Raw genomic sequence first — 56,439 nt, 5'->3', positions numbered from 1 at the left:
CCCTGCCAAGCCGCCGAGGACCGGGCGTAACCAACGAACTCGCGGGCAGTGTAGTCATCGCCGCTGAGGATGAGCAGCACCGGTCCGTCGAAGTCCCGCAGGCCGGCGGCCATGCGATCCTGGAAGCTGCGCGACTCGGCCTTGGGCTTGCCGGCGCCACGGGCCAGGCGCAGGTTGCTGCCCAGGGTGCTCAAGGCCTTGACACCGATGCCGCCCTTGAGCAGCTTGAGCCAGAACTCCTTCTGGCGCAGGCGGCGCCAGTAGTAGTGCTTCACATGCGTCTGCGCCAGCGTCGCCGCGGAGCGGGCCCAGGGGTTGAGCAGGGCGGCACCGGCGACACGGTCATCGCGGGTCGACTCCAGGTAGAGCAGGGCGGCCGAAGCGGCGTCGCACAGGCCCCAGAGGGCCACGCGCTTCAGCGCCGGGCGGGCGGCCAGCAGGGCGTCGATGGCGGCCTTGATGTCGGCATCCACGGCGAGGAAGTCGCGCGTGTCGCCGGGGCTGTCGCCCATGCTGCGGTAGTCGAAGCGCAGTGCGGCAAATCCGTTTGCAGCCAGGTGGCGAGCCAGCAGCGTGAACTGGCGATGGCTGCCGGCGCGGTATTGCGGGCCGCCGACGATGATGACCACACCCACCTCGGCCGGCTCGCCGGTCGCCGGTTCGGCCAGGATGCCGACCAGGCGCTGGCCTTCACAGTCGAAGCTCAGCACGGATTCCTTGCCAGCGGCGCCCGGCCGCCCGAAGCCGCTGGCCGCCCCCTCGGGGGGCAGCTCGGCGGGCGAGCGTGGGGGCTGCGTCATGCCAAGGCCTCCACGGTACGCGCGATCAGCGCCGGCGCGAGTTCGATCTCGCTGGTGGCCCAGAAGCCCGGCCCCTGCACGATCTGGGCGCGCACGCTCCAGCCGGCGTCCTGCCAGGCCTTGATGGCCTGTTCGCTGACCGGCGTCAGTCCGGCGTCCTCGCGGGTGCTGAGCTCCAGCCATTCGACGCGGCCGGCCGCGCCGGCGGGTGCGAGCCGGGCGGCTTCCAGGCCTTGGGCCAAGGGGGCACCCAGGCGGTAGCCGGCGACCTCGACCAGGCGCCCCGAGGCGAGCTCGGTCTTCATCTGGTCCATCAGTCCCTTGCTGGCGCCGCCAGCCATCTCGGCGGCCAGTTTCAGGCGCAGGAACTGCTGCAGGGCCAGCTTGCCGTTGGTCATCGGCTGCCAGAACAGGTAGTTCAGCGGCCGGCCCCAGTCGGCGCTGGCCAGCAGGCAGCCGGCCCGCAGGCCCCACAGCCACAGCGGCGTTGCGTCCGAGCCAGGCACATGGGCGTCCAGCCAATCCAGGCCCAGGCGCACGTCCGCCTGCCAGTCAGCCCAGCTCGCATCACCGAAATCGGCCGACGAGTCGCCGCAGCCGCGCAAGTCCATCTGCAGCACGGCAAAGCCGGCGTCGGCCAGGGCCCGGCAGGCCAGGGCCGCCATGCGGCGCGACTTGTTCATCTCTTCGGCGAAGGGGTGCAGATAGAGGACGAGGCCGCGCGGCCGCTCGGCAAACGCCTGCGCCGGCGCATGGAAGAGGCACAGCCGCTGCTCGTCGCCAGTGGGCAGGAAGAAGACGTCGGTCGAGGTGTTCAAGCTGCTCGCGTCTTGCTGCGGTTGAGCCAGTCCTGCAGCGCCTTGAGCCAGCCCCAGCGGTAGGCGGTGAGGTGGAAGAGCTGGCGGCTGTTGTCGGTCCAGCGCGTATGCCACTCCATCACGCGGCCGAAGAACTCGATGCGCTTGAAACGGCCTTCGTCGAAAAGAAGCTTGAACTCCTCGGCGCGCATCAGCGTCGACGGCGACACCGCCTGGTGGGCCTGCTGGTAGGCGGTCTTCAGGATCACCAGGCGGTCCTCCTGGTGCACGCACAGGTCCATCGCGACGACCTCGTCGCCGAACCAGTAGCGGTAGATGCGGGCGCGGCCCGCCGCCGCGGCGCTTTCCAGTGCCTGGCGGTAGAAGCGCCCCTGGGCGCCGTCCTCGGAAATGGCGGTGCCGAGCTCGGCCTTCCAGCCGCTGGCTTCCAGCACGCCGTACTGCTTGATGGCGGTTGCGACGTCTTGCGGCGTGTCGATCATGTCCAGCCGCGGCGTCGCGCCGCCAGCCTCGACCTTCTTCAGCTGCTTGCGGGTGTTCTGGCGCAGGTTCTTGCCGCGGCTCTCCCAATAGGCCTCGAAGCCGTTCTCGACGTCGACCCAGGCGGTGTCGATGTAGTGCTGGCGGCGCAGCCGTGGGCCCTCATAGGGGCCGGCGTGGACCAGCGAGTCCAGCTGCGTCAGCCCGACGGTCAGGGCCAGGCCGGGCAGGGCGCGCAGCAGGGACTGCAGGGCGGCCTCGATGTCTTCGCCATCCGGCAGCAGCACCGGACCCAGCGGCAACTGGGAGGGCTGGAAGCTGTTCCAGCGCCCCATGCTCTGCGGTTGGATCAGCAGCGCCGCCGACCAGGCGCCGTCTTGCTCGCAGTAGGCGAGCAACTCCTGGCCATGGCCGAACTGCTCCAGCAGGCACAGCAGGAAATCGCTGCGCAGGAAGGCATGCGGCAGCGTCCTGGCCTGCAGGGCATCCCACTGCGCGGCCAGGCCGGCCAGCTGCTTTGCCGGAACGAGTTTCCAGTCCATCTTTGAAGTTGTTTTCAAGTCAACTCTTGCGGTAGGTAAGGAGGGCGTTGATCACCCAGTGTCGGTCCTCGTCGCTCATGTCTTGATGGCAGTGCAGTTGCATGACGTGGCGAGACCAGGTTTTTCCGTGATCGCCGGCGAATTCCGGCACCCCCGGCCACAGCCAATCCCAGCGCGACACCGGGACGCCCAGCGTTTTCAGCGCCTGGTAGGCAGGGTCGGGGTCGTCGATCCAGAGCGGAAATACATAGGGCGCGCTATGTTCCGACAGCGTCGGGAACAGCGGGCGCATGCCCGGCTGCCCGGTCAGCGCCTGGGCCATGGCGCGGTAGTGGCGCTGCCGCCTGGTGACGACGCGGCCTCGCGAGGAGCCCAGGGCGGCCTGAACGGCGGCCCGCACCGGGGCGCGATGGCATTGCTCGACGTCGATGCGCGCGTAGTCGCTCGAGGGATCGAAGTGGGTGGGCTGGGGCGCGGTGCCGGCCTGCGCTTGGGGCTTGCCGCGCAGGGCCTGCTTGAGCGCCAGCAAGGGGCCGGCCCAGAGGCGCCAGTGCCCCAGCCGGTCATGGCGTGCGCTGATCTCGATGTCGTCCAGTGCGGCTTTCAGCTGGCGTTTCAGGCCAGCGGGCTGCAGGGCCGCCACCGGCCGGGCCGGTCGCCGGGTCAGCAGCACGCCACCTTCCTGGGCGGCAAAGAACTTGGGCAGGCTGGCGATGACCACGTCACCCAGCGCACCCACGGCGCCCCCGGGGCCCTGCCCGAACATGGCATGCGCGCAATCCTCGAGCATCAGCACGCCGCGCCGCTGGCACCAGGCGTGCACTTCGCGGAGATCCAGCGGCAAGCCGAAGAAGTGGGCCACGCACAGCACCCGGGTGTCGGCCGGGGCGTGCTGTTCCAGCCAATCCAGGCTGGGGCGGCCGTCGGCGTCAATCGGATAGAAGCCCAGCTCATGCCCCAGCGTCAGCACGGGCGACACCATGGTGGGGCAGTGGTAGCTGGGCACCAGCACGCGCTGGCCCGGCTGGAGCGCCAGGCTCTCCAGGCCGAGCAGGATGGCCGCGCGGCCGCTGCTGGTCAACAAGGCGCCCGGCTGGTCGAGCAGGCAGGTCAGTGCCTGGGTGCCGTTGTCGGGCTGCCGGTTGTGCGGCCCCGGCACCGGATGCCGGGGAACCGCGCGAGGCGTGCTGACGTCGGCGTTCATGCGCGATGGGGATCGATCAGAGCCGGGCGGCGACGAAGTCCGCCAGCGAGCCGACCGTGGCGAAGGTGTCGCCGTCGATGTCGTCATCGTCGACCACCAGGCCCAGCTGTTCTTCCAGCGCCGTGATCAGGCTGACGACGGCCATCGAGTCCAGCTCGGGCAGGGCGCCGAGCAGGGCGGTGTCGCGGGTGAAGGTCTGGGCGCGGCCGTTCAGGCTCAGCACGTCGTCGAGAAGCCTCAGCACGTGGCCGAGAACCTGATCCTTGTCCATTGGGAACCTGTTAACGCTGCGGGAATCGATGCGAGAGGGTCTGCGCGGGTGCAGGGCTAGGCGCACGCCGAAGCCCGGGCTGGTTGCCCGGGCAAGGCGCGCAACAACGCCATGCGCCCGCGCAGACCCTCTCCCGAAGGGTTGTCACTCAAAAGCCCGCGCGCGGCGTTGCGAAGTCTCGCTGGGGACGACCCCAGCTTCGACCTCGCGCCTTACTCGCGGGCTTTTGAGTGGCAACGCATCCGATTCCCGTAGCGTCAACAGGTTCCGTCCGTCCAAAAAAGCAGCCGCGCAGTTTAGCCGGCCGCCCCCTTGCCCCCGGGGGCGGCCACCCCTCGGCCCGGGGGCGCGTGAGATACTTTTTTCATGCCCGAATCGACCCTGTTGAACGAGCTGGTGGCCGTTGCCGCCGAGCGAACGCCCGAGGCTCCGGCGCTCACCTACGGAGCGCACACGCTGAGCTACGGCGATTTGGACGCCGCCGTGCGCGGCTTTGCCAGCGGCCTGATGCAGCTCGGCCTGGCCCGTGGCGAACGGGTGGCCATCTATCTGGAAAAGCGTTTCGAGACCGTCGTCGCCAGCTTCGGCGCCCCGGCGGCCGGTGGCGTCTTCGTGCCGCTGAACCCCCTGCTCAAGCCCGACCAGGTCGGCTTCATCCTGCGCGACTGCGATGTGCGAGTGCTGGTCACCTCGCCCGAGCGCCTGGCCCAGTTGGGCGATGTGCTGACCCAATGCCCCTCGCTGCGCCAGGTGGTGCTGACCAGCGGTGCGGGTTCGGCTCCGGTGCCGGTGCATGACTGGGCCCAGCTGCTGGCCTCGCCCGCTCGCGCCGGCCACCGCGTCATCGACACCGACATGACGGCCATCCTCTACACCTCGGGCTCGACCGGCCGGCCCAAGGGCGTGGTGCTGTCCCACCGCAATATGGTGGCGGGCGGCAAGAGCGTGGCCAGCTACCTTGAAAACCGTGCCAGCGACACCCTGCTGGCGGCCTTGCCGCTGTCCTTCGACGCCGGCTTCAGCCAGCTGACCACGGCCTTCCACAGCGGCGCGCGCGTTGTGCTGCTCAACTATCTGCTGCCCAAGGACGTGCTCAAGGCCCTGGAGCGGGAGAAGGTCACCGGCCTGACCGCGGTGCCGCCGCTCTACATCCAGCTGACCCAGCTCGAATGGCCGGCCGCCATCGATGCCAACCTGCGCTACTTCGCCAACACCGGTGGCCGCATGCCGCGCGCGACGTTGGACCTGCTGCGCGCCAAGGCACCGTCGGCCCGGCCCTTCCTGATGTACGGCCTGACCGAGGCCTTCCGCTCGACCTATCTGCCGCCCAGCGAGGTGGACCGCCGCCCGGATTCCATCGGCAAGGCCATTCCCAACGCCGAGATCCTGGTGCTGCGCGAGGACGGCAGCGAATGCGCGCCGGACGAGCCTGGTGAGCTGGTGCATCGCGGCGCCCTGGTGGGTCTGGGCTACTGGAACGATGCCGAGAAGACGGCCGAGCGCTACAAGCCTTTGCCGGTGGGTGTGGGCGGCCGTGAAGCCGGCCTGCAACTGCCCGAGTTCGCCGTGTTCTCCGGCGACACCGTCAAGCGCGACGCCGAAGGCTTCCTCTATTTCGTCGGCCGCCGCGACGAGATGATGAAGACCTCGGGCTACCGCGTCAGCCCCACCGAGGTCGAGGAGATCCTCTACGCCACCGGCCTGGTCGGCGAATGCGTGGCCTTCGGCGTCTATCACGACACCCTGGGCCAGGCCATCCAGGTCATCGCCACGCCGCCGGAAGGCGCCGCTTTGCTGGACCTGGCCGCGCTGACCGCCGCCTGCAAGGCCCGCATGCCCGCCTACATGGTGCCCCACGGCATCGACGTCCGTTCGGGCCCGCTGCCGCGCAACCCCAACGGCAAGATCGACCGCAAGACCCTGTCGACCGACTGGGCCGAACGCCACCCCGCATGAGCGAACCTACCCCCGTGAAGCGTGCCCTCGAGCACGCCCCCGTCCTCTTCCCCCGCGATGCCCAGGGCGAGCTGCTGGTCGGCGGCCAGCGCCTGTCGGTGCTTGCCGAGCGCGTCGGCCAGACGCCTTTCTATGCCTATGACCGTGGCCTGTTGAAGGCTCGCGTCGCCGAGCTGCGTGCGGCTCTGCCCAAGGGTGTCGAGCTGCATTACGCGATGAAGGCCAACCCCATGCCGGCCCTGGTCCAGCTGATGGCCGGCCTGGTGGACGGCATCGACGTGGCCTCGGCGGGCGAGCTGCAGGTGGCCCTGAATGCCGGCGCCGACCCGCACGAGATCAGCTTCGCCGGCCCCGGCAAGCGCGATATCGAGCTGGGCCAGGCTGTCGCGGCCGGCGTGCTCGTCAATGTCGAGTCGGCGCGTGAACTGGCGCCGCTGGCGCGCGCTTCCCAGCGCCTGGGCCTGCCGGCCCGCGTGGCCCTGCGCGTCAACCCCGACTTCGAGCTCAAGGGCTCGGGCATGCGAATGAGCGGCGGCCCCAAGCAGTTCGGCATCGATGCCGAGGCCCTGCCGGAGGTGCTGGCCGAGGTCGGCCGCCTCAGCGGCGATGGCCTCGCCTTCGAAGGCTTCCATCTGTTTGCCGGATCGCAGAACCTCAAGGCCGAGGCCATCTGCGAGGCCCAACTGAAGAGCTATGAGCTGGCCCTGCGCCTGGCCGAGGCCGCGCCTTCGCCGGTCAAGTTCCTGAACCTGGGCGGCGGCTTCGGCATTCCCTATTTCCCGGGCGAGTCGCGCCTGGACCTGGCCCCCATCGCCGACAACCTGGCCGCCCTGCAGGCGCGAGCCCGGAGCGACCTGCCGGCCGCCAAGCTGGTCATCGAACTGGGCCGTTATCTGGTGGGCGAGGCGGGCGTCTATGTCAGCCGCGTCGTCGACCGCAAGGTCTCGCGCGGCCAGGTCTTCCTGATTGCTGACGGCGGCCTGCACCACCACCTGTCGGCCTCGGGCAACTTCGGCCAGGTGCTGCGCAAGAACTACCCGGCCTCGGTCGAGCCGCAAGGCCGCGAGGAGTCGGCTACCGAGGCCGCCAGCGTCGTCGGCCCGCTGTGCACGCCGCTGGACCTGCTGGCCGACCGCATGGAGATGGCCAAGGGCGAGATCGACGACCTCGCCGTCATCTACCAGAGCGGCGCCTATGGCCGCAGTGCCAGCCCGGAGGGCTTTCTGGGTCACCCGACCGTGGCGGAAGTCCTGGTTTAGCCCACGTCCGTCCAGACCCCGTTCTGCAGGATCTGGTGCGGCCTGAAGCCGGCCTTGTAGGCCATCTTGGGGCTCTCCTCGATCCAGTAGCCGAGGTAGAGGTGGGCGAGCTTGAGTTCCCTGGCCTGCTGGATCTGCCACAGCACGCCATAGGTACCGAAGCTGCCCGCCACGTCGGGGTCGTAGAAGGTGTAGACCGCCGACAGGCCGTCGTTGAGGATGTCGAGGATGGACACCATGCGCAGCGGGGTGCTGCCGTCGGGCATGGTCTCGCGGAACTCGACCAGGCGTGAGTTGATGCGCGACTGCAGCAGGAACTGGGTGTACTGGTCGACGCTGTCGTGGTCCATGCCGCCGCCGCTGTGCCGGCCTGCCTGGTAGCGCAGATAGAGGGCGTAGTGCTCGGGCGAATAGCCCAGGCGCATGACCTTGGCCTGCAGGGGGCTGTGGGCCTTCCAGGCGCGCTTTTGGCTGCGGGTGGGTTCGAAGCTGCCCACCGGCACGCGCAGGGCGATGCAGGCACGACACTGGTCGCAATAGGGGCGGTAGGTGAAGAGGCCGCTGCGGCGGAAACCCGCGGCCACCAGGTTGGAATAGGCGTCGGCGTGGATCAGGTGGCTGGGCGTCGCGACCTGGGAACGCGCCTGGCGACCCGACACATAGCTGCACGGGTAGGCGGCCGTGGCATAGAACTGGATTTGCGCGAGCGGCAGTTCTTTGGGGTGGGTCACGTGAGGTCGAGGATCCGGTGCCAGTAGTCCGGATGATAGGTCCAGGGCCCGGGCGAGGCTTCACCCACATGCGTGGCCAGATGGTCCTCGAAGGCCGCCCGTGGGACTTCTGCCGCACCGAGGGACGCCAGATGGGGGGTGTTCTGCTGGCAGTCGATCCAGGGAATGCCGAACTCACGGCACAGGCAGATCAGGGCGCACAGGGCGACCTTGGATGCGTCGGTGCGGCGCATGAACATGGATTCGCCATAGAACATGGCGCCTAAGTTGACGCCGTAGAGGCCGCCAGCCAGTTGGCCGTCCACCCAGGTCTCGATGCTGTGCATGGCCGGCCAGGCCAGGTAGGCGGCCTGCAGTTCGGGGACGATCCAGGTGCCCGACTGGCCCTCGCGCGGCACGCTGGCGCAGGCCTCGAGCACGGCGGCACGGTCGAAATCGATGCGGATCTCGCAGCCGGGCGTGGCGGCAAAGCGCTGCACCGTCTTGCGCAGGGATCGCGACAGCCTGAAGTTGGCCGTCTCCAGCACCATGCGCGGGTCGGGCGCCCACCACAGCGGCGGCTGGCCCGGGCCGTACCAGGGAAAGATGCCGCGGCGGTAAGCGGCTTCCAGGCGTTCCGGGGTCAGGCTGCCGCCAGCGGCCAGCAGGCCCGGGGCATCGGTCTCGGGGCCAAGCGCGCGGTGGCTGGGCGGGAAGTCCAGCGTCTCGTCGTCCAGCCAGTCAATCATGAGCGCCCGATGCGGAACGTCGCGACGATCTGGGACAGCTGAGCCGCCTGGTCCTTCAGGCTTTCCGCGGCCGCGGCGGATTGTTCCACCAGGGCCGCGTTCTGCTGAGTCATCTGGTCGAGTTGCAGGACGGCGGTGTTGACTTCACCGATGCCGCGGCTCTGCTCGGCGGCACCGGCACTGATCTCGGTCACGATGGTGGTCACGCTCTGCACGCTGCGCAGGATCTCCTGCATCGTCTGTGCGCTTTCGTCGACCAGGCGGCTGCCGTCGGCCACGCGTTCGACGCTGCTGCCGATCAGCCCCTTGATCTCCTTGGCGGCCTGTGCGCTGCGCTGTGCGAGGGCGCGCACCTCCCCGGCCACGACCGCAAAACCACGCCCCTGCTCACCGGCGCGCGCCGCTTCCACGGCGGCGTTCAGCGCCAGGATATTGGTCTGGAAGGCGATGCCGTCGATGGTGCCGATGATGTCGTTGATGCGCGTGGAGCTGGCGCTGATGTCCTGCATCGTCTCGGCCACCTGCTGGGCGACGTGGCCACCGCGCTGGGCCACGTCGGCGGTGCTGCGCGCATGGCCATCGGCCTCGCGGGCCTGGTCGGCGCTACGCTGCACGGTTTCGGTGATGTGCTGCATGGACGACGCGGTTTCCTCCAGGCTGGCCGCGGCGCTTTCGGTGCGGCCGCTGAGGTCCTGGGCGCCGGCTGCGATCTCCCGCGAGGCTGTCGCGATGGAATCCGCACTGGTTGCCACGCCGCGCATGACCGATTCGATCTGTGACACGAACTGGTTGAAGGCACGCGCGATGGCGCTGAGCTCATCCTCTCCGGCATCGTTCAGGCGTTGGGTCAGGTCGCCGCCCCCGGCGCTGCCGATCTGCAGCATGGCGTCCTTCACGACGACCAGGCGATGCAGCAGGGAGTTGACCAGCCAGGTGGCGAACAGCGTCGCACCGACCAGCAGCAGCACCAGGGCGATGCCGGCGTCGCGTAGCAGGGCTCCCAGCGAGGCCAGTGCCTCGCCGCGCTCGGCCGCGGTGACCAGCAGCCAGTCCGTGCCGGCCACGGGTGCGGCGCGCAGGAAGAAGCGCCGTTCGCCCACACCGGCTTCCACCAGGTCCTCCGCTCCGGCGCCCGTCAGCTTGGCGACCGACAGGTCGGCCGACAGCTCCGTCATGGGCTTGAGGGTCAATTGGGCGTCGGGGTGGGCGATGATCTTGCCCTCCCTGTCGGCCAGGAAGGCAAATCCGGACGGTGTCGGCTTGAGTTGGTTCACGGTGCTGACCACTTCGTCCAGCGTCACGTCCGAGCCTGCGACCCCTTTGACCTCGCCGGAGGAGCGCACTGCGTAGGCGAAGGTGACGACGAGCTTCTTGGACGAGGCGGCGATGTAGGGGGCCGTCAGCACGGCCTGCTGGCTGGTGGACGCCAGCTTGTACCAAGCGCGCGACGTGGGGTCGTAGTCGGCCGCCCGCTGTCGGTCGGGCACGGACACCATGCGCTTGTCGGCGCCGCCGACATAGGCCAGGTCCAGGGCCCCGGATGTCAGGGCCTGTTGCAGAGACGGAGCCGGGTCGGCGGCCTCCACCGCCGGGGCCAGGGCCTGCACGACATGCTTCTGGGCGCTCGCCCAGGAGGCGATGCGGTCGGCTTGGGCCTGGCTGTTGGCGCTCAGCTGTGAGGCCAGGTCGTGCAGGATGGTGCTGCGCGCGGCGCGATAGCTGGTCAACGTCGCCAGCAGCACGGACACCACCATCAGGCCCAGACAGGCCGCGAGCAGGCGGCTCTTGATCGTCTTCAGCATCGCATCTCCCGAGGGTCGAAGTGGGACTTCATGGTAGCTTTGCCGCCATGATCACCGTCTACGGCATCCCCAACTGCGACACCGTCAAGAAGGCCCGCACCTGGCTGGCCGACCAGGGACTGGAAGTTGCCTTCCACGACTTCAAGAAGCAGGGCGTTCCCGCTGAGCTGCTGCCCGCCTGGATCAAGGCCTTCGGCCGCGACCGGATCGTCAATCGCGCCGGCAACACCTGGCGCAAGCTGGACGACGCGGCCAAAGCCGCGATCGTGGACGACGCGTCGGCCATCGCACTGATGGTGGCGGAACCCAGCGTCATCAAGCGGCCCGTCGTGCGTTGGCCGGACGGGCACTGGACGCTCGGATTCAGTGCAGATGCGTTCGAGAAGAGTGCATTGATTGCACCAAAAAAGAGCTGAGCGCCGCTTTCTGGTGCCATGCGCCCGCAAATCCACGCCTTAAAAGCGGGCATTGAATTTGCAATTTCGGTGCGGTTTGGCTCGGCTTGGTGCATGTCGCCCAAGTCTGGAGCCGCCGGCCGGAGACCGCATTGGAGACGACATCGATCAAGCAGGGCGCAGATGCGCTCTTCATCCTCCTGGGTGCCATCATGGTGCTCGCCATGCATGCGGGTTTTGCCTTCCTCGAGCTGGGCACGGTACGCAAGAAGAACCAGGTCAATGCGCTGGTCAAGATCCTGGTGGATTTCGCCGTCTCCACGCTGGCCTACTTCCTGGTCGGCTACCTCGTCGCCTATGGCACGCATTTCTTCGTCGGCGCCGAGCAGCTGGCGCAGAAGAACGGCTATGAGCTGGTCAAGTTCTTCTTCCTGCTGACCTTTGCGGCCGCCATTCCCGCCATCGTCTCGGGCGGCATCGCCGAGCGGGCCCGCTTCGGTCCGCAGCTGGCGGCCACCTGCGTCATCGTCGGCTTCGTCTACCCCTTCTTCGAGGGCATCGCCTGGAACCAGGCGTTTGGCGTCCAGGCCTGGCTGAAGGCGGCCACCGGCGCCGAATTCCATGACTTCGCCGGCAGCGTCGTCGTCCATGCCGTCGGCGGCTGGATAGCCCTGGCCGCCGTGCTGCTGCTGGGCCCGCGCCTGAACCGCTACCGCAAGGACGGCGCCATGAGCGCCCATCCGCCCTCCAGCATCCCTTTCCTCGCCCTGGGCGCCTGGGTGCTGACGGTGGGCTGGTTCGGCTTCAATGTGATGAGCGCGCAGACGCTGGACAAGATGTCGGGCCTGGTGGCCGTCAACTCGCTGATGGCGATGACGGGCGGGACTCTCGTGGCCGTGCTGCTGGGTCGCAACGACCCGGGCTTTGCCTACAACGGCCCGCTGGCCGGCCTGGTGGCCGTCTGCGCGGGTTCGGACGTCATGCACCCCATCGGCGCCCTGGTCACCGGCGGCGTGGCCGGCTGGCTCTTCGTCCAGTTCTTCACCCTGACCCAGAACCGCTGGAAGATTGACGACGTGCTGGGCGTCTGGCCCCTGCACGGCCTGTGCGGCGCCTGGGGCGGCATCGCCTGCGGCATCTTCGGCCAGAAGGCGCTGGGCGGCATCGGCGGCGTGTCCTTCGGCGCCCAGCTGATCGGCACCCTGGGCGGCGTGGCCTGGGCGCTGCTCGGCGGCATCGTCGTCTATGGCGTGATCCGCAAGATCACCGGCCTGCGCCTGGACGCCGAGCAGGAGTTCGAAGGCGCCGACCTGTCCATCCACAAGATCGGGTCGACACCGGACCGCGAAGTGAGCTGGTAAGCTGACCCGAACGCTGTTCTGAGGGCCTCCGTGGAGGCCTGTTTCATTCATGTTCACAGGCATTGTCCAGGGCGTCGCCCACGTCGAATCCATCGAGGCGCGCGAGGGCCTGCACACCCTGCACCTGAAGTTCCCGCAGGGCTTCGACGCGGAACTGGCCATCGGCGCCAGCGTCTCCTGCGACGGTGTCTGCCTGACCGTCACCGAGAGACCGGCGCCCGACGTGGCGAGCTTCGACGTGATGGCCCAGACGCTGAGCCTGACCACGCTGGGCGGGCTGATGGTGGGCTCGGGCCTGAACGTCGAGCGCGCCGCGAAAGAGGGCGTCGAGATCGGCGGCCATCCGCTGTCCGGTCACGTGGACGTTTCGGCCCGCATCGCGGCCATCCGCAAGCCCGACAACAACCATGTCATCCGCTTCGCGTTGCCCGCACCGTGGATGCGTTATGTCTTCGCCAAGGGCTATATCGGCGTCAACGGCTGCAGCCTGACGGTGGCCGAGGCCCAGCGCGAGCGCGATGGCTCGGGCTGGTTCGAGGTCTGGCTCATCCCCGAGACCCTGCGCATGACGACCTTCGGCGCCAAGGATGTCGGCGACGCCGTCCACATCGAGATCGAGCGCAGCACGCAGGTCGTCGTCGACACGGTGCGCGATGCGCTGGACGAAAAGCTCGGCCCACTGCTGCCGGTGCTGGAAGCCATCGCCAAGGAGCGTGGCATCGACATCACCCAGCTGGCGTTGACGAAGTCTTGATGCTTTCTTGATGCCGCCCGCCGCGATCTTGTCGGCGGTTTGAGGGCCCGATTTCCAGAATGACCTCCATGTTTTTGGAGGTGTCATGGACATCGTTTTTCTGGGTCTGGGCGCGGCACTCGCGCTGCTGACGGGGCTCGCGGCCTGGGGCTGCGAGAAGTTGGCGAGGAGGAAGTCATGAATGGCTTCGAACTCGCCGCCACCGTGATCGTGGTCGGTCTGGTGGGCTATCTGTTCTGGGCTTTGCTCTTCCCGGAGGACTTGTCATGAGCCGCGCTGCGCTGGGCCGCCCCGAGCGAGCGGCTGCCCCCGCGGGGGGCCGTGCGACGTACTCGTCGAACGGGGGGCTGACATGAACGGCTCCGCCTGGATGCAGCTGGCGGCCTTCCTCGTCGTGCTGTTTGGATTGGCATGGCCCCTGGCGCGCTGGATTCACGCCGTCATGGAAGGGCGGCTGCGTCGCTTTGACGGGCCGTTGCTCAAGCTGGCCGGTGTCGACGTCGATGCGGAGCAGGGCTGGCTGCGCTACGCCCTCGGCCTGCTGATCTTCAACGCCATGGGCTTCGCCGCCGTCTACGCCGTGCAGCGCCTGCAGCACCTGCTGCCGCTGAATCCGCAGGGGCTGGCCGCGGTGTCGCCGGACTCGGCCTTCAACACCGCCATCAGCTTCGTCACCAACACCAACTGGCAGGGTTATGGCGGCGAGACGACGATGAGCTATCTGACGCAGATGCTGGCGTTGACGGTGCAGAACTTCCTGTCCGCCGCCACCGGCATCGCCGTCGTCATGGCCCTGCTGCGCGGCTTCGCTCGCCATTCGGGCCAGGCCATCGGCAATGTCTGGGCCGACCTGACCCGCGCCACGCTGTGGGTGTTGCTGCCGCTGTCGCTGGTGTTTGCGCTGGTGCTGGCCGGCATGGGCGTCGTGCAGACCTTCAAGCCCTACCAGGACGTGACGACCGTCGAGGCCCAGAGCTGGCAGGAAGCCAAGGTCGATGAGGCCGGCCAGCCGTTGAAGGGCGCGGACGGCCAGCCGGTCATGGAAGACAAGTCCGGCCAGAGCCAGAGCCTCGCCCTCGGTCCGGTCGCCTCCCAGCTCGCCATCAAGATGCTGGGCACCAATGGCGGCGGCTTCTTCAACGCCAACTCGGCCCATCCTTTCGAGAACCCCACGGCGGCGACCAATGCGCTGCAGATGCTGTCCATCTTCCTGATCCCGGCGGCGCTGTGCTTCGTCCTGGGTCGCCAGGTGGGCGACATGCGCCAGGGCTGGGCCTTGCTGGGCGCAATGACGGCGATGTTCGTCGTCGCCGTGGTCATTGCGACCGGCGCCGAGCAGGCGGGCAACCCGCGCCTGGCCGCTCTGGGCGTCGACGCCGCCCAGAGCACGGGGCAGTCCGGCGGCAATATGGAAGGCAAGGAAGTGCGCTTCGGCATCGAGGCCTCGTCGCTGTTCGCCGTCATCACGACGGCCGCCAGCTGCGGTGCCGTCAATGCCATGCATGACAGCTTCACGCCCCTGGGCGGTGCCGTGCCCCTGGTGCTGATCCAACTCGGCGAGGTCGTCTTCGGCGGCGTGGGCTCGGGGCTGTACGGCATGCTGGTGTTCGCCGTCCTGGCCGTCTTTGTCGCAGGACTGATGATTGGCCGCACGCCCGAATACCTCGGCAAGAAGATCGAGGCCCATGAGATGAAGATGGTGTCCCTGGCCATCCTGCTGACGCCGCTGGCGGTGCTGGTGGGCACGGCCATCGCCGTCCTCGCCGAGCCGGGCAAGGCCGGCATCGCGGCGCCCGGTGCGCATGGCTTCAGCGAGGTGCTGTATGCCCTGTCCTCGGCCGGCAACAACAACGGCAGCGCCTTCGCCGGTCTGTCGGCCAACACGCCCTTCTACAACCTGCTTCTCGGGCTGGTGATGTGGATAGGCCGTTTCGGCGTCATCGTGCCGGTGCTGGCCATGGCCGGTTCGCTGGCGGGCAAGAAGCGCCTGGCCGCGGGCGAGGGCACCCTGCCCACGCACGGCCCCCTCTTCGTCGCGATGCTGATCGGCGTCGTGGGGCTGGTCGGCCTTCTGAACTATGTGCCGGCGCTGGCCCTGGGCCCGGTCGTCGAGCATCTCATCCTGTGGAGCAATTCATGAGCCGCGCCGGCTTTTCCCTGCTCGACCCGGCGCTGACCCGCGCCGCCCTGGTCGACGCCTTCCGCAAGCTGGACCCGCGCACGCAGTTGCGCAACCCGGTGATGTTCGTCGTCTACCTGGGCAGCCTACTGACGACGGCCCTGTCCATCGCCCGGCCCGATGCCTTCGTCGTCGCGGTGACGGTGTGGCTGTGGTTCACGGTGCTGTTCGCCAACTTCGCCGAGGCCCTGGCCGAGGGCCGCAGCAAGGCCCAGGCGGCCTCGCTGCGCGGGCTCAAGAAGGAGACCTGGGCCAAGGTCGTCGACGAATGGAAGCCCGGTGCCGCCCGTGAAGGCCTGAGGTGGCATCCCCGCGAGGCCGGCACGCTGCGCAAGGGCGAGATCGTGCTGGTCGAGGCTCACGACGTGGTTCCCGCGGACGCGGAGGTTGTCGAGGGTGTTGCCTCGGTCGACGAAAGCGCCATCACCGGCGAATCGGCCCCCGTCATCCGCGAAAGCGGCGGTGACTTCTCGGCGCTGACCGGCGGCACCCGCGTGCTGTCCGACTGGGTCATCGCCCGCGTGGCCGTCAACCCCGGCGAGACCTTTGTCGACCGCATGATCGCCATGGTGGAGGGCGCCCAGCGCAAGCGCACACCCAACGAGATCGCGCTGACCATCCTGCTCGTCGCGCTGACCCTGGTCTTCCTCGGCGTCTGCGCCACGCTGCTGCCGTTCTCGCAGTTCGGCGTGGCCGCCGCGGGCGCGGGTCAGCCGGTCGGCCTGGTGGTGCTGGTGGCCCTGCTGGTCTGCCTGATCCCGACCACCATCGCCGGCCTGCTGTCGGCCGTGGGCGTCGCGGGCATGAGCCGCATGCTGCAGGCCAACGTCATCGCCACCTCGGGGCGTGCCGTCGAGGCCGCCGGCGACGTGGACGTGCTGCTGCTGGACAAGACCGGCACCATCACCCTGGGCAACCGCCAGGCCGATGCCTTCTGGCCTATCGACGGTGCCTCGGAGGCCCAGCTGGCCGATGCCGCGCGCCTGGCGTCCCTGGCTGACGAGACGCCCGAAGGACGCAGCATCGTTGCCTTGGCCGAGCGCAAGTTCGGCGCTACGGCGGTGGCGCAACGCGGCGAGTTCGTGCCCTTTACGGCGCAGACGCGCATGAGCGGCGTCGACCTCGGCCAGCGCCAGATCCGCAAGGGCGCAGGCAGTGCGGTGCGTGCCCATGTCGAAGGTCTGGGTGGCCGCTGGCCGGTCAGCGTGCAGGCCACGGTGGACGAGGCTGCCCGACGCGGCAGCACGCCGCTGGTGGTGGCCGACGGTGTCCAGGTGCTGGGCGTCGTCGAGCTCAAGGACATCGTCAAGCCCGGCATCAAGGAGCGCTTCGCCCAGATGCGCCGCATGGGCATCAAGACGGTCATGGTCACCGGCGACAACCGCCTGACAGCCGCTGCCATCGCGGCGGAAGCCGGCGTGGACGACTTCCTCGCCGAAGCCACACCCGAAGCCAAGCTGGCGCTGATCCGCGAGCACCAAGCCCAGGGCCGCCTCGTCGCCATGACCGGCGACGGCACCAACGACGCGCCGGCCCTGGCCCAGGCCGACGTGGCCGTGGCCATGAACACCGGCACCCAGGCCGCGAAAGAGGCCGGCAATATGGTCGACCTCGACAGCAACCCGACCAAGCTCATCGAGGTCGTCGAGACCGGCAAGCAGATGCTGATGACGCGGGGTTCGCTGACAACCTTCAGCATTGCCAACGATCTGGCCAAGTATTTCGCCGTGCTGCCGGCGGCTTTCGTGTCGACCTATCCGCAACTGGCCACCCTCAACGTCATGCACCTGGCCAGCCCCAACTCGGCCATCCTGAGCGCCGTCATCTTCAACGCGCTGATCATCGTCGTGCTGATCCCGCTGGCGCTGAAGGGCGTGCGCTACCGCGCCATCGGAGCCGCAGCCCTGCTGCGCCGCAACCTGCTGGTGTACGGCCTGGGCGGCGTCATCGTGCCTTTCGTCGGCATCAAGGCCATCGACCTCCTCATGTCCCCCTTCTTCTCATGAACAACCAACTCCGCCCCGCGCTGACCCTGTTCGTCTTGCTCAGCCTCGTCACCGGCCTGGCCTATCCGCTGGCCGTCACCGGCATGGCGCAAGTCCTGTTTCCGCACCAGGCCAACGGCAGTCTTGTCGTGAAGGACGGCAAGCCCGTCGGCTCCGAGCTGATCGGCCAGGCCTTTGCCGACGCTGGCCGGTTTTGGAGCCGGCCGTCTGCCACGGCGCCCATGCCCTACAACGCGGCCAACTCCGGCGGTTCCAACCTCGCGCCGACGGCGCCGGCCCTGGTCGACGCCGTCAAGGCACGCATCGAGGCTCTGCGCGCGGCGGACCCGGGCAACACGGCGCCGGTGCCAGTCGATCTCGTGACCACCTCCGCCAGCGGCCTGGACCCCCACGTCAGCCGCGCGGCAGCCGACTACCAGGTCGCCCGCGTCGCCCGTGTGCGCGGCCTGCCCGTCGAGCGTGTGAGGGCGCTGGTGGAACAGCACACGCAAGGGCGTTGGCTGGGCTTCATCGGCGAGCCCCGCGTCAATGTGCTGGCCCTGAACCTGGCTCTGGATGCGGCCCATAGGTGAGGCGTGAGAGGATGGCCCGGTGTCCCAGAACAAGAGCCTGACGCCATGCTGATCAACAGTGCCGTGTACGACGATGGCCGCATCGTGGCCGAACCGGGCCTGGACGGGGTATCCGAAGCGCTGGAGGCCAAGTCCGGCTTCGTGTGGATCGCGTTGCGCGACCCGACCGACGACGAGTTGACCCGCCTGCAGCATGAGCTGGACCTGCCGCCCCTGGCCGTCGAGGACGCCCGCAAGGGCCAGCAGCGGCCCAAGGTCGAGGAATACGGCGACATGCTGTTCGCCGCCATGCATCTGCTCGAGGAAGGCCCCGAGGGCCTGGCGGTGGGCGAGGTGCACGTCTTCGTCGGCACGCGCTTCATCGTGTCGGTGCGGCACCGCAGCGCCCAGGGCTTCCTCGGCGTGCGCGGCCGGGCGGAGCGCGAGCCCGACCTGCTGCGCCTGGGACCGGGCTTTGTCTTCTATGCGCTGATGGACGCTGTCGTCGATCGCTATTTCCCGCTCATCGACGCCATCGAGGCCGAGCTGGAAAAGCTCGAGGCGACGATGTTCCAGCCCCACCAGGACCGCCAGGCCGTCGTGCAGCAGCTGTTCGGCTTGAAACAGCGCCTGGCCACCTTGCGCCATGCGGTCACGCCGCTGCTGGAGGTGTCGTCCAAGCTGCATGGCGGCCGCGTGCCCGTCGTCTGCAAGGCCATGCAGGACTATTTCCGCGACGTCTACGACCACCTGCTGCGCATCCAGGCCAGCATCGATGCCGCCCGCGAAACCATCATCGCGGCGACCCAGGTCAACCTGACCCTGGTCACCATCGACGAATCCCTGGTCACCAAGCGCCTCGCTGCCTGGGCCGCCATCTTTGCCGCGTCCACGGCCCTGGCCGGCATCTGGGGCATGAACTTCGAGAAGATGCCCGAGCTGAAATGGGAGTTCGGCTACCCCATGGCACTGGGCACCATCGTGCTGGTCAGCGGCGCCCTCTACTGGCGCTTCAAGCATCTCAAATGGCTGTAGACGGGCGTCCCGACCCCGATGCCCTGCTCGCCAAGATGCAGCGGGACGAGGCGGCTGCCAGGCGCGGCCGGCTGAAGATCTTTTTCGGCGCCAATGCCGGCGTCGGCAAGACCTTCGCCATGCTGGCCGCCGCCCACGCGGTGCAGACGCAGGGCAGGGCGGTGCGAGTTGGCGTCGTCGAGACACATGGCCGCGCCGACACCGAAGGCATCGCGCGCGACTTGCGGCGACTGCCGCTGAAGGACGTCGCCCACCGCGGCCAGACCCTGCGCGAGTTCGATCTTGACGCCGCCCTGGCCTGGAGCCGCGAGCAGCCCGGTGGCGTGCTGCTGCTGGACGAACTGGCCCACAGCAACGCCTCCGGCTCCCGCCACGCCAAGCGCTGGCAGGACGCCCAGGAGTTGCGCGAAGCCGGTGTCGAGGTCTGGACGACGCTGAACGTGCAGCATCTGGAGAGCCTGAACGATGTCGTCGGCGGCATCACCGGCATCCGCGTCTGGGAGACCCTGCCGGACAAGGTCTTCGATGAGGCTGATGAAGTCGTCGTGGTCGACCTGCCACCAGACGAACTGCTGCAGCGGCTGAGGGAAGGCAAGGTCTATCTGCCGGCTCAGGCCGAGCGCGCGGCCCAGAACTTCTTCCGCAAGGGCAATCTGCTGGCCCTGCGCGAGCTCGCCCTGCGCCGCACGGCCGACCGTGTGGACGATCAGATGCAGGCCTACCGCCGCGAGCACACGGACCTGGGCCGGGGCGCCGTCTGGCCCAACCGCGAGTCGCTGCTGGCCTGCGTCGGCCCGGGCGCGGCCAGCGACAAGGTTGTGCGCAGCGCCGCCCGCCTGGCCCAGCAACTCGGCCTGGACTGGCATGCGGTGCATGTGGAGACGGCGCGGGCCTTGAGCGAGGCCGCCCGCCAGCGCGTGCAGCGCACGCTGGAGCTGGCCCAGTCGCTGGGCGCCCGTACGGCCGCGCTGTCGGCGCCGGAAGTCGCCGCGGCCCTGGTGGGCTATGCCCGCGAACACAACCTGTCGCGCCTGGTCGTCGGCCGGCGCGAGCAGGTCTGGCGCTGGCCCGGCCGGCCTTCACTGGCCGAAGCCTTGAACCGGCTGGCGGCGGAGATGGACGTGCTGCAGGTGGCCTTGCCCACGGCAACCCGCGAACGTCAGGCGCCGGTGCAGCAGGCCCGCGGCCTGCTCGCGCCGCATGCGCTGAGGGGCTATGCGGCGGCGCTGCTGGGCGTCGGGCTGACGACCTTCATCGCCCATGCGCTGCTGCGCTTCATCGCGCCGACGAACATCGCGATGCTCTATCTGCTCAATGTCGTCGGCGTGGCCCTGCGCTTCGGGCGTGCGCCGGCGGCGTTGACCGCGCTGCTGGGCGTTGCGGCCTTCGACTTCGTCTTTGTCGAACCGCGCTGGTCTTTTGCCGTCGGTGACGCCCAATACCTCGTCACCTTCGCCGTGCTGCTGCTGGTGGGCCTGGTCATCGGCCAGCTCGCGGCCGGCCTGCAGGCGCAGGCGCGGGCGGCGCAGGAGCGCGAGCGCCGCGTGCGCGGCCTGTATGCGATGTCGCGCGACCTCGGCGCCGCCCTGGTGCCGGAGCAGGTGGCAGAGATCGCGACGCGTTTCCTGCGCGCCGAGTTCGGTGCCGCCTCGGCCGTGCTGGCGCCGCCACTGGCGGCCACCGCGGGCCGCGAGGTGCTGGCGGTGTTGCCCGGTGCCAGCGTGCAGCCCGATCTCGGCGTCGCCCAATGGGCCTTCGATCACGGCCAGGCGGCGGGGCAGGGCACCGACACCCTGCCGGCCAGCCCCTGCCTGATGCTGCCGCTGACCGCGCCGATGCGGCTGCGTGGCATCCTGGCTGTGGAAGGGCGCGGCCGCCGCTGGTCGCCCGAGGAGCGCGAGCTGCTCGACACCTGCGCCGCCCTGCTGGCGATCTCGCTGGAGCGCATCCACTACATCGAGGTGGCCCAGCAGAGCACGTTGCAGATCGAGTCCGAGCGCCTGCGCAATTCGCTGCTGACGGCAATCTCCCACGACCTGCGCACGCCGCTGGCCGCCCTCGTCGGGCTGGCTGATGCGCTCAAGCTCACGCCGCTGGCCGCGCCCCAGGCCGAGGTGGCCGACGCCATGCGCCGCTCGGCCCTGCGCATGAGCGCCCTGGTCAGCAATCTGCTGGACATGGCGCGGCTGCAGTCAGGCACCGTGCAGCTGAACCGGCATTGGCTGCCGCTGCAGGAGGTGGTCGGCAGCGCGCTGGCCAGCCTGGACGAGACGCTGGCCGGCCGCGAGGTCGCCGTGGACCTGCCGGCCGATCTGCCGCTGGTGGCGCTGGATGCCGTCCTCATCGAGCGCGTCCTGGTCAATCTGCTGGAGAACGCGGCCAAGTACGCGGACGGCGCCATCCGCATCGCGGCGCGAACGGCGGGGCGGCTTGTCGAGATCGATGTCGTCGACAACGGCCCCGGCTTCCCGGTCGGCCGCGAGGCCAGGCTTTTCGACAAGTTCGAGCGCGGCGACCGCGAGAGCGCCACGCCGGGTGTCGGCCTGGGCCTGGCCATCTGCAAGGCCATCGTCGAGGCACATGGCGGTCGTATCAGCGCCCACAATGTCGCCACCGGCGGCGCCTGTGTGCGAGTGGAATTACCCCTTGGCCGGCCCCCGGTGGAGAAGCCTGAGTGAGCGCCGCACGTGTGTTGATGATCGAGGACGAGCCGGAGATCCGGCGTTTCGTGCGCATGGCGCTGGAGAGCGAGGGCCTGGAGGTCTTCGAAGCGGCGACGCTGCAACGCGGCCTCATCGATTCGGCGACGCGCCGGCCTGAGCTCGTCGTGCTGGACCTCGGTCTGCCGGACGGCGACGGGCTGGATTTCATTCGCGAGTTCCGCGGCTGGTCGCAGGCGCCCGTCCTCGTGCTGTCGGCCCGCGAGGGCGAGGACCGCAAGGTGCAGGCCCTGGACGCCGGTGCCGACGACTACCTCGTCAAGCCCTTCGGCGTGGCCGAGCTGCTGGCCCGGGTGCGCGTGCAGCTGCGCCGGCATGGTGGCGGCGGCAATGACGCCGACCCCGTGCTGCGCTTCGGCGACATCGCCGTGGACCGTGCCCTGCGCGTGGTGACCCGGGGCGACCAGGAGCTGCACCTGACGCCCATCGAATACCGCCTGCTGCAGGAGCTGGCCAGCGTGCCGGGCCGCGTACTGACCCACCAGCACCTGCTCAAGGCCGTCTGGGGTCCCGGCCATGCCGAGGACGTTCACTATGTCCGCGTCCACATGGCCAATCTGCGCAAGAAGCTCGAGGTCGACCCCAACCGGCCGCAATGGCTGGTGACCGAGGCTGGGGTGGGATATCGCTTGAAGGCTTGAGGCCGGCTGTAGGCAATTTGCCTACGGCAAGTCCCGTGATCCACGCGCAAGGGCGTCAGGCGTCCCCGTCTCGCCGCCCCGATGCGGGTTTCAGAAGATGACGGTCGTCCATCGTTGACTTCAAAGCCCAGGGGAGAGCGGCCATGTCATTCTGGAAAAACCTGTCCGTCAAGACCAAGCTGACCGGTGCCTTTGGTCTGCTGATTCTGATGATCGTCGCGGTGTCCGCCGCGGCGCTGCAGTCCATCAAGGAGGACGGCGACCAGTTCACCGGCTATGTGCAGGGCGTCGAGGCCCGCGCCGCCGCGGCCAACCAGGTGCGCCTGGCGGTCGACCGCCGCGCCATTGCCGCCCGCAACCTCGTGCTGGTGACCCGGGCAGAAGACAGCGCGCTCGAGAAAGCCGCCGTATTGGCCGCCGTGGCCGACGTCGGCAAGTCTCTGGAAGCCCTGCAAGGCCTGTCGAACAAGGCCGGCGTGCCGGCGGAGGCGCGCGGCCACGTCGAGGAGATCGCCAGGATCGAGGTGCGCTATTCCCGTGTCGCCGAGTCCATCCTCGGACTGGTGCTGGCGGGCGACCGCGAGGCCGCCGTCGGGCGCATGAACGAGCAATGCCGCCCGCTGCTGGCTGCCCTTGTCAAGGCGACCGACGACTACATCCAGTACACCGCGCAGACCTCCGAGCGCCTGATCGCCGACAACGACAAGGTGCATGCCCAGCGCCTGCTTGTGCTGTCGGTCGGCTGCGCGCTGGTGGTGGCGCTGTCGCTTGTCGCGGCGTTTGCCATCATCCGGTCCATCGTCCTGCCCTTGAACCAGGCCGTGGGGCTGATCAATGACGTTGCCGAGGGCAATCTCGACGCCGAGGTCAAGGTCGACACCCGTGACGAGTTCGGCCATCTGCTGCAGGCCATCTCGTCCATGCAGGGCGGCCTGCGCAGCCTCGTGTCTTCCGTGCGGCAAGGCGCCGACAGCCTGTCGCTGGCGAGTGCAGAGATCGCGCAGGGCAACCACAGCCTGTCGTCGCGCACCGAAACGCAGGCCAGCGCGCTGCAACAGACGGCGTCGTCGATGGAGCAGTTGAGCGCCACGGTGCGCCAGAACGCCGACAACGCCGTCCAGGCCAACCAGCTGGCCCAGGCCGCCAGCGCCGTGGCACAGCAGGGTGGCCAGGTCGTCGAGCAGGCCGTGGACACCATGCACGGCATCAGCGAAGCCAGCAAGCGCATCGCCGATATCACCTCGGTCATCGACGGCATTGCCTTCCAGACCAATATCCTGGCGCTGAACGCCGCGGTGGAAGCGGCCCGCGCCGGCGAGCATGGCCGCGGCTTCGCAGTGGTGGCCAGCGAAGTGCGGGCCCTGGCCCAGCGCAGCAGCGAAGCGGCCAAGGAGATCAAGGAACTCATCGCCGCCAGCGTGTCCCGCGTCGAAACCGGCGTGACCCAGGTCAGCCAGGCCGGCAGCACCATGCAGGACGTGGTGGCCAGCATTGGCCGCGTGACCGCCATCATGGGCGAGATCCGTACCGCCAGCGCCGAGCAGAGCGAGGGCGTGGGCCAGGTCGGTGGTGCCGTGTCGAGCATGGACCGCACCACCCAGCAGAACGCCGCCCTCGTCGAGGAAATGGCAGCCGCCGCCAGCAGCCTGAAGAGCCAGGCCATGGACCTGGCGCGCGCGGTCGGCATGTTCAAGTTGTCTCATTGAACCGCCGGAAGCGGCCCGCGGGTCGCCTTTGCCCGACTGGCCCGCCGCCGGTCGGGTTTTTTCGCATCCGGGGCAGGCACACTGCGAGCGATGAAGCCCGAAGACCTCACCCAGCTCCTGAAGACCGAGATGCCTTTCGGCAAGCACCAGGGCATGCTGATCGCCGACCTGCCCAGCAACTACCTGGCCTGGTTTGCGCGTGAGGGCTTTCCCAAGGGCGAGATCGGGCGGCTGCTGGCGTTGATGCATGAGATGGATCTCAATGGCCTGCGCGAGCTGTTGAGGCCGCTGCGGTGAAGCGACGCCTGCTGGGTCTGGCGCTCGCCAGCCTGGCCTGCGCGGCGCAAGCGGACAGCAGCTACACCGTCGTCCGCGTCGAGGCCGACAAGCTGCGCCTGTTCTGGCGCGACGACCATGGCAAGCCGCTGCGCCGCCTGGACCGGCTGGCGGCCTGGCAGAAGGCCCGGGGCCAGACCCTGGCCTTCGGCATGAATGCCGGCATGTATCACGCCGACGCCAGTCCGGTGGGCCTGCTCATCGTCGACGGACGTGAACTGGCGCCTCTCAATCTCGCGGACGGCAAGGGCAACTTCTTCCTCAAGCCCAACGGTGTGTTCTTCATCGACGCCCAGGGGCCGCATGTCGTCGATTCGGCCGACTATCCGGCCTCGCACGAAGGCGTGAAGCTCGCCACGCAGTCCGGCCCGCTGCTGCTGAGGCAGGGCCAGATCCCTGCGGCCCTCGGCCCGAACTCGGCCTCGCGTCACATCCGCAACGGCGTCTGCGCGGCGGGCTCGCAAGGCGTCTTCGTCATCAGCGAGAGGCCGGTCACGCTGCACGAGTTCGCGAGCTATTTCCGCGACGTGCTGCGCTGCCAGGATGCCCTCTACCTGGATGGCGCGGTATCCAGTCTGTATTCGCCCAGCCTCGGGCGCAACGACCGCTGGACCGACCTCGGGCCGCTGATAGGCGCCGTGCAATGACAGCGGCCCAGGCCGCCGTTTCGCCGGCCTGAACCCTGTCCTCGACGGTCTGTCGCGAGTCCGTTGGTCGTCAAGCTCACAGCCTCTAGGCTGTCGCTCATTCGCATAACGAGGAGTGGCCGTGCTGCAGATTCAGAACGTCACCAAGAGCTTTGGAAAACTCCACGCCGTCGAGGGCGTGTCGCTGGAACTCAAGCCCGGCGTCGTGGGCCTGATCGGCCACAACGGCGCGGGCAAGAGCACGCTGATGCAGATGCTGGCGACGCTGACCAAGCCCACCAGCGGACGCATCCTGCTCGAAGGCCAGGACATCGTCGCCAAGCCCGAGCTGATGCGTCGGCGCCTGGGCTATCTGCCGCAGGATTTCGGCGTCTACCCCCATCTGACGGCGTTGGAATTCCTGCAGTACTTCGCGGCCCTCAAGGGTGTCAGCGACCGCCAGCGACTGCAGCAGCTGCTGGAACTCGTGAACCTGCACGAGCAGGCGAATCGACCGGCCATCGGCTTCTCGGGCGGTATGCGCCAGCGCCTGGGCATCGCGCAAGCCTTGCTGAATGATCCCGACGTGCTCATCGTCGACGAGCCGACGGCGGGCCTGGACCCGGAGGAAAGATTGCGCTTTCGCCATCTGCTCGGCGATCTGGGACGCCAGCGCCTGGTCATCGTCTCGACCCACATCGTGTCGGACGTCGAGAACATGGCCTCGCATCTGGCCATCCTGCGCCAGGGGCGCCTGGTGGCCTACGAGACACCGGAAGCCGTGCTGGCGCGTGCCGCCGGCAAGGTCTGGACGGCGCTGCTGGCCCAGACCGACTACGAGGCGCTGAAGGGTCATATGCATGTGTTGCAGGCCCAGCCCCAGGGCGGGCGTGTGCAGGTGCGCATCGCGCATCCGTCACGTCCCTTCGCCGAGGCCGAACCGGTCAGTGCCAGCCTGGAAGAGGCCTTGATGGCCCAGCGCTATGCCGACGCGCGGGAGGCTGCATGAACACCACGCTCTACCAGGCCCTGGTGCTGAACGAGTGGCGGCTGCGCAGCCGCCGCGTCAGCAGCCTCGTCATCCTGCTGGGCGTCGTGGCGGTCAGCTGGCTGATGGTGCTGGACCCCAGCAGCGGCGCCGCCATGATGGTCGTGAACAAGCAGCGCATCGCCTACGAAAGCCAGGCCCTGGCCTTCGGAACCAATCTCATCGCCTCGCTGCTCCTTGGCCTGGCAGGCTTCTATCTGGCCCGTGGCCGCACCCAGGAGGACCTGCGCTGCGGCACCGCCGGCGTTCTGGCCGCCACGCCGGTGTCGGATGCGCAGCTGCTGGGCGCGCGCTGGCTGGGCGCCTTCGGCTTCCTGTTCTCGCTGGGCACCGTCGTCATGCTGACGGTGTGGGTGCTGCAGCTGGTGCGTGGCGAAGGGGCGCTGCAGCCGCTGCCCTATCTGCAGATGCTGGTGCTGGGCCTCGCGCCTGGCCTGATGCTGTGCGCCAGCCTGGCCGTGCTGGCCGATGCCTGGGTGCCGCTGATGGGCAAGCGCGGCGATGCCCTCTACTGGCTGCTGTGGATGGTCCAGTTCGCCTTCGTCCCGGCCATGCTGGGGCAGGGCGGTGCCGTGCAACTGAGCGGCTGGCAGCTGTTCGACGTCAATGGCATGTCGCCGCTGCTGGTCGGCGTGAGCCACCTGATGGACGTGAGCCACATCAGCGTCGGCGGTTCGCCCTTCGACGCCAGTCTTCCCATCCTGCACATGCCGGCGGGGTTGTGGACTTCGGACCTGGTGGCCCTGCGCGTGGGTTCCATGCTGGTCGCCTTGCTGCCCCTGGTGCCGGCCGTGATGCTCTTCCACCGCTATGCGCCGGACCGCGTCAAGCTGCGCAACCCGGCCGGGCGCAGCCGCCTGGTGCTGGCCCTGCAATGGCTGCTGCGCCCCGTCATGCGCCCCTTCACCCGCGCCCTGGCGCTGCTGCTGAGTGCCGCCGCCCGTCTGCCGGGCCTGCCGGGCCGCTGGCTGGCCGATGTGGCCCTGGTGCTGCTGAGCCAACCCCTGCCGGCTCTGGCGATGCTCGGCAGCGCGGTGGCGAGCGTGTTCGTCCCGGCCCCGGTGCTGCCTGCGGTGCTGGCGGGAACGCTGTGTGTCTGGGGCATCGCCGTGGCGGATGTCAGCTCGCGCGACCTGCAGAGCGGCACCCTGGCCCTGGCCAGCGCCGCACCCGGCGGCGCGCTGGAGCGCGGCTGGCGCCAGGCCCTGGCGGCCTTCGGTCTGGGCCTGCTGCTGGCCCTGCCGGCCCTGCTGCGCCATGGCGCGAGCGCGCCTCGGCTGACCCTGGCCTGCCTGGCCGGCCTGCTCTTTCTCAGCGCTGCCGCGACGCTGCTGGGCCGCCTGACCCAGGGCTCGCGCACCTTCCTGGCCCTGTTCCTGTTCGCCCTCTACCTGGACATGCAGAAGACCGGCGTGCCGGCCCTGGACCTGCTGGGCCTGGTGGGTGACGCGAGCGCGGTCAGCGCCGCGGGCTACGCCGCGGCCGGTGTGGCGGGATTCATGGCCTTGCTGGCTCTGCCGCGGTTGCGTCGGGCTTGAGGCGAAGGCCATGGCCTACAGCAGGGGCGCCGAAAACGGCGCAAGATTGCAGTGCCATGAACGCCTTGTTTCGCTTGTTCTGCGTGTCCTGCCTGCTGTGCGCCGCTGTGCAGGCCGAGGAACTGCCGAAGTCATCGGCCTGCCGCACGGCGTTGCATGCGCTGGAGGAGGCGGAAGACGCCCTGGCTGCCGCGGCCGCCGCGTCGGCCGCCCCTCCCGATCAACAGCGCCAGCGCTTGGTCGCGGCGCGATTGCAGCCGATGCGCCAGCGCGTGGCCGATGCCTGCCTGGGTGGGCTGACGACGTCCCCTTCGCCTTCGCAGCACACCTGGGTCGCGCCATCCCTGCCGTCCCGGCTTGACGCGGTGGCGCCGCGCGTGCCGACGCCTCCCGTGACCTTGTCCATCCCTCGTGTCGAGCCGCCTGTCATGGTGACCCATTGCACGGCCGCGACCTGCTTTGGCAGTGACGGCTCCATGCTCACCCGCGTCGGCCCGACGCTGGTGGGGCCGCGCGGGACCTGCACGGTGCAAGGCAACTTCCTGCGCTGCCCCTGAAGTTTGGCGCGGCGTAGGATTCGTGGTTGTGAATGACACCCACGAGCGCCTGCTCGGCGCCTTCGAGACCCACGACGTCGACGCGATCCGCGCCATCCTTGACGCCGGCTTCGAGGCGGCCTCGAGCATCGACGACAAGCCTGCCGTCACGCATTTGGTCGAGATGTACTGGCGCTCGGACGGCTTTCCCGCCTGCCTGAAGCTGATGCTGGAGCGCGGCGCCCGGCTCGACGATCCCAAGCTGGCGCCGGTGCTGCTCAACGACGCCGATGCGCTTTCGGCCGCCGTGACAGCCGATCCGACGCTGCTGCGGCACCGCAGCACGATGCGCTGCACCTTCACGCCGCTGGACGGCGCGACGCTGCTGCATGTGGCCGCCGAGTACGGCCACCTGGCCGTTGCCGAGCGCCTGCTGGCTCTGGGCGCCGATCCGAATGCAGTCGCCGATGTCGATGCCGAGGGCCTCAACGGCCAGACGCCGCTCTTCCACACGGTCAATTCCAATGCCAACCGCTCGGCGCCCCTCATGCGCCTGCTGCTGAAGGCCGGCGCCCGAGCCGACGTGCGACTCCAGGGCATCACCTGGGGCCGCGGCTTCGAGTGGGAGACGGTCTGCTACGACGTGACGCCGCTGTCCTATGCCCAGCTCGGCCTGCTGCCGCAGATGCAGCGCACGGAACAGCACACCTATGCCAACGTCGCCGAACTGCTGGCCGCCTTGGGCCGGCCCGCGCCGCGGCTGGACAACGTGCCCAACCGCTATCTGCGTTAGGCCGGCACGTCCTCGCCCAGGGCGCGCCGCAGCGCCATGGCCGCATGCGGCGCGCGCTCCTTGGCACCGCTGATGAAGTAGACAAAGACATCACGCGCGGCCGCCGCAGGCGCTGCTGGCTCGATGCGCGGCACGCCTTCGGGCTCGCCACCTTGGGCCCACGCCAGCGCCGATGCGGCCAGCTGGGGGAAGACTTCGGGCTTGCAGCCCAGGGCCTCTTCCGAGTGGGTGCGCATGATGCGCGTGTAGACGAAGTCGCCCGTCGGCTCGGCGATGGGCGGGTAGTCGTCGGACTCGGTGAACACCGTGGCGGCCTTGTACTTGCGAGCCAGGGCCAGGTAGTCGGGGCTCTGGAAGCTGGCGTGGCGCACGTCCAGTGCGTGGCGCAGCGGCAGGCCGTCGACCGCGGCCGGAAGCAGCTCCAGGAAGGCCGTCAGGTCGGCCGTGTCGAACTTGTGGGTCGGTGCCAGCTGCCAGACGATGGGGCCGAGCTTGTCGCCGAGTTCGGCAATGCCCGACTCGATGAAGCGCTTGATGGAGTCAGCACCGTCCGCCAGCACGCGGCGCTGCGTCGCGAAGCGGATGGCCTTCAGCGAGAACACGAAGCCGTCGGGCGTCTCCTTGCGCCATTTGGCGAAGGTGGCCGGCTTCTGCGCCCCGTAATAGGTGCTGTTGATCTCGATGGCCGTCAGGTGCTGGCTGGCGTACTCCAGTTCACGCGCCTGCGGCCAGCCCTTGGGGTAGAAGTTGTCGCGCCAGGGCTCGAAATTCCAGCCGCCGATACCGACCCTGATCTTTCCTGCACTCACGCTGGCGCTCCTGGCTGTTGACTGTATGAAAAACCAGTCTATCGGCCAGGGGGCCTGGAGCGCAAGAGGCGCTTACATGCCGGCGTAGTTCGGGCCGCCACCGCCCTCGGGCGTGACCCAGACGATGTTCTGCGTCGGGTCCTTGATGTCGCAGGTCTTGCAGTGCACGCAGTTCTGCGCGTTGATCTGCAGGCGCTCGCCGCTGCCGCCCTCGTTGGGCACGAACTCGTAGACGCCGGCCGGGCAGTAGCGGCTCTCGGGGCCGGCGTACTTGGCCAGATTGACCTGCACCGGCACCGCGTCGCTCTTGAGCGTCAGGTGGGCCGGCTGGTTCTCTTCGTGGTTGGTGTTGGAGATGAACACCGAGGAGAGGCGGTCGAAGGTCAGCTTGCCATCGGGCTTCGGGTAGGCGATGGGCGTGCACTCCGCGGCCGGTCGCAGCGAGGCGTTGTCGGCCTTGTGGTTGTGCAGGGTCCACGGCGGGTTCTTGATGCCCAGCTTGGGCAGCAGCCACTGCTCGATGCCGGTCATCAGCTGGCCCATCGTCTTGCCCTTCTTGAACCAGAGCTTGAAGTTGCGGGTCTGCTGCAGCTCCTCGTTCAGCCAGCTCTTCTCGAAGGCTTCGGGGTAGGCCGTCAGCTCGTCCTGGGCGCGGCCTGCGTCCAGGGCCGGGGCGAGGGCCTCGGCGGCCAGCATGCCGCTCTTGATGGCGGCATGGCTGCCCTTGATGCGGGCGGCGTTCAGGTAGCCGGCGTCGCAGCCGATCAGGCAGCCGCCCGGGAAGACGGTCTTGGGCAGGGCCTGGGGCGTGCCGTTGTTGATGGCGCGGGCGCCGTAGCCGATGCGCTTGCCGCCTTCGATGTGGGCGCGGATGGCCGGGTGGGCCTTCCAGCGCTGCATCTCCTCGAAGGGGCTGAGATAGGGGTTGTCGTAGTCCAGGCCGATGACGAAGCCGAGCGTGACCTTGTTGTCCGCCAGGTGGTAGAGGAAGCCGCCGCCGAAGGTGTCGCCTTCCATGGGCCAGCCGGCCGTGTGCACGACCTTGCCGGGCTGGGCCTTGTCGGCGGGGATCTCCCACAGCTCCTTGATGCCGATGGCGAAGGTCTGGGTGTCCTTGCCTTCGGTCAGCTTGTACTTGGCCAGCAGTTGCTTGCCGAGATGGCCGCGCGCACCTTCGGCAAAGACGGTGTACTTGCCGAGCAGCTCCATGCCGAGCTGGAAGTGGTCGGTGGGTTCGCCGTCCTTGCCGAGGCCCATATTGCCGGTGGCCACGCCCTTGACGCGGCCCTGCTCGTCATAGAGCACCTCGGCGGCGGCAAAGCCCGGGAAGATCTCGACGCCCAGGGCTTCGGCCTGGCCGGCCATCCACTTGACGACATCGGACAGGCTGATGACGTAGCAGCCGTGGTTGTGGAAGTTGCGCGGCACGAGGAAATCGGGTGTGCGCTGGCTGCCGGTCTCGGACAGGAAGAGCACGTCGTCGCCCGACACCGGCTGGCTCAGCGGCGCGCCCAGTTCCTTCCAGTTCGGGAACAGCTCTTCCATGGCGCGCGGGTCCATGACGGCACCGGACAGGATGTGGGCGCCGGGCTCCGAGCCCTTCTCGAGCACGACGACATTGGCGTCGGGCTTGATCTGCTTGAGGCGGATGGCCGTGGCCAGGCCGGCGGGGCCGCCGCCGACGATGACCACGTCGTATTCCATGGACTCGCGAGGGCCGAACTGGGCCAGGATTTCTTCGGATGTCATGCAGGTCTCCGTCAGCTTCGAATTGCGCGCGATTCTAGAGAGACTGGATGGGGAATCGAACGATCGTGCTTTTTTAGGTTGTGCGGTCTAGACCGGTAGGATGGACGCAACCCACTCGGAAGGCAGTCTCATGAGTTACTCCATCAATCTCGAAGGCCGCGTGGCCCTGGTCACCGGTGCCTCCAGCGGCCTGGGTGCCCAGTTCGCCAAGACCCTGTCGAAGGCCGGCGCCTGCGTCGTGCTGGCCGGTCGCCGCGTCGAGCGGCTCAAGGATCTGCGTGCCGAGATCGAAGGCAATGGCGGCGACGCCCATGTCGTGCAGCTCGACGTGACCGACGTTTCCAGCATCAAGGCCGCCGTCGCCCATGCCGAGACCGAGGTCGGCACCCTGGACATCCTGATCAACAACTCGGGCGTGTCCACCACCCAGCGCCTCACCGACGTCACCGAGAACGACTACGACTATGTGATGGACACCAACACGCGCGGCGCCTTCTTCGTCGCGCAGGAGGTGGGCAAGCGCATGCTGGCCCGCGCCCGTGGTTCGGCGCCGGGCACCTTCATCGGCGGGCGCATCGTCAACGTGGCCTCCATGGCCGGCCTGCGCGTGCTGGGCCAGATCGGCGTCTATGCCATGAGCAAGGCCGCCGTCATCCACATGACGCGGGCCATGGCCCTGGAATGGGGCAAGTACGGCATCAACGTCAACGCCATCTGCCCGGGCTATATCGACACCGAGATCAACCACCACCACTGGGGCACCGAGCAGGGCAAGAAGCTCGTCGAGCTGCTGCCGAGGAAGCGCGTGGGTCAGCCCCAGGACCTCGACACCTCGCTGTTGATGCTGTGCGCCAACGAGAGCCACTTCATCAATGGCGCCGTGATCCAGGCCGACGACGGTTTCGGAGTTTGATGTTGAAGCGAGACCTGACCCCGCTGGAGGCCCGCGTCCTCGCCGTCCTCGTCGAGAAGGAATCCACCGTGCCGGACAGCTACCCGCTGTCGGCCAATGCCCTGACCTCGGGCTGCAACCAGAAGACGGCGCGTGACCCGGTCATGGACGTGTCGGAGGCCGAGGTGCTGGCGACCATCGAGGAGCTCAAGAGCCTGAGCCTCGTCAACACGGTCAGCGGCAGCCGCGTGGTGCGCTATGAGCACAACTTCGCGCGCGGCCTGGGCGTGCCAGGCGCGGCACAAGCCCTGCTGACCCAGCTGATGCTGCGCGGCCCGCAGACGGCGGCCGAACTGCGCCAGAACACCGAGAGGCTGCATCGCTTTGCCGATGTGTCTTCGGTCGAAGGCTTCCTGGAAGAACTGGCCGGGCGTGAGCAGCCTTTCGCCATCAAGCTGGCCAAGGCGCCAGGCGCCCGCGAGGCGCGCTGGGCCCATCTGCTGTGCGGGCCGGTGGCTTCGGTCGAGCAGGCGGCCGTGGCGGCCATGCCGCGCGACGAGGAAGTCGCCTTGTTGCGCGCCGAGGTGGCCTCGCTGCGCCAGCTCGTCAACCGCATCGCCGCCGAGCTCGGCATCAACCCATGAGATATGTCGTCCCGGCCGAAAAGAAGCTGACCTTCGAGCTGCGCATCCAGATGCGCTGGGGCGACATGGATGCCATGGGCCACATCAACAACACCCTCTATTTCCGCTACCTGGAGATGGCGCGGGTGGACTGGCTGGCCTCCATCGGTGCGCCGCCCAATCCGGGCGGGCAGGGGCCGGTCATCGTCAACGCCTTCTGCAACTTCTACCGGCAACTTAAGGTGCCGGGCGAGGTCATCGCCAGGCACTACGTCAGCGACCCCGGCCGCACCAGCTTCGAAACCTGGATCACGCTGGAGCGGGTGGACGAACCCGGCATCATCTACGCCGAGGGCGGCGCGACGACGCTGTGGTTCGACGCCCAGACCGACAAGGCCATCGCCCTGCCGGACTGGGTCCGTCAACTCGTCACTTGAAGCTGTACTTGACGCTGGCGTAGACGAAGCGGCCGCGCGAGTCGGTGTAGCTGGGGTCGTAGCCCGACAGGAAGAACCAGGCCTGCTGCGAGAACGGCGGCGTCTCGTTGGTGAGGTTCTGCACGCCGGCGCGGAAGGTCAGGGACTTGGTGGCCTCGAAGGCGGCCGACAGATTCCACAGCGAATAGCTCGACACCTTGCGGTCGGGCTTGCCGATGATGTGCTGGTCGTTGTAGCCCTGCAGATAGCTGTTGGACAGCGTCATCGACACCGGGCCGGCGTCCCAGTCCAGCGCCATGGTGTGGCGCCAGCGCTGCACCACGCCGTCGTTGATGAAGACGCCGAGGTTGCTGACGAAGGGGTCGCCGTCGCCGGTCTGCTGCTGGGACTTCAGCGTCAGCGTGCCGTTGACGCGCAGGCCGAACTGGCCGAAGCCGGTCTTGAGCCCGCTCAGATTCACACCCAGGTCCAGGCCCGAGATGCGCTGCTTGCCGCGGTTCTCCTTGATCAGGTCGATGTGGTCGATGGCGTTGTCGGCGTCGCGGTGCACGAGGCTGCCGTATTTGGCCAGGTCGGACAGGATGACGTCGACGCCCAGCGTGCTGATCAGGTTGGTCTTCTCGATGTTCCAGTAGTCGGCATTCAGGCTGACGCCGCGGCTGGGCTCGAAGACCATGCCGAGCGAGAACTGGCGCGACTTCTCGGGCTTGAGCTTGGCGTTGCTGAAGTTCTCCGTGACCCAGATGTCCGAGCAGTCGGTGACGGTGTTGCTGGGGTCGGCGGCCATGCAGACCGGGTCCACCAGCGTGGCCGACGAGCCTTCGGTGACGGGGCGGTACAGGTCTGACAGGCTCGGCGCGCGGAAGCCCTTGCCGATGGAGGCGCGCAGCAGCAACTCCTTCATGGGCACGTACTTCAGGCCCAGCTTGGGGCTGAGCGCGCCGCCGCTGACCTGGTAGTGCTCGTAGCGCATGGCCGCCTGCAGCTCCAGCTGCTTGGTGATGGGGGCGCTGAGTTCGCCGAAGACGGCGCCCACCTTGCGCGACTTGCCGAAGTCGGAATCGGGGCCCTGCGAGGTCTCGCCGAGGATGAGGTCCTGCTTGAGCGCGTCGGACTGATGGTAGTTCTGCTTCTCGCGGCGGTATTCGCCACCGATGGCCACGGCCAGATCGCCGCCGGCCAGCTGCGTCAGGGCCTTGGAGGCCTTGAAGTCCAGGCTGTCCATGTTGCCGGTGGCATGGCGCACCTCGCCGCGGATCTGGGCCTTCTCGTACAGGGCCAGGCCGGCAGCGCTGGACGGGCCGAAGGCGTTCAGCGTGCCGTTGGCGAAGCCGTCGCGGACCATCTGCTCGTTCAGATAGCCCTGGTAGTCGCGGTCGGAGACCTTGCTGGTGCTGTGGTTCAGCGCCCATTCATAGTCCCAGCCGGCCACGAGGCCGGTCATGCCGGCCACGGCGCGCTGCGTCGTCGAGACCAGCTCGCTGGTGCGCAGGCCGGCCTCGGCCAGGCGGGTGCGCACGGTGATGACGCGGTCCTCGTCGTCGGCGGCCAGGCTGTTCAGCGAACTGCCGGCGAAGGCGGGCACGCGCGACACGTCCATGTCGGCGTCGACGCGGTTGGGCGTGCCGGTGTAGAAGGTGCGGGCCCGCGCCAGCGAGATCTCGGCAAAGGCCTGGTGGCCGCCGCCGACGTTGAAGATGCCGCGAGTGAAGACGCTGCTCTTGGTCGACTTGGGATACAGCTCGATGTCGCGCATGTAGTCGAAGGTGCAACCGTCGACGCCGCCGATGCCGTCGGGCAGGTAGAGGCTGGCCGGCGGGTTGCAGCCGTTGGCGGCCGCGGGGTTGACGGTCCTGGAGTCGATGACCGTCGAGCCATTGCTGCTGTAACCCTCGCCGATCAGCGTGTCGCGCTGAGAGCTCGACAGCCGGATATTGCCGGGGAAGCTGGCGCTGGACAGCAGGTCGGGCAGGCGTCCGGGGATGTCCAGGTCCTTGATGAACTGGCGCTTGGACGCGTTCAGGCTGCTGGTCTTCTGCACGTCGACGACGCCGAAGACATTGAAGCCGTCGCGGCCGAAGTCGCCGAAGCCGCCCGCCAGCGTCGCCGAGCGCTTGGTGCCGCCATGGCCTTCGGTGGTGTTGCCGGCCAGGGCGTTGAGCTCGATGCCCGAGAAATCCTTGCGGGTGATGAAGTTGATGACGCCGCCGATGGCGTCGGAGCCGTACAGCGACGAGGCGCCGTCCAGCAGGATCTCGACGCGCTGGATGGCCGCGGCCGGGATGCTGTTCAGGTCCACGCCGGACGAGTCGCCGGGCGAGGCGAAGTTGGCCATGCGCCGGCCGTTCAGCAGCACCAGGGTGGACGACACGCCCAGGCCGCGCAGGTTGGCGGCGTTGAAGCCCATCTGGTCACGAAAGCCCCCGTAGGCCACGCTGCCGCCGTCGGTCAGGTTGTTGGCACTGGCGCTGATGCGGGCCACCAGCTCGGCCGCCGTCGTCACGCCGGCCTTGTCGATCTCGCCCCGCGTGATGACCTGCACCGGCAGCGCCGTCTCGCCTTCGATGCGCTTGATCGCCGTGCCGGTGATCTCGACGCGCTCCAGCGTCGACTGGGCCTGGGCGGCGCCGCTCAGCGCGAGCAGGGCCGCGGCAGCGGCAGATGCGACGAGTGGGAAAGGGCAGGGCGTTTTCATTGGATGGGCCTCCTTGGTTCGCGCGAGTCTAGGCATGGCGCCGCTAGCTGCCGGTTTCCAGGCGTCGATTCGTCTCGCCCGCGCCACGCATCCGTCGTTCGAATTAGGGGCGAACGGTCATCGGGCCTCTGTCATCATGCGCAGTCTGACCAAGGAGGGTAGAGGGCATGAGGGCATGGATCTGGGCCGCAATGGCAGCAATGGCAATGGCTGCGGATGTGCACGCGGCCACTCCCACGGCGGCGGCTGCGGCGAGCGCGCCTCAGGGTTTCAGGCTGTTTCGACCCGCCACGCCGGCCTCGACCCCGCGCGGCAACGCCCCCGCACCTGCCAAGGCTGCCCCGACTCCCGCTCCCGCCCCGGCGCCCGCCGTCGATGCCGAACCGGCCATCCGTGGCTATGCGGTGCCCATCGGCGGCGCCCTGAAGGCGGACAACGAGGAGGTCTGGCAGCGCATCGTGCAGCTGGCCGGCGGCAAGGGTGCACGCTTCGTCGTCTTCGGCACCGCCAGCGAGGATCCCGAAGCCAGCGCCAAGCAGGTCGTCGACCTGCTGCAGCGCCGCGGTGCCGTGGCCGAGGCCCTGCCGGTGGCGCCCAAATTCCTGTGGGTGGACCTGAGCAAGGTGGTGCGCGACCCGGCCCTGATCGCCAAGGTCAAGGCGGCCAAGGGCATCTTCTTCACCGGCGGCACCCAGGAGCGCATCGTCGACGTGCTGCAGCCCGGCGGCCAGAGCACGCCCATGCTGGAAGCCATCTGGGACGTCTACCGCAAGGGCGGCGTCGTGGCCGGCACCTCGGCCGGCGCCGCCATCATGAGCACCATCATGTTCCGCGACGCGCCCAGCGTCATCAACATCCTCAAGGGTCGTTTCGCCGACGGCAAGCAGGTCGACCGCGGCCTGGGCTTCGTCGGCCCCCACCTGTTCGTCGACCAGCACTTCCTCAAGCGCGGCCGCTTCGGCCGCATGATCCCGCTGATGATGGCCAAGGGCTACAAGATCGGCCTGGGCGTGGACGAGAACACGGCCGCCATCATCCGCGGCGACGAGATCGAGGTCATCGGCGACCGCGGCGCGCTGGTCGTGGACCTGAGCGAGGCCAAGAGCGACTCCTCGCTCGGCGCCTTCAACGTGCAGGGCGCCCGCCTGTCCTATCTGGAGCATGGCGATCGCTACCACCTGCGCGCGCGCTCGACGACGCCGTCGGCCCCCAAGCTGCGCGGCGAGCTGCACGACGCCGAGTCGCCCAACTTCAAGCCCTACTACACCGACGACGTCTTCCACCTCGACATGCTGGGCGACTCCACCATCTCGGGTGCCATGAGTCGCCTCATCGACAGCGTGCGCAAGGAGGTCAAGGGCCTGGCCTTCGACGTGCTGCCCCGCGCCAACGACCCGCTGGCCGAACTGGGCTTTTTGTTCCGCCTTTACAAGGGCTCTGATTCGCTGGGCTGGAGCACCGAGGAGTTCGGCGGCGAGCAGTTCACCGTGACCAATCTCTACCTCGACATCAGCCCGGTGCGTCTGCCCATGCCGCTTTATGGCGGCTGGACGCCGCCGAAGACGCCGGTGCCAGCGATACCCGTCCCATCCGCCTCGGCGCCGGCGGGGCAGTGACGGCTTGCAGCCTTTGCTCACCGCTGCTTGCGCTTCCTCGGGCATGTCCCGCTGTCGCGACACGCCCGGACCTGCCAAGATGACAGGCTTGTGATTCGATCCCGCCCGGCCAGCGCGTCGGGCCCGCTGTCCCACCTTGACCTCCCACGCCCCCGCCGGCACCGTCATCGTCATTGGCGGTGCGCTCAAAGCTGACAGCGACGCCGTCTGGCAGCGCATCGTCCAAGAAGCCGGCGGCGCCGGCGCGTCCATCGCGGTCTTTCCCACGGCGGCCTACGAGCCGGAGCGCATCGCCGCCCAGATCGTCGCCGCGCTGAACCGTTGCGGCGCCCGGGCCGAAGCCGTTCCGCTGGCGCCTCATCTGGCGGGCGTCGACCTGGCGGCCACGCTGAACGACCCGGCGCTGATCGCCCGCGTCGCCGCCTGCCGGGCGGTGTTCTTCTCGGGTGGCGCCCAGGAATACCTCGTCGACACCCTGCAGCCCGGCGGCCAGCCGACCGCCATGCTGGAGGCCATCCGCGCCGTCTTCGCGGCCGGTGGCGTCATCGCCGGCACCAGCGCGGGTGCTGCCGTCATGAGCCGGCTGATGTTCCGAGACGCCATGGACAACCTCGCCGTACTGCGCGGCCAGTGGCGGGCCGGCCAGGAGTACGACCGCGGATTCGGTTTCGTCATGCCCGAGCTGCTGGTCGACCAGCATTTCCTGAAGCGCGGCCGCATCGGCCGCATGCTGCCGGCCCTGCAGGCCCTGGGCTATCGCCTGGGCCTGGGCGTCGACGAGAACGCCGCGGTCGTCATCAGGGGCAGCGAGCTCGAGGTGATAGGCGGCAGTGGTGCCGTCGTCATCGACCTGGGCGAGGCGACGCACGACGCCAGCTTGCCGGCCTTCAATCTGCGCGGGGCGCGCCTGTCCTATCTGGACCATGGCGACCGCCACGACCTCGCCAGCGGCGAGACGACGCCCGCCGCGCACAAGCTGCGCGAGCCGCGCATCGACCCGGCGGCGCCCGGCTTCGAGCCCGCCCTGCAGTCCGACCGCTATTTCCTCGACATCCTCGGCGACGGCTGCATCCTCGAGGCGCTGACCCAGCTGCTCGATGGCCCGTCGACCGAGGTGCGCGGCCTGGCCTACCGCGCCAACCCGCGGCCCGGCGATGCCATGGCCGACATCGGCTTCGAATTCCGGCTGCGCCGCGGCCCCGGCCTGGTCGGCTGGTGCAGCGCCCTGCTGGGCAGCGAGGACTACACGGTGCTCGGCGCGCGCCTGGACGTCGTGCCGGTGCGCGTGGCCAATCCTCTGTTCACGCCCCTGGTCGCCGAGCCGCTGCGCGTGGTCGAATCGGGCCAGCGGCGGCAAGGAGAACTGCGATGACGACGATCAGCGGTGAATTCAGCGTCGGCATGACGGCCCGGGACGCTGAAGGCCAGAGTCCGGCCATAGGCCGCATGCTGTTGGACAAGCAATACCACGGCGCCCTCGAGGCGCGTGGCTCGGGCCAGATGCTGGCCACGCATGGCAGCGTCGCCGGCTCGGCCGCCTATGTGGCGCTGGAGACGGTGAGCGGCAGCCTGCAGGGGCGCGAGGGCAGCTTCGCCCTGGTCCACCAGGGGCGCATGAACCGCGGCCAGCCCGCCCTGGAGATCGTCGTCGTGCCAGACTCCGGTACCGGCGCCCTGGCCGGCCTGACCGGCAGCATGCGCATCCGCGTCGAAGGCCACCAGCATTTCTACGATTTCGATTTCAGCTTGCCCACCCCTTGAAGGAGACCCCATGAAGAAGATCCTCCTCCCCGTCGTTGCGACCCTGCTGGCCGCGGGGGCCGCCCAGGCCGCCGACGTCGGCGTGTCCGTGCAGATCGGCCAGCCCGGCTTCTACGGCCGCATCGACATCGGCAACACCGCACCGCCGCCCGTCGTCGTGGCCCAGCCCATCTGGGTGCAGCGCCAGCCGGTGCAGGTCGCGCCCGTGTACATGCGCATCCCGCCGGGCCACCAGAAGCACTGGGAAAAGCACTGCGCCCAGTACAACGCCTGCGGCGTGCCGGTCTACTTCGTCAAGGAAGACTGGTACCAGCAGCGCTATGCCGCGCCGCAGAACGACAACGACCAGGGCGGTGGTGAAGGCCACGGCAAGGGCAAGGGCCATGGCAAGGGCCACGGCAAGGGCAAGGACCGCGACTGAGAGCCGGGCGCGCCGGGCCGCGACACAATCGCGGCCATGGCTGAAACCGAATCCCGCGAGTCCCGCCCCGAAGGCTTCCAGCGGGTCAGCGCCGCCCTGGCGAGTCTGGCCCATCCCCACCGTCCGCTGTGGCTGGACGTGGCGGCCCGCACCGCCCAGGAGGCCGCCGACGCCCTGGGCGTGACCCTGGGCCAGATCGCCAAATCGGTCGTCTTCCGGCGCAAGGCCGATGACTCGGCCGTCCTCGTCATCACCTCGGGCGACAAGCGCGTCGACGAGGCCAAGCTCAAGCCCCACACCGGGCCGCTGGGCCGGGCCGACGCCGACTTCGTCAAGGCCCGCACCGGCTTCTCCATCGGCGGCGTGTCGCCGGCCGGCTTCGCGCCCATCGACGGCTTCGCCGCGCCCCAGCTCTTCATCGACCGCGAGCTGTTCCGCTTCGACATCATCTGGGCCGCGGCGGGCCACCCCAACGGCGTCTTCAAGCTGACGCCGGAGGAGCTGACGAAGATTACCGGCGCTCCGGTCATCGACGTCGTGCAGGCATGAAAGCCGTGGTCGTCTCGCCCTGCGTCAACGTCTGCCAGATGGATGCGGCGACCGGCTGGTGCCGCGGCTGCGCGCGCAGCCTCAACGAGATTGCCGGCTGGGGTGGGGCGCCCGAGACGGTGCAGCGCCACGTCCTCGACCAACTGCCCGAGCGCCGCATCGAGATGCACCGCCACGGCCTGTGGCTCGGGCCCTGGCCGCACAGCGAGGAACAGGACCGATGAAGCAGCTGACCTTCTATTTCGACCCCATCTCGCCCTATGCGGCCCTGGGCTTCGAGGCCCTGCCCGAGGCGGTCGCGGGGCATAGCGTCGAGGTCGTCTACCGCCCCATCCTGTTTGCCGCGCTGCTGCAGGCCCTGGGGCAGAAGGGCCCGGCCGAGATCGAGGCCAAGCGGCGCTGGACCTTCCGCCAGGTCGCCTGGCTGGCCCACCGCCAGGGCGTGGTGCTGGACCCGCCGGCCCAGCATCCCTTCAACCCGTTGCCGCTGCTGCGCCTGGCCTGGGCCTGTGCGGCGCCGGAAGGCCAACCGGGCGACACGCCGGGGCGCTGGGTGGTCGAGCAGCTCTTCCACCACGTCTGGCGCGGTGCCGGTGCCGACGCCAACGACGCGGCCCGGCTGGCGGCTCTCGCGGAGCGCCTTGCGCCGGCCCAGGACCCGGCGGGCGACGCCGTCAAGCAGCGCCTGCGCAGCGAGACCGAAGCCGCGCTGGCCCGCGGCGTCTTCGGTGTGCCGACCCTCGAATTCGAGGGCCGCCTGTTCTGGGGCCAGGACGCCTTGCCCATGCTGCGCGCCGCCATGGACGGTGACCCGTGGTTTCGCAGCGGCGTCTGGGAGTCGGCCGCCCAGGCCCGGCCCGGGGTCACGCGCAAACACTGAGCGCGGACCGAGAACAAGCCACTGCGGCTTGTTCGACGCCTCGCGAAGGACTGCCGGCATGCAGGCCGGCAGACATGATTCAAAACGTCTCAGGATTTACCCGCGAGGGTCGTTTGTTCTCGCATTGAGAAATGCGAACCCCGGGTTGCTGCGGAGTTTGTCAGTCTCGATTCAGACTGGCGTCAGAACACGGTCAGAGGCGGTGTGAATAGTCACGCCGAGGGAAGCCTGTGGGGCGGCCCGACAACTGACGGAGACATTTCATGGCAACTGCGACTTCAAGCGCCGCCGCGCCGATGACCCCGGAGGAGAAGAAGGTCATCTTCGCCTCCTCGCTGGGCACGGTGTTCGAGTGGTACGACTTCTACCTCTACGGCTCCCTGGCGGCGGTCATCGCCAAGCAGTTCTTTGCCGGCCTGGATCCCAGCGCCGCCTTCATCGCCTCGCTGATGGCCTTCGCCGCCGGCTTCATCGTGCGCCCCTTCGGTGCGCTGGTGTTCGGCCGCCTCGGCGACATGATTGGTCGCAAGTACACCTTCCTGGTGACGATCTTGATCATGGGTCTGTCGACCTTCATCGTCGGCGTGCTGCCCACCTACGCCACCATCGGCGCCGCGGCTCCGGTCATCCTGGTCGGCCTGCGCCTGCTGCAAGGCCTGGCACTCGGCGGCGAGTACGGCGGCGCGGCCACCTATGTGGCCGAGCATGCGCCGCACGGCAAGCGTGGCGCCTACACCTCTTGGATCCAGACCACGGCGACCCTGGGCCTGTTCCTGTCGCTGATGGTCATCCTGGGCGTCAAGAACTCCATGCCGGACAAGGACTTCGCCGAATGGGGCTGGCGCATTCCCTTCATCGTCTCCATTCTGCTGCTGGGCATCTCGGTGTGGATTCGTCTCTCGATGAACGAATCGCCCGCCTTCCAGAAGATGAAGGCCGAGGGCAAGACCTCCAAGGCGCCGCTGTCCGAGTCCTTCGGCCAGTGGAAGAACCTGAAGATCGTGCTGCTGGCCCTCTTCGGCCTGGTCGCCGGCCAGGGCGTGGTCTGGTACACGGGCCAGTTCTATGCGCTTTTCTTCCTGACGTCGGTGCTCAAGGTCGACCTGACCCAGGCCAACATCTGGATCGCGATCTCCCTGATTCTGGGTACGCCCTTCTTCGTCATCTTCGGCACGCTGTCGGACAAGATCGGCCGCAAGCCCATCATCATGGCCGGCCTGCTGCTGGCCGCGGTGACCTACTTCCCGCTGTTCAAGGCCCTGACCGCCGCGGCCAACCCGGACCTTGCCAAGGCCCAGGAAACCTCCAAGGTCACCCTGAGCACCAACATGGCCAGCTGCTCTTTTCAGGGCAGCCCCATCGCCCGTGAAGTGGACTTCACCAGCGCCTGCGACATCGCCAAGCGCGCACTGGCCGGCTCGTCGGCCAGTTCCGAGACCGTCGAAGCCCCGGCCGGTGCCCCCACCGTCGTCAAGGTCGGCGAGAAGGAAATCGCCGTCCCGACGGCCAGCAAGCTGACCGAGCACAAGTTCGACGAGGCCAGCACCAAGGCCATCGCCGCCTTCAAGAAGGACCTGGGCGAAGCCATGAAGGCCGCCGGCTATCCGGCCAAGGCTGACCTGGCCAAGGCCAATGTGCCGATGGTCATCGCCATCCTGTTCGTGCTGGTGGTCTATGTGACCATGGTCTACGGCCCGATCGCCGCGATGCTGGTCGAGCTCTTCCCGACGCGCATCCGCTACACGTCCATGAGCCTGCCGTACCACATCGGCAATGGCTGGTTCGGCGGCATGCTGCCTTCCGTCACCTTCGCCATGGTGGCCCAGAACGGCAACATCTTCCACGGCCTCTGGTACCCCATCGTCATCGCGGCAGCGACCTTCGTCATCGGCATGCTGTTCGTCCGCGAGACCAAGGACGTGGACATCTACGCCCGCGACTGATGCCTGCTTGTCCCGGGTTTTCCCGGGGATTCGAGAAGGCCGGCTTCATGCCGGCCTTTTTCTTTGCCCTGGCTAGCCCTGCTTGTCGATTGCACCCGGCCCTGCGACGATGCCGGCGATGCCCAAGTCCAAAGAACCCTCCGACGGCAGCGCCGGCGAGCAGCGCCGCCTGCAGATGGTCGACATCGCCCGCCTGGCCGGCGTGTCGGTGTCCACCGTGTCGCGGGCCCTGAACGGCAGCGAGCTCGTCAATGCCGAGACGCGCCAGCGTGTCGCCGAGCTGGCGCGCTCCCTGAACTACTCCATCAATTTCGGTGCCCGCAACCTGCGGCTGCAGGAGAACAAGACGGTGGCCGTCGTCGTGCCCTACGACGCCAAGTCCCGCCAGCACATCTCAGATCCCTTCTTCCTGTCCATCGTCGGCTCCATCGCCGACGCACTGACCGACCGCGGCTACGACATGCTGCTGTCGCGCGTGGACGCCGAACGCCTGGACCTGGCCTCGCACTGGTTCGATTCCGGCAAGGCCATCGGCGTCATCCTCATCGGCCAGTGGCGCCACCACGACCAGCTCAACGAGATGGCCGCGCGCAAGCTGCCGCTGGTGGTCTGGGGCGGCGAGATGCCGCAGCAGCTGTATTGCAGCGTCGGTGGCGACAACGTGCTGGGCGGTGCGCTGGCGACGCGCCACCTGCTCGGCCTGGGGCGTCGGCGCATCGCCTTTTTCGGTGATGCCCGCCTGCCCGAGGTCTGGCTGCGCCAGCAGGGCTATCAGCAGGCGCTGGGTGATGCCGGACTGGTGGCGGACGCCGGGCTCGAACTGCCCGCCGCCTTCGAGCCCGGCGTCGCGACCAGCGTGATCCGCGATTTCTGCGCGGCCCGCAGCGACTTCGACGCCGTGTTCTGCTGCAGCGATGTGCTGGCCTTGCTCACCATCCAGGCCCTGCGCGCCGCAGGGCGCAGCGTGCCGGCGGACGTGGCCGTCATCGGCTACGACGACATGCCGTTGGCCGCCTACTGCGACCCGCCGTTGACCACGGTGCACCAGCCGGTGGCCGAGGCGGGCGCCGAACTCGTCGAGGCCCTGCTCGGCCAGCTGCGCGGCGAGCGTGCCGAGCCGCGCACCATGCCGGTCTATCTGAAACTGCGCCAGAGCACGCCGGACGGCGACGCCTGAACCCCTGGCCCCAGGACGGCGTCATCCCCGGCCCTCGTGCCCGGGATCGGCACGCAGAGGGTGCAGGGTCAGCGTGCGCAGCGCCAGGCCGGCCTCGGAGCACAGGTGCATCGAGGTGAGGGGCTCCCGCGGAAAGAACAGGCAGGTCATCGCGGTCAGCCCATCGTCGGCGAAGAGTTCCACCGACGTGGCGTCGACATAGAGCTGCAGATCGGCCGTCGTCGTCCTGGCCAGGCGGGGCGCCGAATGGCGGCCGGCGAATTGCGGGTGGAAGTCGACCCGGCCGGCCTGGCGCCGATCGATGAACCAGGCGTCGGTGTCGCGGTCGTAGCTGATCAAGAGTTCGTCGCCTGCCGCGCCCGCCAGCGTCAGGGCGAAGCTGCGCAAGACGGCGAAGCCGAGGCGGAGCACGAAGGCGCTGCCGGCCGCCCGCAGCCCGGCGCTGAGGGCCAGCGGCTCCTGCAGCTCGATCTCGTGCAGTTCCAGAAGCGCCGCGCCCTGCAGCGCGAGCAGTTCGCGAGCCGGCACGGACGCCACACGAGGACCCTCCTCACCCAGCCGGAGCTGCAGTTCGCGCGGCATCGTCATCGCGCTGCGCCAGGGGGCCGTCGGCACCGACGTCGCGTAGAGCCAGTTGCTCATCCAGCCGATGAAGAGGGCGCGGTCATCGACGCCCGACCAGGTGACGCCGGCGTAGTTGTCCGGGCCGAAGTCGAGCCAGCGGATCTGCGTGTCCAGCGGCGTGAAGCGGTGGCCATCGAAGTCACCCATGAAGTACAAAGTCCCGGAACCGCCGTTGGGGCCGCCGAGGGTCACGCTCACCAGCAGCACCCAGTACATCGGTCCGTCTGCGGCGCGCAGCGGAAACAGGTCGCCGCACTCCCAGACGCCGCCGGTGCCAAGCTCGTGCGCGAATTCGCTCTCCAGCGTCCAGGACTTCAGGTCGGGCGAGCTGTAGAAGCGCATGCGGTCGCCGCAGGCCAGCACGGCCAGCCAGCGCTGTGGCTCTGCCAGCCAGCAGAGCTTGGGGTCGCGGAAGTCCTTCAGCCCCGGATTGGGAAGCACCGGGTTGCCATCGAACTTGGACCAGGTGCGACCGCCATCGAGGCTCACGGCGAGGCCCTGACTCTCGTGCGAGGCGACGCCCGCCTGCGCATCGGCCGGGCGGTGGTGGGTGAACATGGCCACCAGCGGCGAGGTGCCGGCCGGACCGAGGGCCGAGCGGTTGTCGTGATCGACCACCGCGCTGCCCGAGAAGATCATGCCCAGCGCGTCCGGGGCCAGGGCGACGGGCTGTTCCTGCCAGTGCAGCAGATCAGCGCTGGTGGCATGGCCCCAGTGCATCGGCCCCCAGGTCGGGCCCTCGGGGTGGTATTGGTAGAACAGGTGGTAGACGCCTTGATGGAAGACCAGCCCGTTCGGGTCGTTCATCCAGTTCGCCGCGGGCGTGTAGTGGTAGGCAGGGCGGTATTGGGGCGTGGGGGCGCTGGCCATGGCGGTCGCGTTGAGGCGTGGATGATCGGCGGCGGCTGTGCGGTCGCCCGTGGCGTCAGAGGTCCGGCGCCCGGCAGTGCCGTTCGATGAAAGCCTGGTGCGTCGGCATCGAAGTTGCGGCCTGGCTCATCGCCAGGCGTTGGCGCTCGAGCATGGCCGCACCGTCCACGCCGCGCAGGTCCACCAGGGGGTCGTGGGCCTCGGGCCAGTTGAACTGGCCGATGTGAACGGCCAGCCAGCTGTGGTTGCCGAACAGGTCGTTGCCTTCCGACACCAGCCGGCCGCGGCGCTGGAAGTGATCGATCTTCCACTGCAGCGTGTCCGGGATGGACATGGCCGCGCAGTAGCGCCACAGCTCGCTGTCGTCGCGCTCGGTCAGCTTGTAGTGCAGGATCAGGAAGTCGCGGATGCGCTCCCACTCCTGGGTGCCGATGCGGTTGTACTCGGCCGTCGTGAGGGGATCGAAGTTGCGGTCGGGGAAGAGGGCCAGCAGTCGTGAGATGCCAGACTGCACCAGGTGCAGGCTCGTCGACTCCAGCGGTTCCATGAAGCCGCTGGCCAGGCCGAGCGCGATGACGTTGCGGTTCCAGAACTGGCGCCGCCGCCCGGTGGTGAAGCGCAGTGGCCGGGGCGTGGCCTGGGCCGATGCGTCCAGGTGGCTGAGCAGGGTCCCGGCGGCCTCGTCGTCGCCGATGAAGCGGCTGCAGTAGACATAGCCGTTGCCGGTGCGGTGCTGCAGCGGGATGCGCCACTGCCAGCCCGCGGCACGGGCCGTGGAGCGGGTGTAGGGCGTGAAGTCGCCCGCGCGGGCGCAGGGCGCGGCCACGGCGCGGTCACAGGGCAGCCAGTGGCTCCAGTCCTCGTAGCCCGTCTGCAGGGCTTCCTCGATCAGCAGGCCGCGAAAGCCGGAGCAGTCGATGAAGAGGTCGCCCGCGATGTCGCGTCCGTCGGCCAGGCGCACGTGGTCGACGAAGCCGTCCGCGGCGCGCAGCTCGACCGCGCTGATGCGGCCCTCCACGCGCTGCACGCCGCGCGCCTCGGCGACCTCGCGCAGGTAGCGCGCATAGAGCCCGGCATCGAAGTGGTAGGCGTAGTCGTAGGTGGAGCGCACGTCCCGCGGGTTGGCCTCGGGCGGCGCGAAGCGGTTCAGGCGGGCGGCAGCCCAGGCCATGGAGTGGTCGTCGAGGCTGCTGCTGCAGCTGCCTTCATGGCGGCTCTTGAGCCAGTGCTGGTGCAGCGGGGCGTAGTCGAAGGCGACACCGTGCGGGCCGAAGGGGTGGAAGTATTGCTGGCCCTGTCGCCCCCAATCCACGAACTGGATGCCGAGCTTGAAGCTGCCCTGGGTGCGGCGCATGAACTCCGCCTCGTTCAGGCCCAGGGTCTGGTTGAAGGTGCGGATGGGCGGGATGGTGGCCTCGCCAACCCCCACGGTGCCGATCTCGTCGGACTCCACCAGCGTGATGGCGCACTGTCGTGAGGCCAGGGCGGTGGCCAGAGAGGTGGCGGCCATCCAGCCGGCGGAGCCGCCGCCGACGATGACGATGTGGCGCAGCGAACGGGGATGGGGTGTCATGGCTCGGGACGCGTTGACGAGGTTGCGATGATGACGCGAGCAGTTGCCCAGAAGAAACGCCGGCCGGCGTTGCGTCGCGCAGTGCCGGCCGGAACAGAAGAGGGCGGGCGAACCCGCCGGGATCAGAAGCTGTACCGCACGTTGGCGTTGATCGTGCGCCCGTTCTCGAGTCCAGCACCGAAGATCGTGGTCGATCCGCCGATGAAGCCGCCGCCGCCGGTCGGGTAGACCTTGTTGAACAGGTTGTTGACGGTCAGGCCGCCCGAGAGACCGCCGCCGAAGTCGTAGTTGGCCGCGGCGCTGATGATGTAGTGGCCCTTGATCTTGGTCGTGTTGCTGTTGTCCGCGAACACTTCGCCCTGGCCTCGCACCGTCGCGCTCAGCGTCAGGTCGCCGATCGCGTATCGGGGCGAGATGGTGTAGCGCCACTTCGGCACCCCACCGGAAGTCTTGCCCACCTGGCTGGCGTCGCCCAGATTGGACGTCATGACTTCCTTCGAGTACACGACGTTGAAGTTCAGCGCGAAGTTGCCGATGCCGCCGGCCGTTTCCAGCTCGAGACCATCCGCCTTGTAGCCCAGCACGTTGAGCTTGGGGCCCTGGTAGTTGGGCTTGCTCGGGTCGTCCTGGCGGGTCTGGTCGTAGTCGAATTCGGTGGTGGTCGAGTGGAACAGCGTGGCCGCCAGGCCGTAGTTGCCCCAGTCGGCCACGCCGCGGTACTTCACGCCCACCTCGGACTGCTTGACCGGTGCCAGCACCGCGGCCTTGCCCCCGACCGTCAGCTGGCCCGTGGCGGCATCGATGTTGGACGAGAACAGCAGGCGGTCGGCGACGGCGCGGGTGCCCTTGCTGTAGCGAACGAAGGCGCTCAGGTCGCTGGTCAGGCGGTAGTTCGCGCCCAGCGAGTAGTTGGTGTAGTTGGTGGAGTAGTTGGCCAGGCCGCGCGGGAGGTTCGGATCGATCAGGAAGACGTTCTTCTCGGCACCGCTGATCTTGCCGTCACCGTTGACGTCGTAGGCCTGCGAGCCGCCCGCAGCGTAGTTGCCGTTGGCCTTGAAGTTCTCGCGCCGGATGCCGGCGTCCAGGTCCAGATTGCCGGAGCCGAGGTTGGCCGACAGGTAGGGGGCCGTCGTCGTGAACCGCGTGTCGATGTCGCGGGCGCAGCAGCCGCCCCACTGGTTGTTGTAGCCGGTCAGGCCTGCCGTGGTCAGTGCGGCTCCGGCGGCGTCGTAGACGTCGATGACGGCACCGTTGGCGGCCGCTTCGACCACGCGCTCGCTGATCATCCAGCGCTGCACGACGTTCTGGCGTGAATAGAACATGCCGCCCCGCAGGTCCAGGGTGCCGATGTCGGTCTTCATCTGCTTGGCGACCGAAAGGTCGTTCACCAGATTGCCCATGTCGGGCAGCTGCGTGTTGATGGCCGCGCTCTTGGAGACCAGGCCGGTGGCGAGGTTGGCAGCGGTGACGGTCGTGCCCGCCTTCGGGCCGTTGAAATACTTGGCCGTTGCACCGGCGCCGAATCCGCCCAGCAGATTGTTCAGAGTCTGGACATCCCAGAACTGCGTCTGGAAGGCACCCGAGCTGTTCGTGATGCGGAACTTGTCATCGACGGTGAAGCCGTTGGCCAGTTCGTTGTGGAACTCCAGGCCGACTGCCTTGGTCTTCACGGTGATGCCGTCGACCAGCGACGTATTCAAGCGCTCGCGTGTGACCGGGTCGATGCCAGGGACCGTGGCGTTGTAGATCGAAGCACCAGACTCGCGGGTCGCGTCGAAATTGGGCGCCTTGGCAAAGCCTCCGAAGTAGTTGCCGGACTGGCTGGCCGTCAGGAACGATTGGGGGTTGGCTGGCGCATGTTCGTCGAGCACCTTGAAGTAGGCGCGGACGTAGCCCTTGGTGCCGTTGAACTCCTTGGTGATGTTGCCCTTGAGCTGGTAGCCCAGCAGCGCATTTGAGGTGCCATGGCGGGCGCCCTCGCCCTGACGGTAGTAGCCGCCGACGTGGTAGTACAGGTCCGGCGCGAGCTTGGCGCCGTAGTCGCCGTCGACGCGGGTTTCCTTGAAATTCAGGCCCTGGGAGATGCCGATGCTGCCGCCGGTCTGCTTGCCCGTCTTGCTGATGTAGTTGATGACGGCGCCCGGGGCGTGCGAGGCGAACACCGACGACGAGCCGCCACGCAGCGTCTGGATGTGGTCGACGTTGGTGTCGAAGCGAATCCAGTAGTCGTTGTTGCCGAAGTTCATGTCGCCGAACTGCACGGTTGGCAAACCGTCTTCCTGCAACTGCACGTACTTGGAGCCGCCCGACGAGATGGGCAGGCCGCGCACCGAGATGTTGGCGTTGCCGCCGGCGCCGGAATCGGGGTTGGTGCGGATGCCGGGGATCAGCAGCAGCACTTCGGCCTCGGTGCGTGCGCCCAGCGCCTGCACCTGCTCCTGGTCGACGTCAGTCACGGAGACCGAACTGCGCATCTTGGACTTGGCAGACGAGGTGGCGGTCGTGACGACGCGTTCCAGGCCGACGACGTCGGACTTGGCGGGGTCCGTGGTCTGCGCCATCGCGGGCAGCGCGAGGGCGGCGAACGAGGTGGCCAGCAATTGGGCCAGCGGAGTGAGGGTGGGGTGGCGGGCGGACATGGACTTCACGTTGTCTCCTTCGTTGGATTGGTTTGTCGCGAGGCGCCGACCACGGTGGCGCCATTTCTCATTTGCGTCGAAGAATAGGTTCGCTGTGCAAAAAAAGCAATCGATTGCAATGCTAGGGAAAACGAGCGATGTTGGTGCGGGGCAACCGGCGAAGGTGCGCCTCGCGGGCGGCAGCAGCGCCGCTGTCGAGGGCGTGGGGCCGCGCGGGGCGGCCTCTGTTCTGCTTCGTGAGTTCTCAATGCAGACTTGGAGTCTTGAATGATTGCGGGTTTGATTCGGTAGCTTGCTCCGGGGCGTACCGCGCGCTTGTCGAGGGCCTGGGAGGCTGGGGAAAACGGGGTGGGCTGCCGTGGGAAGCTCCACGTCGGCCTGGTTTCCGAAGCTTGGGACAATCCCGAATACAAACGATTGCAAAAGCGCCCAGAATGAGTGCATTGATCGAAAATGCAGCAATCGTGAGCCGTCTTCTCGCCCCCTTCGTCGCCGCTTTCGACTCCGCCCGCCGGGCCGAGACGCTGACTGCTTTCGCGCTGGTGGGGCCGGCCTTCATCGGCTTCCTGCTCTTCCACGCCTGGCCGACCTGGCGTGCCTTCGCGATCAGCTTCACCGACTGGAACCTGCTGCGCGAGCCGCGTTTCGTGGGCCTGGCCAACTACGCCGAGTTGCTGCGGGACGGCGGCTTCTGGCAGGGCATGAAGCTCAGCGCCTGGTATGTGCTGCTGAACATCCCGCTGCAGATCGCGTTCGGCCTGTTCCTGGCCGTCGCCATGGACAGGCTGACGCGCTCGCTGTGGGTCAAGTCCGTCGTGCTGCTGCCCTATCTGCTGTCCAACGTGCTCGTCGCCATGATCTGGTTGTGGATGCTGGACCCGCTGCTGGGCTGGGCCAACGAGATGCTGGCCACGCTGGACGTCGACCGCCAGCCCTTTTTCGGCGGCGTGGACCAGGCGCTGCTGACCGTGGCCGCCGTCAACATCTGGCGCCACATGGGGCTGGTGGCGCTGCTCTTCCTGGCGGGGCTGCAGAACATCCCGCGCTCCCTCTACGAGGCGGCCGGGCTGGAGGGCGCGTCGGAATGGCAGATGTTCCGCCGCATCACGCTGCCGCTGCTGCGGCCCGTCATGGTCTTCGTGCTGGTGACCAGCGTGACCGGCTCCTTCCAGATCTTCGACACCATCGCCGTGACGACCAAGGGCGGGCCGCTGGATTCCACCCAGGTCATCGTCTACTACATCGTGCAGAACGCCTTCAGCTTCTACAAGATGGGCTATGCCTCGGCGATGTCGATGGTGCTCTGCCTCGTGATGTTGGCCTACACCGTCGTGCAGATGCGCGTCATGCGCGCCAACGAGAGCGACTTGGCATGAGCGCCCCGGGTCAACGCTGGACGCTCGGCCGCCTGCTCGCCTGGGCCGCACTGCTGGGCATGTTGTTGGTCACGCTGCTGCCGCTGTGGTTCGCGCTGAAGACGGCGCTGGTGCCGCCTCAGCAGCTCTATGACCAGTCCGCGACGCTGCTGCCGCGCGACCCGACGCTGCTGAACTTCCGTCGCGTGCTCGGCCTGCTGTCGCCGGAGCAGAGTCTGGCGGTCGGCGGCTCCGGGGCCGAGATCAATTTCCTGCGGGCTCTCGTCAACTCGGTGCTGTTCACGGTCGTCATCGTGGTGCTGCAGGTCGGCTGCGCGGCGATGGCGGCCTATGCTTTTGCGCGGCTGCGCTTCCCGGGCCGCAACCTGCTGTTCGCCCTCTTCGTCGGCACGATGATGGTGCCGGGCGTCGTCACCTTCATCCCCAACTTCATCCTCATCAAGGAGCTGGGTTGGCTCGACACCTTCGTCGGCATGGTGGCGCCCTTCTGCCTGATGCAGGGCTTCTCGGTGTTCTTCCTGCGCCAGTTCTTCCTCGCCATCCCGCGCGACATCGAGGAGGCGGCCTTGCTGGAAGGCGCCTCGCACGCCTACATCTTTGCCCGCGTCGTGCTGCCGCTGTCGTCCTCGGCCCTGGCCACCATCGCCATGCTGACCGGCATCAACCTCTGGAACGAGTTCTTCTGGCCCTACCTCGTCGCCAAGGACGAGGCCCACCAGGTGCTGACCGTGGCCCTGCAGACCTTCAAGTCGCAGACGCCCCAGGGCCAGCCGGACTGGACCGGCCTGATGGCGGCCACCGTCGTCGCGCTGCTGCCGGTGCTGCTGCTGCTGGCGGTGTTCGGCCGGCGCGTCATCGAGTCGGTGCAGCACAGCGGAGGCAAGTGACGATGAAGCGACTCATTGCCGCAAGCCTGGCTCTGGCCTGTCTGGTCGCCTCATCGCTGGCTCAGGCCGTCGAGGTGCGCTACATGCTGTGGGACTCCGACCAGCAGCCCGCCTACCGCCAGTGCGCCCAGCGCTTCGAGCAGCAGCACCCCGGCATCACCATCAAGTTCCAGCAGGCCGGCTGGGCGGACTACTGGACGGCCCTGTCCACCGGCTTCATCGCCGGCACCGCGCCCGACGTCTTCGTCAACCATCTGGCCAAGTTCCCCGAGCTGATGAAGAACGGCCAGCTGCTGGACCTCGCGCCCTATCTGAAGCGCGAGCCCTTGGATCCCGAGTCCTATGTGCCGGGCGCCTTCAACATCTGGGGCCGGTCCGGCGGCCAGTATGGCCTGCCCAAGGACTGGGACATGGTGGCCCTGGCCGTCAACCTGGAGATGGCCGAACGGGCCGGCGTCACGCGCGAGGAGCTCTGGTCCATGACCTGGAACCCGGTGGACGGGGGCAGCTTCGAGCGCATCGCCCGCCGCCTCTCGCGCGACCGCGACGGCCGTTCGGCGGCAGACCCCGGCTTCGACCGCCGCCGCGTCAAGGTCTACGGCTTCCAGACCCCCGGCCCCGGCGGCGCGCTGGGCCAGACCGAGTGGAGCCATTTCGCCGCGTCCACCGGCTTCACGCTGCAGGACCAGCCATGGTCGCCGCGCCTGCACTACGACGACCCGCGCCTGGCCCAGACCATCGGCTACATCGCCAGCCTGCCGGCCAAGGGCGTGTCGGCGCCCTTCGAGCTGACCCGCTCGCTGGGCTCGGCCGCCATGTTCATCGCCGGCAAGGCGGCCATGGTGCCCGAGGGCTCCTGGATGATCGCCAACTTCGCTCGCAACGCGCGCTTCCGCCATGCCTGGGTGCCGCTGCCGGTGGGGCCCATCGGCAAGCGGGCCAGCATGATGAACGGCCTGGGCGACTCCGTCTGGGCCGGCTCCAAGGTCAAGGAAGAGGCGTGGCAGTGGGTGCGATTCATGGCCACGCCGACGTGTCAGCGCCTGGTGGCCGAGGCCGGCGTCACCTACCCGGCGCTGAAGGGCATGGCCGAGCTGGCCGTGCAGGCCCAGGCCAGGCGCGGCGTGGACAGCGCGGCCTTCCTGGCCATGAGCCACGAGCGCAACTTCCCAATGCCCATCGCCGACCATGGCGCCGAGATCTACGACTGGGTGGGCACGGCCATCGAGGGCGTGCTGATCGGCAAGGTCGACGCCGCCACCGCCCTGCGCAGGGTGGACGCCCGCGTGCAGCGCCTGCTGCAACCCTGAACGCCCAACGAAAGCCCCCATGGCCGGCATCGAACTCAGCTCCGTCTGCAAGACCTACGCCGGCGGCGTGCCCGTCATCCGCAACGTCGACCTGCACATCCGCGACGGCGAGTTCTGCGTCTTCGTCGGCCCCAGCGGCTGCGGCAAGTCCACGCTGCTGCGCATGGTGGCGGGCCTGGAGGAGATCAGCGCCGGCGAGCTGCGCATCGGCGGCCAGCGCATGAACGACACGCCGCCCGCCAAGCGCGGCGTGGCCATGGTGTTCCAGAGCTATGCGCTGTTCCCGCACCTGAGCGTCGAGGAGAACCTGGGCTTCGGCCTGAGCCTGGCCGGGGTCGACAAGGCCACCATCCGCGCCAAGGTCCAAGGCGTGGCCGCCAAGCTGCAGCTGCAGGCCCTGCTGGACCGCAAGCCCAAGGCCCTGTCCGGCGGCCAGCGCCAGCGCGTGGCCATCGGGCGCGCCATCATGCGCGAGCCCGGCGTCTTCCTGTTCGACGAACCGCTGTCCAACCTCGACGCCGCGCTGCGCGTGCAGACCCGCTTCGAGATCGCCAAGATCCACCGCGACTTCGGCCGCGCCAGCACCATCTACGTGACGCACGACCAGGTCGAGGCCATGACGCTGGCCGACCGCATCCTGCTGCTCAACGCCGGCGAGGCCGTCGCCCGCGAGGGCAGCGTGGCCCAGTGCGGCTCGCCGCTGGAGCTCTACCACCGGCCGCGCAACCTCTTCGTGGCCGGCTTCATCGGTTCGCCCCGGATGAACTTCCTGCCGGCCACGCTGGTGGAAGGGCGCGGCGACGGCGCCCGCGTGCGCCTGGCCACGGGCGAGCTGCTGGAGGTGGCCGTCGATGCTGCCGCCTTGCCCGCCGGTGCGCCCGTCACCGTGGGCGTGCGGCCCGAGCATGCCGAGCCCGGCACGGCCAGCCAGCACATCGTCCGCGAGGTGCGCTGGCAGGAGCGCCTGGGCGAGTCCACCTACCTCTACCTCGACGGCGAGCTGACCGTGAAGGCACCCGGCCAGGCCCATGCCGATGCCGGCCAGCGCATCGCCGTCACGCTGCCGGCCACGGCCCTGCACCTGTTTGACGGACAGGGGCTGGCCCTGCCACGCTGCATCCCCGCGCCCGACCTGCGCCTGCCCGAAGCCGCCTGAACCCATGAGTACCGACTTCCTGTTTCTTCACGGCCGCCGCAGCAGCCTTGTCCTCGAACTGCCACCCGGCGAGGCGCCGCTGTGGCGCTACTGGGGCCCGCGCCTGCCCGACGGCATCGACCCCGGCGCGGCGCTGCGCGAGGCGCGGCCGCTGCCGTCCTTCATGCTGGACGTCGACCAGCCGCTGACGGTGGCGCCCACCTTCGGCGTCGGCTGGTTCGGCCAGAGCGCGCTGCTGGCCCACCGCGGCGGGCGCGACTTCGCCCAGGCCTTCACGCGCTGCGAGGTCGAGTGGACGGAGCCCGGCCGCGCCGTCGTGCTGCAGCTGACCGACACGGTCGCCCAACTGCGCCTGGACCTGCAGCTGCGCCTGGACGAGGCCAGCGACGTGCTCGTCGCACGATCGACGCTGACCAACCTCGGCGCCAGCGAACTCGACGTGCAATGGCTGGCAGCCGCCACGCTGCCGCTGCCGGGCGATGCCGAGCAGGTGCGCTTCTACGCCGGCCAGCACATGCACGAGTTCCTGCTGCAGACCGAGGCGCTGACGCGCTCGCTGTGGCGGCGTGAGAGCCGGCGCGGCCGCACGACGCAGGACTGCTTCCCCGGTGCCGTCGTCACGGCGCCCGGTGCCACCACCCATGCCGGCCTGGTCTATGGTGCCCACCTGGCCTGGTCGGGCAACCATGCCCAGACCATCGAATGGCTGAACGACGGCCAGTACCAGTGGCAGTTCGGCGAATGGCTGGCGCCCGGCGAGCTGCGCCTGGCGCCCGGTGCCACGGTGACGACGCCCGAGCTGGTCGCCAGCTGCTCCACCGAAGGCCTGAACGGCCTGGCCGCCAACTTCCACGCCGAACTGCGTGCCCGGCTGCCCTGGCATGGCGGCGCGATGAGGCCGCGGCCCGTGCATCTCAACACCTGGGAGGGCTTCTACTTCGACATCCAGCCGGAGAAGGTGAAGGAACTCGCCACCGCCGCCGCCGGCCTGGGGGTGGAGCGCTTCGTGCTGGACGACGGCTGGTTCAACGCCCGCCACCACGACCGCGCCGGCCTGGGCGACTGGTGGCCCGACGCGACCAAGTTCCCGCAAGGCCTGGGCGAGCTGGTCGCCCACGTGAACGGGCTGGGCATGGAGTTCGGCCTGTGGGTCGAGCCCGAGATGGTCAACCCCGACAGCGAGCTGTTCCGCGCCCATCCCGACTGGGCCCTGCAGCTCGCCGGCCGGCCGCTGATCACCGCACGCAACCAGCTGGTGCTGGACATCTCGCGGCCCGAGGTGTCGGACCACCTGTTCCGCAAGATCGCCGCGCTGCTGGCGGCTCACCCCATCGCCTACCTGAAGTGGGACCACAACCGCGACCTGACCACCGCCGGCCTGGCCGACGGCAGCGCCGGCTACCGGGCCCAGGTGGACGCCGCCTACGCGTTGATGGACCGGCTGCGCGCCGCCCATCCCGCGGTCGAGATCGAGAGCTGCTCGGGCGGAGGCGGGCGCATCGACTTCGGCGTGCTGCGCCACAGCCACCGCGTCTGGACCAGCGACTGCATCGACGCGCTGTCGCGCGTGGCCATGCAGCGCGGCTTCCTGCAGTTCTTCCCGCCCGAGATCATGGGCGCCCACATCGGCACTTCG

At 68.6% G+C, this 56,439-nt stretch carries 50 protein-coding genes (2 of these 50 only partly in view); 36 read left to right on the top strand and 14 right to left on the bottom strand.

Translation table 11 applies throughout. The features are described 5' to 3' along the window. The 5 genes in view from AC3WOE_RS17110 to AC3WOE_RS17090 are tightly spaced (at most 19 nt apart) and all read right to left on the bottom strand, a layout consistent with a single transcriptional unit that may run on beyond the window. Nucleotides 1-800: the 5' portion of a hydrolase 1, exosortase A system-associated gene (locus tag AC3WOE_RS17110; RefSeq protein ID WP_492692094.1), read on the bottom strand. 133 nt of this gene lie to the left of the window's left edge; only the first 800 of its 933 coding nucleotides appear in the window; the start codon lies at nt 798-800; its stop codon lies off the left edge, out of view. Further along, nucleotides 797-1,618: a hydrolase 2, exosortase A system-associated gene (locus AC3WOE_RS17105; RefSeq protein WP_492692092.1), complete on the bottom strand. Its 822-nt coding sequence runs from the start codon at nt 1,616-1,618 to the stop codon at nt 797-799. Before AC3WOE_RS17105 ends, AC3WOE_RS17110 begins: the two co-directional genes overlap by 4 nt. Then, on the bottom strand, nt 1,615-2,640 hold the full coding sequence (locus tag AC3WOE_RS17100) for a GNAT family N-acetyltransferase (RefSeq protein WP_492692091.1): 1,026 nt from the start codon (nt 2,638-2,640) through the stop codon (nt 1,615-1,617). Before AC3WOE_RS17100 ends, AC3WOE_RS17105 begins: the two co-directional genes overlap by 4 nt. Nucleotides 2,641-2,659: 19 nt before the next feature. After that, nucleotides 2,660-3,844 carry a DegT/DnrJ/EryC1/StrS family aminotransferase gene (locus AC3WOE_RS17095; RefSeq protein WP_492692089.1) on the bottom strand — a complete coding sequence of 395 codons (1,185 nt, stop codon included), beginning with the start codon at nt 3,842-3,844 and terminating at the stop codon, nt 2,660-2,662. A 16-nt stretch (nt 3,845-3,860) separates the two neighbouring features. Continuing rightward, the gene (locus AC3WOE_RS17090) at nt 3,861-4,115 is read right to left on the bottom strand and encodes an acyl carrier protein (RefSeq protein ID WP_492692087.1); all 255 of its coding nucleotides are present in this window, start codon (nt 4,113-4,115) and stop codon (nt 3,861-3,863) included. A 366-nt stretch (nt 4,116-4,481) separates the two neighbouring features. Between AC3WOE_RS17090 and AC3WOE_RS17085 the strand changes: the two genes are divergently transcribed. Next, nucleotides 4,482-6,071 carry an acyl-CoA ligase (AMP-forming), exosortase A system-associated gene (locus tag AC3WOE_RS17085; protein WP_492692086.1) on the top strand — a complete coding sequence of 530 codons (1,590 nt, stop codon included), beginning with the start codon at nt 4,482-4,484 and terminating at the stop codon, nt 6,069-6,071. Next, nucleotides 6,068-7,330: a pyridoxal-dependent decarboxylase, exosortase A system-associated gene (locus AC3WOE_RS17080; RefSeq protein ID WP_492692084.1), complete on the top strand. Its 1,263-nt coding sequence runs from the start codon at nt 6,068-6,070 to the stop codon at nt 7,328-7,330. Before AC3WOE_RS17085 ends, AC3WOE_RS17080 begins: the two co-directional genes overlap by 4 nt. On the opposite strand, the gene AC3WOE_RS17075 is transcribed toward AC3WOE_RS17080, so the two are convergent. The 3 genes from AC3WOE_RS17075 to AC3WOE_RS17065 are packed head-to-tail and all read right to left on the bottom strand — an operon-like array spanning nt 7,327 to nt 10,591. Next, nucleotides 7,327-8,061, bottom strand: coding sequence for an arginyltransferase (locus AC3WOE_RS17075; RefSeq protein WP_492692082.1), 735 nt, complete (start codon nt 8,059-8,061; stop codon nt 7,327-7,329). The two genes, AC3WOE_RS17080 and AC3WOE_RS17075, sit on opposite strands and share 4 nt — an antisense overlap. Further along, nucleotides 8,058-8,789 carry a leucyl/phenylalanyl-tRNA--protein transferase gene (locus tag AC3WOE_RS17070; protein ID WP_492692080.1) on the bottom strand — a complete coding sequence of 244 codons (732 nt, stop codon included), beginning with the start codon at nt 8,787-8,789 and terminating at the stop codon, nt 8,058-8,060. The genes AC3WOE_RS17075 and AC3WOE_RS17070 overlap by 4 nt, the downstream gene beginning before the upstream one ends. Continuing rightward, the gene (locus AC3WOE_RS17065) at nt 8,786-10,591 is read right to left on the bottom strand and encodes a methyl-accepting chemotaxis protein (protein ID WP_492692078.1); all 1,806 of its coding nucleotides are present in this window, start codon (nt 10,589-10,591) and stop codon (nt 8,786-8,788) included. Before AC3WOE_RS17065 ends, AC3WOE_RS17070 begins: the two co-directional genes overlap by 4 nt. Before the next feature lie 47 nt (nt 10,592-10,638). On the opposite strand from AC3WOE_RS17065, the gene AC3WOE_RS17060 reads away from it, so the two are divergent. From AC3WOE_RS17060 to AC3WOE_RS16980, 17 genes are all read left to right on the top strand, one after another. Next, entirely contained in the window at nt 10,639-11,007 is a 369-nt protein-coding gene (locus AC3WOE_RS17060) for an ArsC family reductase (RefSeq protein ID WP_492692076.1), read from the top strand. Nucleotides 11,008-11,138: 131 nt separating this feature from the next. After that, complete coding sequence (locus tag AC3WOE_RS17055) at nt 11,139-12,347, top strand: ammonium transporter (RefSeq protein WP_492692075.1); 1,209 nt, start codon at nt 11,139-11,141, stop codon at nt 12,345-12,347. 49 nt (nt 12,348-12,396) lie between these two features. Continuing rightward, nucleotides 12,397-13,101 carry a riboflavin synthase subunit alpha gene (locus tag AC3WOE_RS17050; RefSeq protein ID WP_492692073.1) on the top strand — a complete coding sequence of 235 codons (705 nt, stop codon included), beginning with the start codon at nt 12,397-12,399 and terminating at the stop codon, nt 13,099-13,101. Nucleotides 13,102-13,278: 177 nt separating this feature from the next. Then, nucleotides 13,279-13,371, top strand: a complete 93-nt coding sequence (gene kdpF / locus AC3WOE_RS17045; protein WP_492692071.1) for a K(+)-transporting ATPase subunit F — start codon at nt 13,279-13,281, stop codon at nt 13,369-13,371. A gap of 82 nt (nt 13,372-13,453) precedes the next feature. Next, entirely contained in the window at nt 13,454-15,241 is a 1,788-nt protein-coding gene (kdpA, locus tag AC3WOE_RS17040) for a potassium-transporting ATPase subunit KdpA (RefSeq protein ID WP_492692070.1), read from the top strand. Continuing rightward, nucleotides 15,238-17,286 (top strand): potassium-transporting ATPase subunit KdpB, encoded by a 2,049-nt coding sequence (gene kdpB / locus AC3WOE_RS17035; RefSeq protein ID WP_492692069.1) that lies wholly within the window; start codon nt 15,238-15,240, stop codon nt 17,284-17,286. The genes kdpA and kdpB overlap by 4 nt, the downstream gene beginning before the upstream one ends. After that, complete coding sequence (kdpC, locus tag AC3WOE_RS17030; RefSeq protein ID WP_492692068.1) at nt 17,283-17,858, top strand: potassium-transporting ATPase subunit KdpC; 576 nt, start codon at nt 17,283-17,285, stop codon at nt 17,856-17,858. The genes kdpB and kdpC overlap by 4 nt, the downstream gene beginning before the upstream one ends. Before the next feature lie 45 nt (nt 17,859-17,903). Next, a complete protein-coding gene (locus tag AC3WOE_RS17025) occupies nt 17,904-18,872 on the top strand; it encodes a magnesium and cobalt transport protein CorA (protein WP_492692066.1) in 969 nt (322 codons plus the stop codon). Continuing rightward, complete coding sequence (locus AC3WOE_RS17020) at nt 18,863-21,550, top strand: DUF4118 domain-containing protein (RefSeq protein WP_492692064.1); 2,688 nt, start codon at nt 18,863-18,865, stop codon at nt 21,548-21,550. Before AC3WOE_RS17025 ends, AC3WOE_RS17020 begins: the two co-directional genes overlap by 10 nt. A gap of 17 nt (nt 21,551-21,567) precedes the next feature. After that, nucleotides 21,568-22,233 carry a response regulator gene (locus AC3WOE_RS17015; RefSeq protein WP_492692124.1) on the top strand — a complete coding sequence of 222 codons (666 nt, stop codon included), beginning with the start codon at nt 21,568-21,570 and terminating at the stop codon, nt 22,231-22,233. Nucleotides 22,234-22,376: 143 nt separating this feature from the next. Continuing rightward, the gene (locus AC3WOE_RS17010) at nt 22,377-23,939 is read left to right on the top strand and encodes a methyl-accepting chemotaxis protein (protein WP_492692063.1); all 1,563 of its coding nucleotides are present in this window, start codon (nt 22,377-22,379) and stop codon (nt 23,937-23,939) included. A gap of 90 nt (nt 23,940-24,029) precedes the next feature. Continuing rightward, entirely contained in the window at nt 24,030-24,236 is a 207-nt protein-coding gene (locus AC3WOE_RS17005) for a DUF3820 family protein (RefSeq protein ID WP_492692061.1), read from the top strand. Continuing rightward, complete coding sequence (locus tag AC3WOE_RS17000; protein WP_492692059.1) at nt 24,233-24,922, top strand: phosphodiester glycosidase family protein; 690 nt, start codon at nt 24,233-24,235, stop codon at nt 24,920-24,922. Before AC3WOE_RS17005 ends, AC3WOE_RS17000 begins: the two co-directional genes overlap by 4 nt. Nucleotides 24,923-25,043: 121 nt before the next feature. Further along, the gene (locus AC3WOE_RS16995; protein ID WP_492692057.1) at nt 25,044-25,910 is read left to right on the top strand and encodes an ABC transporter ATP-binding protein; all 867 of its coding nucleotides are present in this window, start codon (nt 25,044-25,046) and stop codon (nt 25,908-25,910) included. After that, complete coding sequence (locus tag AC3WOE_RS16990; RefSeq protein ID WP_492692055.1) at nt 25,907-27,487, top strand: hypothetical protein; 1,581 nt, start codon at nt 25,907-25,909, stop codon at nt 27,485-27,487. Before AC3WOE_RS16995 ends, AC3WOE_RS16990 begins: the two co-directional genes overlap by 4 nt. 56 nt (nt 27,488-27,543) lie before the next feature. After that, nucleotides 27,544-28,044 (top strand): hypothetical protein, encoded by a 501-nt coding sequence (locus tag AC3WOE_RS16985; RefSeq protein WP_492692053.1) that lies wholly within the window; start codon nt 27,544-27,546, stop codon nt 28,042-28,044. A gap of 28 nt (nt 28,045-28,072) precedes the next feature. Next, a complete protein-coding gene (locus AC3WOE_RS16980) occupies nt 28,073-28,816 on the top strand; it encodes an ankyrin repeat domain-containing protein (protein ID WP_492692051.1) in 744 nt (247 codons plus the stop codon). On the opposite strand, the gene AC3WOE_RS16975 is transcribed toward AC3WOE_RS16980, so the two are convergent. Together AC3WOE_RS16975 and AC3WOE_RS16970 are read right to left on the bottom strand one after the other, a co-directional pair. After that, nucleotides 28,813-29,667: a DUF72 domain-containing protein gene (locus tag AC3WOE_RS16975; protein WP_492692123.1), complete on the bottom strand. Its 855-nt coding sequence runs from the start codon at nt 29,665-29,667 to the stop codon at nt 28,813-28,815. The genes AC3WOE_RS16980 and AC3WOE_RS16975 overlap by 4 nt on opposite strands. 30 nt (nt 29,668-29,697) lie before the next feature. Beyond that, nucleotides 29,698-31,374: an electron transfer flavoprotein-ubiquinone oxidoreductase gene (locus AC3WOE_RS16970; RefSeq protein ID WP_492692049.1), complete on the bottom strand. Its 1,677-nt coding sequence runs from the start codon at nt 31,372-31,374 to the stop codon at nt 29,698-29,700. 130 nt (nt 31,375-31,504) lie between these two features. On the opposite strand from AC3WOE_RS16970, the gene AC3WOE_RS16965 reads away from it, so the two are divergent. The 3 genes from AC3WOE_RS16965 to AC3WOE_RS16955 are packed head-to-tail and all read left to right on the top strand — an operon-like array spanning nt 31,505 to nt 33,326. Continuing rightward, nucleotides 31,505-32,287 (top strand): SDR family oxidoreductase, encoded by a 783-nt coding sequence (locus AC3WOE_RS16965; protein WP_492692047.1) that lies wholly within the window; start codon nt 31,505-31,507, stop codon nt 32,285-32,287. Then, entirely contained in the window at nt 32,287-32,910 is a 624-nt protein-coding gene (locus AC3WOE_RS16960) for a YceH family protein (RefSeq protein ID WP_492692045.1), read from the top strand. The genes AC3WOE_RS16965 and AC3WOE_RS16960 overlap by 1 nt, the downstream gene beginning before the upstream one ends. Then, on the top strand, nt 32,907-33,326 hold the full coding sequence (locus AC3WOE_RS16955) for an acyl-CoA thioesterase (protein WP_492692043.1): 420 nt from the start codon (nt 32,907-32,909) through the stop codon (nt 33,324-33,326). The genes AC3WOE_RS16960 and AC3WOE_RS16955 overlap by 4 nt, the downstream gene beginning before the upstream one ends. Here AC3WOE_RS16955 and AC3WOE_RS16950 read toward each other — a convergent pair. Beyond that, a complete protein-coding gene (locus AC3WOE_RS16950; protein WP_492692041.1) occupies nt 33,319-36,021 on the bottom strand; it encodes a TonB-dependent receptor in 2,703 nt (900 codons plus the stop codon). The genes AC3WOE_RS16955 and AC3WOE_RS16950 overlap by 8 nt on opposite strands. Before the next feature lie 200 nt (nt 36,022-36,221). Between AC3WOE_RS16950 and AC3WOE_RS16945 the strand changes: the two genes are divergently transcribed. From AC3WOE_RS16945 to AC3WOE_RS16905, 9 genes are all read left to right on the top strand, one after another. Continuing rightward, nucleotides 36,222-37,637, top strand: coding sequence for a cyanophycinase (locus tag AC3WOE_RS16945; RefSeq protein WP_492692039.1), 1,416 nt, complete (start codon nt 36,222-36,224; stop codon nt 37,635-37,637). Between the two features lie 136 nt (nt 37,638-37,773). Further along, nucleotides 37,774-39,009: a cyanophycinase gene (locus AC3WOE_RS16940; RefSeq protein WP_492692037.1), complete on the top strand. Its 1,236-nt coding sequence runs from the start codon at nt 37,774-37,776 to the stop codon at nt 39,007-39,009. After that, nucleotides 39,006-39,398, top strand: a complete 393-nt coding sequence (locus AC3WOE_RS16935; protein ID WP_492692035.1) for a DUF3224 domain-containing protein — start codon at nt 39,006-39,008, stop codon at nt 39,396-39,398. The genes AC3WOE_RS16940 and AC3WOE_RS16935 overlap by 4 nt, the downstream gene beginning before the upstream one ends. A 10-nt stretch (nt 39,399-39,408) precedes the next feature. Then, nucleotides 39,409-39,819, top strand: coding sequence for a hypothetical protein (locus AC3WOE_RS16930; RefSeq protein ID WP_492692033.1), 411 nt, complete (start codon nt 39,409-39,411; stop codon nt 39,817-39,819). Nucleotides 39,820-39,855: 36 nt separating this feature from the next. After that, entirely contained in the window at nt 39,856-40,368 is a 513-nt protein-coding gene (locus AC3WOE_RS16925) for a YbaK/EbsC family protein (RefSeq protein ID WP_492692031.1), read from the top strand. Continuing rightward, complete coding sequence (locus AC3WOE_RS16920; RefSeq protein ID WP_492692029.1) at nt 40,365-40,592, top strand: DUF1289 domain-containing protein; 228 nt, start codon at nt 40,365-40,367, stop codon at nt 40,590-40,592. The genes AC3WOE_RS16925 and AC3WOE_RS16920 overlap by 4 nt, the downstream gene beginning before the upstream one ends. Further along, complete coding sequence (locus tag AC3WOE_RS16915; protein ID WP_492692027.1) at nt 40,589-41,248, top strand: 2-hydroxychromene-2-carboxylate isomerase; 660 nt, start codon at nt 40,589-40,591, stop codon at nt 41,246-41,248. Before AC3WOE_RS16920 ends, AC3WOE_RS16915 begins: the two co-directional genes overlap by 4 nt. A gap of 263 nt (nt 41,249-41,511) precedes the next feature. Continuing rightward, nucleotides 41,512-43,191 (top strand): MFS transporter, encoded by a 1,680-nt coding sequence (locus AC3WOE_RS16910; protein ID WP_492692026.1) that lies wholly within the window; start codon nt 41,512-41,514, stop codon nt 43,189-43,191. A 118-nt stretch (nt 43,192-43,309) separates the two neighbouring features. Next, nucleotides 43,310-44,368: a LacI family DNA-binding transcriptional regulator gene (locus tag AC3WOE_RS16905; protein WP_492692025.1), complete on the top strand. Its 1,059-nt coding sequence runs from the start codon at nt 43,310-43,312 to the stop codon at nt 44,366-44,368. Nucleotides 44,369-44,389: 21 nt separating this feature from the next. Here the strand turns inward: AC3WOE_RS16905 and AC3WOE_RS16900 are convergent, their stop codons facing one another. From AC3WOE_RS16900 to AC3WOE_RS16890, 3 genes are all read right to left on the bottom strand, one after another. Then, nucleotides 44,390-45,862 (bottom strand): glycoside hydrolase family 32 protein, encoded by a 1,473-nt coding sequence (locus AC3WOE_RS16900; RefSeq protein ID WP_492692023.1) that lies wholly within the window; start codon nt 45,860-45,862, stop codon nt 44,390-44,392. 55 nt (nt 45,863-45,917) lie between these two features. After that, nucleotides 45,918-47,435 carry a tryptophan halogenase family protein gene (locus AC3WOE_RS16895; protein ID WP_492692021.1) on the bottom strand — a complete coding sequence of 506 codons (1,518 nt, stop codon included), beginning with the start codon at nt 47,433-47,435 and terminating at the stop codon, nt 45,918-45,920. A 122-nt stretch (nt 47,436-47,557) separates the two neighbouring features. After that, nucleotides 47,558-50,074 carry a TonB-dependent receptor domain-containing protein gene (locus AC3WOE_RS16890; protein ID WP_492692121.1) on the bottom strand — a complete coding sequence of 839 codons (2,517 nt, stop codon included), beginning with the start codon at nt 50,072-50,074 and terminating at the stop codon, nt 47,558-47,560. Nucleotides 50,075-50,538: 464 nt separating this feature from the next. Between AC3WOE_RS16890 and AC3WOE_RS16885 the strand changes: the two genes are divergently transcribed. The 5 genes in view from AC3WOE_RS16885 to AC3WOE_RS16865 are tightly spaced (at most 19 nt apart) and all read left to right on the top strand, a layout consistent with a single transcriptional unit that may run on beyond the window. Next, the gene (locus AC3WOE_RS16885) at nt 50,539-51,450 is read left to right on the top strand and encodes a carbohydrate ABC transporter permease (protein ID WP_492692019.1); all 912 of its coding nucleotides are present in this window, start codon (nt 50,539-50,541) and stop codon (nt 51,448-51,450) included. Beyond that, a complete protein-coding gene (locus AC3WOE_RS16880) occupies nt 51,447-52,337 on the top strand; it encodes a carbohydrate ABC transporter permease (protein WP_492692018.1) in 891 nt (296 codons plus the stop codon). Before AC3WOE_RS16885 ends, AC3WOE_RS16880 begins: the two co-directional genes overlap by 4 nt. A 2-nt stretch (nt 52,338-52,339) precedes the next feature. Beyond that, nucleotides 52,340-53,647 carry an ABC transporter substrate-binding protein gene (locus AC3WOE_RS16875; RefSeq protein ID WP_492692017.1) on the top strand — a complete coding sequence of 436 codons (1,308 nt, stop codon included), beginning with the start codon at nt 52,340-52,342 and terminating at the stop codon, nt 53,645-53,647. Nucleotides 53,648-53,666: 19 nt separating this feature from the next. Continuing rightward, complete coding sequence (locus tag AC3WOE_RS16870; protein ID WP_492692016.1) at nt 53,667-54,803, top strand: ABC transporter ATP-binding protein; 1,137 nt, start codon at nt 53,667-53,669, stop codon at nt 54,801-54,803. A 4-nt stretch (nt 54,804-54,807) separates the two neighbouring features. After that, a protein-coding gene (locus tag AC3WOE_RS16865) for an alpha-galactosidase (protein ID WP_492692014.1) crosses the window boundary here: on the top strand, nt 54,808-56,439 show its 5' portion. It continues 513 nt past the right edge of the window; 1,632 of the gene's 2,145 nt are visible here — the first part of the coding sequence; the start codon lies at nt 54,808-54,810; its stop codon lies beyond the right edge, outside the window.

Source organism: Roseateles sp. FW305-36 (assembly GCF_058787015.1).
This window is presented reverse-complemented; position numbering and strand designations above follow the sequence as displayed.

Coding starts and splice junctions, on each gene's coding strand:
- AC3WOE_RS16910 (WP_492692026.1), top strand. CDS start 41,512: ATGGCAACTGCGACTTCAAGCGCCGCCGCGCCGATGACCCCGGAGGAG.
- AC3WOE_RS16960 (WP_492692045.1), top strand. CDS start 32,287: ATGTTGAAGCGAGACCTGACCCCGCTGGAGGCCCGCGTCCTCGCCGTC.
- AC3WOE_RS16935 (WP_492692035.1), top strand. CDS start 39,006: ATGACGACGATCAGCGGTGAATTCAGCGTCGGCATGACGGCCCGGGAC.
- AC3WOE_RS16905 (WP_492692025.1), top strand. CDS start 43,310: ATGCCCAAGTCCAAAGAACCCTCCGACGGCAGCGCCGGCGAGCAGCGC.
- AC3WOE_RS17050 (WP_492692073.1), top strand. CDS start 12,397: ATGTTCACAGGCATTGTCCAGGGCGTCGCCCACGTCGAATCCATCGAG.
- kdpC (WP_492692068.1), top strand. CDS start 17,283: ATGAACAACCAACTCCGCCCCGCGCTGACCCTGTTCGTCTTGCTCAGC.
- AC3WOE_RS17020 (WP_492692064.1), top strand. CDS start 18,863: ATGGCTGTAGACGGGCGTCCCGACCCCGATGCCCTGCTCGCCAAGATG.
- AC3WOE_RS17095 (WP_492692089.1), bottom strand. CDS start 3,844: ATGAACGCCGACGTCAGCACGCCTCGCGCGGTTCCCCGGCATCCGGTG.
- AC3WOE_RS17010 (WP_492692063.1), top strand. CDS start 22,377: ATGTCATTCTGGAAAAACCTGTCCGTCAAGACCAAGCTGACCGGTGCC.
- kdpF (WP_492692071.1), top strand. CDS start 13,279: ATGAATGGCTTCGAACTCGCCGCCACCGTGATCGTGGTCGGTCTGGTG.
- AC3WOE_RS17080 (WP_492692084.1), top strand. CDS start 6,068: ATGAGCGAACCTACCCCCGTGAAGCGTGCCCTCGAGCACGCCCCCGTC.
- kdpA (WP_492692070.1), top strand. CDS start 13,454: ATGAACGGCTCCGCCTGGATGCAGCTGGCGGCCTTCCTCGTCGTGCTG.
- kdpB (WP_492692069.1), top strand. CDS start 15,238: ATGAGCCGCGCCGGCTTTTCCCTGCTCGACCCGGCGCTGACCCGCGCC.
- AC3WOE_RS16920 (WP_492692029.1), top strand. CDS start 40,365: ATGAAAGCCGTGGTCGTCTCGCCCTGCGTCAACGTCTGCCAGATGGAT.
- AC3WOE_RS16875 (WP_492692017.1), top strand. CDS start 52,340: ATGAAGCGACTCATTGCCGCAAGCCTGGCTCTGGCCTGTCTGGTCGCC.
- AC3WOE_RS17090 (WP_492692087.1), bottom strand. CDS start 4,115: ATGGACAAGGATCAGGTTCTCGGCCACGTGCTGAGGCTTCTCGACGAC.
- AC3WOE_RS16870 (WP_492692016.1), top strand. CDS start 53,667: ATGGCCGGCATCGAACTCAGCTCCGTCTGCAAGACCTACGCCGGCGGC.
- AC3WOE_RS16970 (WP_492692049.1), bottom strand. CDS start 31,374: ATGACATCCGAAGAAATCCTGGCCCAGTTCGGCCCTCGCGAGTCCATG.
- AC3WOE_RS16990 (WP_492692055.1), top strand. CDS start 25,907: ATGAACACCACGCTCTACCAGGCCCTGGTGCTGAACGAGTGGCGGCTG.
- AC3WOE_RS17060 (WP_492692076.1), top strand. CDS start 10,639: ATGATCACCGTCTACGGCATCCCCAACTGCGACACCGTCAAGAAGGCC.
- AC3WOE_RS17015 (WP_492692124.1), top strand. CDS start 21,568: ATGATCGAGGACGAGCCGGAGATCCGGCGTTTCGTGCGCATGGCGCTG.
- AC3WOE_RS17070 (WP_492692080.1), bottom strand. CDS start 8,789: ATGATTGACTGGCTGGACGACGAGACGCTGGACTTCCCGCCCAGCCAC.
- AC3WOE_RS16880 (WP_492692018.1), top strand. CDS start 51,447: ATGAGCGCCCCGGGTCAACGCTGGACGCTCGGCCGCCTGCTCGCCTGG.
- AC3WOE_RS16900 (WP_492692023.1), bottom strand. CDS start 45,862: ATGGCCAGCGCCCCCACGCCCCAATACCGCCCTGCCTACCACTACACG.
- AC3WOE_RS17025 (WP_492692066.1), top strand. CDS start 17,904: ATGCTGATCAACAGTGCCGTGTACGACGATGGCCGCATCGTGGCCGAA.
- AC3WOE_RS16895 (WP_492692021.1), bottom strand. CDS start 47,435: ATGACACCCCATCCCCGTTCGCTGCGCCACATCGTCATCGTCGGCGGC.
- AC3WOE_RS17085 (WP_492692086.1), top strand. CDS start 4,482: ATGCCCGAATCGACCCTGTTGAACGAGCTGGTGGCCGTTGCCGCCGAG.
- AC3WOE_RS16915 (WP_492692027.1), top strand. CDS start 40,589: ATGAAGCAGCTGACCTTCTATTTCGACCCCATCTCGCCCTATGCGGCC.
- AC3WOE_RS16945 (WP_492692039.1), top strand. CDS start 36,222: ATGGCAATGGCTGCGGATGTGCACGCGGCCACTCCCACGGCGGCGGCT.
- AC3WOE_RS16965 (WP_492692047.1), top strand. CDS start 31,505: ATGAGTTACTCCATCAATCTCGAAGGCCGCGTGGCCCTGGTCACCGGT.
- AC3WOE_RS16890 (WP_492692121.1), bottom strand. CDS start 50,074: ATGTCCGCCCGCCACCCCACCCTCACTCCGCTGGCCCAATTGCTGGCC.
- AC3WOE_RS17005 (WP_492692061.1), top strand. CDS start 24,030: ATGAAGCCCGAAGACCTCACCCAGCTCCTGAAGACCGAGATGCCTTTC.
- AC3WOE_RS16985 (WP_492692053.1), top strand. CDS start 27,544: ATGAACGCCTTGTTTCGCTTGTTCTGCGTGTCCTGCCTGCTGTGCGCC.
- AC3WOE_RS16955 (WP_492692043.1), top strand. CDS start 32,907: ATGAGATATGTCGTCCCGGCCGAAAAGAAGCTGACCTTCGAGCTGCGC.
- AC3WOE_RS17100 (WP_492692091.1), bottom strand. CDS start 2,640: ATGGACTGGAAACTCGTTCCGGCAAAGCAGCTGGCCGGCCTGGCCGCG.
- AC3WOE_RS16925 (WP_492692031.1), top strand. CDS start 39,856: ATGGCTGAAACCGAATCCCGCGAGTCCCGCCCCGAAGGCTTCCAGCGG.
- AC3WOE_RS16950 (WP_492692041.1), bottom strand. CDS start 36,021: ATGAAAACGCCCTGCCCTTTCCCACTCGTCGCATCTGCCGCTGCCGCG.
- AC3WOE_RS16930 (WP_492692033.1), top strand. CDS start 39,409: ATGAAGAAGATCCTCCTCCCCGTCGTTGCGACCCTGCTGGCCGCGGGG.
- AC3WOE_RS17065 (WP_492692078.1), bottom strand. CDS start 10,591: ATGCTGAAGACGATCAAGAGCCGCCTGCTCGCGGCCTGTCTGGGCCTG.